We start from the raw sequence: 57671 nt of genomic DNA on the forward strand, positions 1-57671 counted from the left end.
ATGACGAAGCGGGTGCTTGAAAAATAAAACGGCAGCGAGAACTCGCTAATGCTGTGGCGACTTTTCGAATAAAAGGCCGGGATACACATGATGTCTGCCATGTGATTTTTAATCAGGACAAATTGCGATGCCGAGTTAGCTTTTACCCACTCGACCTTCAGCTTTTTAAGCTGAAGTTTTGTCTTGAGTGCGCTGACGATACTGTTGCAAATATCAATGGAATAGCCGGCTGGTACGTTGCCATTCTGCCAGGAGAAAGGAAACGCATCATCCTGATAACCAAGGGTAATGCTTTTCTTGCTGGCGATCTGTTCCAGCGTGTGCAACGGCAAGGCAGAGCCTGCTAAGCATGGCGTAGTTAAAGTCATTAACAGGGCAAAAATCGTCAGCATGCCCTTTACCAGGCGAAAGAAGTCAGACATTGCACATTCCTTCTTCAATGGCCTCAGTGGCAAATGCGGAAAGCACTTCACGCTCGCGCAGCGGATAGCTAAAGAAATAGCCCTGAACATTCTGGCACTCAATGTCGCGCAGAATGTCGCGTTGCTGCGCGGTTTCTACCCCTTCAGCGGTGACTGACATATTGTACTTATGAGCAAACTGAATCAGCATCACAATCAAATACTGACTGGCATTATCTTGCTGGAGCTTGTCGACCAGCGTGCGTGCAATCTTGATGCGGGTAAAAGGATAGATCAGCAGATAATCCAGTGCCGCGTAGCCAGTACCTAAATCATCCATCGCGATTTCGATGCCCAGAGAGCGGATCTCTTGCAGCACGGGTAAGGCAATCGATTTATCCAGTTTCTCGGATTCGGTAATTTCTATTTCAAGGCGCTCGGCTGAAAGTTGGCTGGTGCGTAACGCATCTTTGATAACGTCAACCAGTCCCGGACTGTGCAACTGGTAGGCCGAGATATTGACGGCAATCCTGATACGCTCCGGCCATTTGGCAGCGGCTTCACAGGACTGACGAATAATCCATTCGCCCAAACGTACGATCAGGCCAGAGCTTTCGGCTATGTTGATAAAATAATCAGGATAAATCAGTCCCTTAGTTGGATGATTCCAGCGGATGAGCGATTCGTAGCCATACACGCTTTCATCTTCCAGATTGATGATTGGCTGGTAATGAAGTTCGAACTCCTTGTTATCAATACCATCGATAATTTCCTGATTAATAAACAGGCTGTGAGTTTGCATCATCACCATGCCGTCTTCGAAGAAATGGAAGCAACCCCGGCCGTGATGTTTAGACGCGTACATAGCAAGGTCGGCATTAATCATTAGCGTAGAGCTATTATTGCCCTGCCAGGGCGCGGTAGTAATACCGATGCTACAACTGATAGAAAATGTATGGGTACTCCAGGTAAACGGGGTGCTCAGCGCGCGGATGATTCGCTTCGCCAGGCGATGCGCCTCTTTGATGGCGTTGTCATCGACATGTTGCAAAATGGCGAATTCATCACCGCCCAGACGCGCCACGATATCGTTGGGTCCCAGCAATAACTGCAGGCGTTGGGCAACGCTGATTAACAGTTCATCGCCCGCTTTATGGCCAAAGGTGTCGTTCACCGGCTTGAAGTTGTCGAGGTCAATCAACAGCAGGTTGAACGCTCTGTCCTCCTGATGAAGTTCACTGACGCGCTTATCTAAAGCCAGGCCAAACGATACGCGGTTGGGCAATCCGGTGAGTGAATCATGATGGGCCATATGCTCCATCTTCTGCGACATTTCATGCATACGTTGCAGATAACCGCGTTCTTTCATGGCGACACGCAATTTTTCAATCGCCCCGGCCAGATGTCCAATCTCATCGTCCTGATCGAGATAGGGCGTTATACAGTCCGTCTCTTCATGGGCGATGCGGGTAAGGGAGTTAATTAGCAGCGGAACTGGGCGGAATAAGCGGCGCATAAACATCGTGACCAGTGCCAGCGTTACCAGCAAAATCAGGACAAAAATGATACTGCTCTTTTTCAGCATCGCATCGTAGGTGGCGTAGAGATCGCTTTTTTTACCGATGCTACTTATCAGACTCCCGAGGATCTCACCTGAAGGCGTCAAAATAGGAACGGCGCTGATAAAGCACTCTTCGCCATTAATCTGGGCGAAGCCAACATAGTAGTTACCCAGCACATCGCGCGGCAGACGACCGGGGAAAGAGATGATCCCATCACCATCTTCTGACTTGTTGTTGATGCCAACAAATCCTTTCTCCGGCGTATACAGAAACAACCAGGTGGGGCTATGGGTCTGTACTGATGCCAGTGCCAGAACGTCAACCGGGTTATAACCGGTTTGCATAATAGAGTCGGTGTCACCAATCTGTCTGTCGGAGACAATGCGGGATATCTGCCCTGCATCGCTGGTTTCGACCGAAACGGTGGTATACACGTTGCGGATGATGTAGGTCATAATCTGTGCATTCGCTTCAGCCCGCTGCACCCACTGCTGATAAGAAAAGTTATCTATCAGGCTCCAGTTGGTAAACGCACCAGCACTAAACGCAATAATGATACCCACCAGCAAGAATTGCGTTATTTTGCCAGTGATGGAATGTTGCCACCCTTTTATTGCTTTAAGGGAAAACAGAGACTTTGCCACGGATTATGTTAATTCCTGAAAAGATTATGCGATGCTAAATTTAGTTTCTGTTATTACTTAATGGAATATTATTGTTGCAAATAAGTAGATGAAAGATGTTAAATGTAATGACGTAACAAATAACTAACATTGAACCATGGTGAGTAATGACAAAAATAACGGTATGCGAATATAGATAACGCTGATCATTTCGTCAACAAGCAAAAATGTTCATAAAAATACATTTTCATCATGCCCTTTCAGGATATTAATGTTGACATTCGTGTTGCCTGAGAAGGTTTTTTATACGTACTGGTTGGAGGTGCTGGAAAACTGGCAGTGACTTTGTCATTTTTTACACAGCATCAATGGATTAGCAGATTGTTTGGCAGGTATCTGAGTAATTACATCTCCACAGGATGTCCATTTTTGTCTATAAATGGGTATTTATTTCCTGATTTGATATGAATAATATGCGTGCTTCAATATAGAACCTTATTTTATTTTCTCAGTGCGCGGTCAATGTTGACAATTTAGCTATGGTTCATCGGCTGACCCAAAAGGATTTGTTTGTGACATTCGAGTCTGGATTAAAGTCCTATTGGTATAGTGCATAGCGGATAAATTGATTTGGACGCAATAATAAATACAAACACTGTAAAAAACTTTCGGGAATGGTGCCTGCCACTCGTTTTACCTGGCCTTTTTTACCCGCTGGCACAATATCTTAACGGTTACAGCGTTCTCAATAATACTATTTTAACAGTTTACGATCTCAAACTAGCCGTATTTTCTGCCGCATTGGTCTTGTTTGGTTTTCGGGTGTTGCCGGGATTTGTTCTGTTCCTGACGGTCATGTTTGTGGTCGGCCCGCAAAACGAACGGGTAGATGCGTTGTGCCTGATCATCGCCTCAACCTTAAGCTATGCCGCGTACCGCAAATTCACCGGCAGACGCAGCTGCGTTAGCTTTGGTCGCATCAAAATTAGCTTTAATCGCCTGATCTGGCTTTGCGGCTATAACGTCCTGCTGTATCTGGTGTTCAGCAAATTCTTTGCCATGTTTGTCGCCCACGGACAACGCCCTGATGTGAATAACATTCCGGCGTTGAGTCTGGGCATGCTGGTACGTATTCAGGGGATCATCAACGGCTGCCTGACGGGGATCCCTTTATTTTACAAGATTTATCGCATTATTCGTCGACCCTCTTTCCTGCTTACTTTCTGGCGGGCAATTGCCGAACAATGCAAAGGCAATATCAGCACCTACGGTGTTATTTCATGGTGTGTATTGCTTTTCTTGTTGATGTTCTTTTTAACATCACCGGACAATCTGAACGTCTTTTTCTCTCTCTATAGTCTGATCTTGCTGTTCCCGTTGATGCTGTGGGGATCAATTAAAATTGGTCATTTGTTCACTATGCTGGTGTGGACGATCGTATTGATCATTTTAGGCAAACATAACGACAGCTATATCGCCAGCGATGTTAACTTCATGCTGCATCAGGCGTTGGTTTCGACGTTGATCTTTGTCTTTACGCTCACCATTGTGATCATGGGGGTACTGGCGAAATTTACCCGTCAGCGCTTTAACCAGGCGCTGTTGCTGGGGTTGACTGACCCGATGACAGGCATGGCAAATTTACGGGCGCTGAAGACGGAGCTATTTACCACTGAGCGCGCGACCGTATGTCTGATACAGATCCCCGAGCTGGAGCTTTTTTCGCGTCGTTATGGTTTTCATTTCCGCGCCCGCTACCAGAAGATCCTTGCTGAGCATTTGCGCAGACATTTGGTGAAAAGCGAGAAAGTCTATTACCACGCGGGTTACGATCTGCTTATCCGGCTGGAAAATGGCACCTGGGAGCGGCTATGCGACCTGTATCAGGCGGCCAACAGTTTTCGTCTCTTTTACAACAACCATCGGTTGGGTTTTCGCAGTGGTTTGGGCTATTGCCTGATTAACGATCTGAGTGATGACATTTATCAGCTGGTGGGGAAACTGGGCATGGTGGCGGGTTTATCACTCACCAACGGCAGGCCGGAAAACCTTGAGGCGCAGCATAGCCGGATCCTTGGCAACCACATTGTTGATAAAACGGAAATTCGCACTGCGCTGCAAAATGCACTGGATAACAATGCGTTTGTCCTGATGGCACAGCCTATTGTCAGTACTCACGGTGAAGCGCCATATCATGAAATATTGATCCGTATGCTTAACGAACGGGGAGAATTTATTCCACCGAACAGTTTCCTGCCGGTTGCTCATGATGCAGGGCTGGCACCGGATATCGATCTCTGGGTTATCGAAAACACTCTCAAATTTATGCGTAGCCACCCGCAGCGTTGTTTTTCTATTAACCTGGCACCGGTGACGGTGTGTCGTTCAAATATTGTTACGAAGATCACCCAACTTCTGCACGACTACGCGGTGGAGCCACAGCGGATTATTTTTGAAATAACGGAAGCCGATACGCTTTCAGACAAAGAACAAACCGTTGAAACACTACGTTTAATACGTCAGCTGGGATGTCGGGTGGCAATTGATGATTTTGGAACTGGGTTTGCGAGTCATGCGCGCTTGATGAACATCGAAGCAGATATCCTGAAAATAGATGGCTCTTTTATTCGACGGATCACCGAAAGTGAAATTAGTTACTACATCGTTGAGTCATTCTGCCGCGTTGCTGAAATGAAAAAAATGCAGGTAGTTGCTGAATTTGTCGAGAACGCCGCTATTCAGGCCTGTCTGGAAAAAATGAATGTGGGCTGGTTACAGGGATATCACATTGGCAAACCTACGCCGCTGTTCACGCTCGAATCACAGGGCGCTAGCTCCTGATGACCAAAAAAAGAGTAATTGCTTCTCAGGTAGAGAATAAAAATCATGAGTGACATTATTAAAGTAAAAAATCGAACGGCGAATAGCATCAGTGAGGGACCGCGCGCTCGACTATTGTCCTGGCTGCACAACATCCATCCCGGTGTGGCGATGAAGCTCGGTATGATTTTGGTTGTTTGTATCGCAACATTGCTGATTGGCGCCTCTTTTATATTATCGTCTTATCTTTCCAGAGAATTGCAGGTCAATGCGCTGGAGATGATTAAAACCAACACGCGGATATTCCACAACAGTATTTCTAACGAGTTCCAGCGTGTGACTCGCGATGCGGAACATTACAGCAATGTTTATATTAATAATTATCAAAACGTTGCCAATAAGCCGCTGCGTTATATGGACTCTACTGAATTAAAAGCGGTGCTGAGCAATCCGAATACCAACTCGCATTTCACCGAGTTAACCAGCGTATTTGCCAGTACGTTTATTCTGCAAGGCGAGCAATTTGTGCGTGTCAGCAGTACGTTGCTGGCGAGTTCAGGCAATACGGCAACAGCAACAGCGCTAGGGCACGATAACCCGGCGTTGCCGCTGCTTTTGAAAAATAAACCCTTTTCCGGTGTGGTCACGCTGTTCGGTAAACAGTTTATTAGCCACTACGAACCGATTGCCGATAAATATGGTCAGGTGGTGGGTGCCGTCGCGGTGGGTTTCGACGTCAAACAGAGTTTGCAGCCGATCATTCAGCGTTTGTTGAATGTGCATATTGGTAGAGATGGCTATGCCTACGTGCTGGATGCCGGATTTGAACCGGGTCGCATGTTGGTCCATCCCTCGTTGAATAACCAGCAGGCAATTAATATTACCGATGCCAATGGTTTTAAGCTGTTTGCCGATATGCTCGAACATAAGAATGGCATCACTTACTACAACTGGGTGAGCGGTTATGGCGCATTGCCGAAGACCAAAATTGCCGTTTATGAATACGTTGAAGGGATAAATTGGATAATAGCTACGACCAGCTACGTTGATGATGTTTCCAGGAGCAGTAATCTGGTGCGTAACGGTCTGCTGCTGTTCACCGCACTGTTGCTGCCCATCATTTTACTGCTGATTGCTGTGGCCAGTCGTTTCCTGATCTCGCGGCGCTTAAACCGTGTACTGGGGATTGCACAAACCATTGCCAAAGGTGACTTAACGGTAGATGTTCAGGTCGATCACCACGATGAGATAGGCGAACTGCTGAGTGCGGTAGAGATGATGCGTCAGCGTCTGCACTCGTTGGTAGGCGGTATGGTTTCTCATGCAAATTCGGTGCATCAGGCATCTCTGCATATTACCGAAGCGGTCGATGGGCAGGCGTCAACCAGCGTGGAAACCTCATCTTCAGTGGCTGAAATTACCTCCACCATGGAAGAGTTGTCTGCCTCATCAACACAGATAGCCGAACACTCGCGGGCGGTTGTGGATATTGCCAATCAGACGCTTGAGGATTGCAATAAAGGTTCTGAGTCGATGTCGCAATTGCTGATGCGTATGACGGATATTGATACCGACAATCAGCAAAATATGCGTGAAATCATGATGCTCGGTAATAAGTCTACGGAAATCAGTCGCGTGATGGTGATCATTAACAGCGTCGCGGATCAGACGAAACTTATCGCCTTTAACGCAGCGCTCGAAGCTGCCAGCGCCGGGGAAGCCGGTAAGCGTTTCTCGGTTGTAGCGGCTGAAATCCGCCGTCTGGCGGATTCGGTGACGGAATCGACGGTTGAAATTGAAAATAAGATCAGTGAGATCCAAAACGCGATTAATCGTCTGGTGCTGAACGCGGAAAAAGGCGGCGAGAGCATTAAAGCGGGCGCAGTTGCCTGTAAAGTTAGCGCCGAACACCTGAACGATATCGTTGTTACGGCCGAGCAAACCTCGACGGCGGCGCTGCAAATATCGCTATCAACACAGCAACAGAAAACGGCGAGTAATCAGGTGGTCATGGCGCTGCGCGAGATCGTTGTTGCCAGTAACTATACCTCGCAATCTATCAAAGACATTCTGGTTGTCAGTCAGGATATGACACAACTGTCGAAAGCGCTGAAAGAGGCTTCGTCCTCATTCACACTGACGGAAACAGATGCATGAATAGCAGCAACATTCGGGTGCTGATCCTCGATCTGGGCAGCGCATCGCGTAATGAGCTGGTCAGGCAACTGGAGGATCACCCGCACATTAAGGTGGTGGGGCAAGCAGCCCATCGCAGGCAGGCAATCCGATTGTTGCAACAGCTGATGCCGGACCTGCTGATTCTGACGCTGGATATCTCAAGCGTCGATAACGTCGAGATCGTGGAAACGATCATGGCAACCAGCGCAATCCCCATCCTTGTTATGAGATTTTGTCCACAGAATCAATGGGATGATGACTACATTTCCCGTGGCGCGTTGGCGGTGTTGCACCACAGCAGTGATTCACCACTCTCAACAGATGCCCTGCATCGTAAAGTAGAATTACTGGTTGGAGTGAAAGTCATCCGACATATCAAGGGATTACGCTATCCAGGCGAACCGGTAATCCCCACTGTGCGACCGATGATGGACGTTGTAAAGACGCCGCAGGACTGGCCTTTCGTGCTGGCGATTGCCTGTTCGACGGGCGGGCCGCAGGCGCTCAGTAAACTGTTGCAGGATCTACCCGGTACGTTTCCGTGCCCGGTTCTTATTGCCCAACATATTGCCGATGGCTTCGCGAAAAATATGGTGCATTGGCTGGATAGCGTGACCGATCTGAAGGTGCGACTGGCGCAGGAAGACGATCGGGTGGAAGCGGGGTATGTGTATATATTGCCGCCGGAGCAGCACCTGATCGTCAAAAGCAACCAGCGTTTAGCGGCGATCCCAAGACAGGAAAGCGACGTTTACCATCCCAGTTGCAACCTGTTGCTGGAGTCGGTGGCTGAGGTGTTTCGCGAAAAAGCCGTCGGACTGATTATGACGGGCATGGGCAGCGATGGCTGTCGCGGCATTGAGCTTATTGTCCGCCGTGGCGGAACAACGCTGGCGCAGGACGAAGAGAGTTCGGTGGTATTTGGTATGAATAAGAACGCGATCGACAAGCAACTGATACACCGCACGATCCCCCTCAATGGCCTTGCTGCGGTGCTGCTTTCTATGGCTTGCCACGGGCATGTTCAGAGTAAATTGCCATGATCCCTAATCTTCCTGATTATGCCCGCCTGATCAAAGAACGGGTCGGTTTGCACTTCGATAACGCCATGGAAGCGCTGCTAAAAACGGCGCTGGGGCGGCGAATGGCTGAGCGAAAAATAAATGATTACTATGAATACTATGAACAGCTGCGTAGCTCGCAGAATGAGTTTGATAGTTTCATTACGCTGATTACGATTAACGAAACCTATTTTTTCCGTGAAAGCGATACGCTGGATTTAATCTGCGATAAATGGATCCCGCGCCTATTGCAACAGCGCAGCGGCCCGGTGCGAATTCTGAGTGCCGGATGCTCTTCCGGAGAGGAAGCCTACTCGTTGGCGATCAAGCTGCATGAGAAATACCTGGACGGGATGGCCCAACGCATCGAAATTTACGGCTGTGATATTGACCCGGCAATCCTGGCAAAAGCCCGCAACGCCTGCTATTCAAGCTACTCATTTCGCGGCGTCGACCCGAGTATTCAGCAACGCTACTTTACCCGCTCGGGAAACCTCTATCGGCTGCATGATGAGATCCGTGAGAAGGTCTCATTCCATCGCACCAACATTATAAAAGAACAGTTACTGGCGGAAGTGGACATCATTTTGCTGCGCAATGTGTCCATCTATTTTGATACGCCAACGCGTCGCGAGCTGCACGGTAATTTACTGAAGATGTTGCAACCGCAGGGAGCCTTATTTTTTGGCAATGCGGAAACGCTGGCTAACAATTTCGACATTCTGAAGCTGGAGCAGGAAGAGGGGATTTTCTATTTCTGCCACCATCGTGAAGCGCCAAAGGCTGCGCCTGTACCCAGAGTTGCGGTACGCATTCCGCAGCCGAGAACGGTGGTTGAACAGGTTCCTCTGGCACCCGCGGCGCAGCAGAGTAATGACTGGCTGAAGAAAGCGCGCGCCAGCCTCGATGAAAAATGTTTTTCTGAAGCCGAAAAGTGTATCGCCTGTGTATTACGCGACGATCCCCGTAATCAGGATGCGCTGCTGATCCAGGGGGTTATTGCCCTCGAGCAGCGTGAATTTTCTCAAACAGCCGGAAACGCGCAGCAGATCCTCGCACAGGATGAGTGGTCGGCAGAGGCCAAAATGCTGCTCGGCCTGGCGATGATGTGGCAACACCAGACCCAGCAGGCCATCGCCTGGTTCAAGCAGGTTGTTTACCAGGAACCTGGCTACTGGCCTGCACACTATTATCTGGCCGAAATGTACCGGCAAAGCGAATTACGCCAGCCCGCTCAACGGACTTATCGCGTGGTGATGCAGTTGCTGAACGACGAGATAAACAATCCGTCCTCGGTTTGTCGTCTGCGTTTGCCAATGGTATTTCCTGGCAATACGTTTCGTTTCCTGTGTGAACATCAACTGGCGCAATTCGCCCATCAAAGTGGCTAATAAGAGCGATTATGGCTATCGATCTGAAAAAATTCGTTCTGCGCTTTATTGATGAAGGGAGAGGTCATTTGCAGACGATCAGCGAAGGGGCGTTTCTCCTCTCCGCTGATGAACATACTGACGCCTGGATAGGTGAGATGTTTCGCGCTGCGCATACCCTGAAAGGGGGCGCGCGGATGCTGAAACTGCAAAGTATTGCCGATGTCACGCATCATCTTGAGGATGTATTGAGTGAACTACGTGATAACAAACTGACACCAGACAGGGCGTTGGGCAATCTGATCCATGAGTCCGTGGAGTATCTCTCCGGTCAGCTAACCCAGCTTTTTGTCAGCGAAGGGGATAATCAGTTGCCCCCGGCAGATGCCGGGCTGTGCGAACGCCTTGCCCGCGCCAGTCGGGGAGAGGAGATCACGCTGACTGTCGAAACTGCCGGGGCAACAGAAAAACCGGTGGTCCCTGTGCCTGCGACGCCAGCCAGCATGGATTCCGGTATTAAGCAGGCGGATTTCGTGCGGGTAAAGCTGAATAAGCTCGATGGCCTGATTGACATTCTGGGGGAGGTGCTCGCCGGACACGATCGCCTGGAACAGCAGATACAAAATCTGAGTCAGTTGGTACCGCGGTTACCGGGATTAAGCGCTGAACAGCTGCGCCAGCAAATCCATGACTTTAGCGCCCAGTTAAAAGAGAGCGTCCAGCTCCAGCATTTGCAGATGTTTGAACTATACGACGTGGCGGCGCGGATTCGTATGCTGCCACTGTCAACGTTGTTTGAACCCATTTCGCTGCAGGTCAGCGAACTGGCTTCCACACTGAATAAGCAGGTGGTGTGCCGCTTTGTTGGCGGAGAAGTGGAAATCGACCGCCAGCTCATTGACCGGCTTTCGGAGTCGCTCACTCATCTTCTGCGTAATGCCGTCGATCACGGGATTGGTGAGATCGACGAACGTCTGGCGCTCGGTAAATCCACCCGCGGCACGATTACCATCACCACCCAACAGGATGGCAGCGGGATATTACTGCGTATCGAAGATGACGGTCGCGGTCTGAACTATGAGGCCATCAGCGCGAAGGCGGTCAGTAAAGGTCTGGTTCCTGCTTCAATGGCCGGACAGCTCTCCGAGCAGGAATGCAATGAGCTGATTTTTCATCCTGGCTTTTCGACCAGCAAGATCGTCTCCGAGCTTTCTGGTCGCGGCGTTGGCCTTGATGTGGTGCGCAAAACGGTGGTGACCGACCTGCAAGGCGATTTGCAGGTTTATAGCCGCCCGGGAGTCGGAACCAGCTTTAACCTGCGGTTACCTGTTTCGTTAACCATGATGCGGATTCTGCAATTTGAAGAGCAGGGGCACCTGTTTGGACTGGCTGCGCAGTATGTGGTTGAGGTGGTGGAATGCACGGCTCAGGGGATTAGCGATATCGCCGGACGTCCTGCCATTATCTTGCATAACGAGTTTATCCCGGTGGTTTGCGTAGGCAGCTTGCTGGGCATTCATGAACGCCAGAGCAGCTTTTCAACGCCTGGACAGCGATTAATCGTGGTGCAGAACCAGTACAGCAAAATGGCGCTGCAGGTGGATAAGCTGCTCGATGAACGCAAGATGATGATTAAACCGTTACCGAAGCATATGCAACAGCAGTCGCTGGTCTCCGGGATGGTACAAACACCGGATAACCAACTGGTCAGCATCCTGCACGTTCCAGCGCTAATGGCGATGGCGCAACAATCACGGCAAACCAGTACACCAGCGCCCGCCACGAGCGTAACGCAGGACGCATGGCATGTGCTGGTGGTCGATGACTCACTGAATACCCGTGAGATAGAAAAGAACGTGCTGGAAGCGCACGGTTATCAGGTGACTCTGGCAGAAGACGGGCTGTCGGGGCTGCAAAAAGCGAAACTGACCCAGTTTGATGCCGTACTGACGGATGTCGAAATGCCGTTTATGGATGGTTTCACCTTCACCAAATCGTTGCGTGGGGAGAAAAACTACCAGCATACGCCAATCATCATCGTGACGTCCCGCGCGAAGGAAGAGGACCGGCGACGGGGGATTCAGGTGGGCGCGGATGCCTACATCGCCAAGGGCGATTTCGAGCAGGACAGTTTGATAAAAACATTAAAAATGCTTTTGTGCTGATGGCGCAAAATCGAGAGAGAAAATGCGAATTTTATTAGTTGATGATGATCTTTTTGCGGCTGAACTGGCATCCATATTTTTGCAAATGGACGGCTACGATGTAGTGATTGTGGAAAGCGCGATTTCCGCCCTGGCGTGCCTGGACTCGGATAACAACATCGACCTGGTGATTAGCGATCTGCATATGCCAGAGATCAGTGGGTTGGATTTTCTGGCGCTGTTACGCGCTCAGGATTGGGTTAAGCCTTTTATTTTACTGAGTGCCAATGAAGTAGCGGCCAGCGACGCTCTGTACGACCGTTGGGTGAAAAAAGATGAAAACCTCGCGGAAAATCTGGGGGCAGCTGTCAATGCGCTACTGCAACCGTCTGCGATTAATTGAATAAGCCTACGTGTTTGATGAAACAAGAAAATAAGCATATAGCGATGGCGGCTGCGCAGGAAAAAATAGCGCGTTTGCGGCAGGGGTTTCTACGCCGAATTCCCGACATGCTGGCACAAGCGGAAAGATTACTCGTTCAACTGGTCGCAGAACCTAGCGAAGCCTGTCGCAAACAGCTACATATTCTGCTGCACAGTATTCACGGTTCGGCAGGGTCCTTTGGCTTTAGCCCGCTGGCAAATGCCTCAGCAGAAGGTGAGCGTTTACTAACAGAGCCGGAAGCAGAGCAAAGCACATTACATTACGATGAGCTACGGCGAATCATCAGGTGGTTGTACACCCTGACCCAGGAGCAGCTCAATCTTGAACATCGTATCAGCGATACGGAGTTCACATTACCGATCGCCGCGCAGCGCCCGGAAGAGGGATACGTTCGGCGGGCCAGCAAGCCTATCTACCTGTGTGATGATGATATTGACCAGGTCGAGCTGCTCGCGACCCAACTGCGCTGTTTCGGCTTTACCTGCCATGTGTTCGCGAACACGCAGGATTTCACTCAGGCCGTATTGTCGCAACCGCCTGCCGTGGTGATTATGGATGTTAGCTTTCCGGACAACGCCTACGGTGGACCGCTGGCGATGTCGGATCTGAAACAAAAAGTGGGCAAACCTTTCCCGGTGCTGTTCCTCTCGTGCCATAGCGATTTTAATGCCCGCATCAACGCCATCAAATCCGGCTGCGATGGCTACTACGTAAAACCTGCGTCTATCACCGATTTAGTCCAGGAACTTCATCGCCTGACCCAACCGTCGCTGAAAAAGCCTTACCAGGTATTGTTGATCGATGACGAACCCGCGGTGGCGGAATACAACGCGGAGATGCTGCGCATGGCGGGCATGGAAGTGCATGTGCTCGAAAAACCTCACTATCTGCTGCATGTACTGAATGCGCAGCCGATCGATCTGGTGTTGATGGATTACCACATGCCGGAGTTCAGCGGTGAGGAACTGACAAAACTGATTCGCCAAATACCGCAGCATATTGGCCTGCCTATCGCCTATCTCTCCAGCGAGACCAACAAGCATGCACAGTTGGGAGCAATGAGCATTGGCGCGGAGGATTTTATCCTCAAACAGAGCGATCCTGAGGAGCTGATCCGCGCCGTATCGATCCGCGCGGAAAGAATGCGCGTCCTGCGTGCCCGCATGTCGCAGGACAGCCTGAGCGGGTTATATAACCACTCAACGACTACCCATTTTCTCAAAAGCGCGATTGCCGAGTCGAACTACAGCGGCAACCCGTTTTGTATGGTGATGGTGGACCTGGATCGCTTCAAAAGCGTTAACGATACCTACGGTCATGCGGTCGGCGATCAGGTGATCGTCGGTATTTCGCAGCTATTTTCTCACCGCTTACGCAGCACTGATATCGTTGGCCGTTATGGTGGTGAAGAGTTTGTCATCATTATGCCCAACACCAGCAGTGACAAGGCCGCGCGCGTGGTCGAACGATTGCGCAGGGATTACGAGCAGGTCACGTTTTCCGTTAACGACGCCAGTTTTCACAGCACCTTCAGCGCGGGCATTGCCCAGTGGCAGTTTGGCGATCGGATTGAAACGCTGCGCGAACGTGCCGATCAGGCACTGTATGCCGCGAAGCAAAATGGCCGTAACACTTTCTGCATTGCCGAGTAAAAGGAGTCAATATGAGCCAACAGCTGGAGCAGATTCTTGCGCTGAACCATGGTGAAAAGCCGGAGTGTGAAAACGTTGATGAACCCCAGCGTACGCTGGTGTTATTTCAACTGGCGGGTAAAAATTTTGCCTTCTATGGGGCGCAAGTTAAAGAGATCCTTGCAGAGCGCCCGATCTCCTGGGTTCCCTGCTGCGCGCCAATGCTTGAAGGGGTCATCAACTATCGTGGACGGGTGGAATCGGTGATGAGACTGGACAGCCTGATCGATAATCCTATCGTCAATTCGGCAGGTAAGCGCACTATTCTGATTGGTTGCGCAGAGAAAATGCAAAGTGGGATCCTGATAGATAAACTGATTGATGTGTTGGAAGTCGCCGAAAGCCAGATTCATTTGCCAGGAGATTCATTGCCCCCGGCGTTACAAAGCATCGCTGTGGGTGTCGTTAACGTGATGGAAACCTGGTACACGTTGCTCGATCTGAATCTGGTCTTTGAGCGTTATCAGGAGACCAGCGGTTATGACGGCTCCCACTAATCTGGCGGCGGTACGTATTACTTTGGGAGCACTAACATTGTATATACCGGCAAACCAGGTGGGTGTGTGCGCGTTAGTGACTCAGGTTATGCCTGAAATCCCCCGATTTAGCCAGTGGCTGGGGATTGCCGACGAGCCGCAAGAGGGCTGGCATTTGCATTTGCGCGTCCCCGACAGTGGCGTTGAAACCGGCTGGTACCTATGGGGACAACTAGAGAATGTGGTGCTCTCCAGCGACATTATTTTTGCCGTACCGCCGCTTCTGGCGCGTAACTGTCATCTGCCTGCGCTTCGTGCCCTGGTGGGCCGCGAGGCGTTTAGCCCGTTATTAAGCTGGCGCTGACACGCTGCGGGAGCTTTAACGGTCCCGCAGCATGAAAAGGCTGGGAGTGCTATATCCAGTTACTGGATATAAGCATCGACAGCCCGACTGACCAGCTTAGTCATAAAGTTGTCAATTTTATCAATGGTCTGCTTGTCCTGAAGATCGTAGGTTTTTGCTACGTCATCCAGGTTTTCATAACCGACCCAAACTCGGCCGATCTTATCCTGCCATACGGAGACACGTAACGGCAGATCCAGCGCCACACCCTGTTTATCCTGCATCAGTTTTGTGCCGACTTTAGGGTTACCAAATACCAGGACCTTCGTAGGCCTGAGGTTCATTCCCGCGCCCTCGGCATTTTTCTCGTGATCAATTTCGGCGAATACCGGAACGCCTTCGCTTTTCAGAATGGCTTTCAGTCGGGAGACCGTCTCATCAACAGAGAATTTACTTTCCTGGTTTTTGATCTTCTCTGAATTTAACCCAGAACCCAGCCCGATTTTATAGGCTTCAGCGATATCACGAGCCACCTGAGTCATGTCTACACCTTCTTTGTTGGTCAGCATTGTCACGCAAACCAGTTCATCACCGGCGGTAAAGCGGCTCAGATAGGCACTAAATCCACCTGTGGTTCCTTTGATTTCCAGAAAACCAGGATGGCGGGTAAATTCCCAGCCGGCCATGGCAGGCACGACTTTGCCGTTTTTCAGTTTTGCCGGGCTATAGATAATGTCGCGCAGCTTTTTATCTTTAACCAGCGTACTGCCGGCAAGACCGATATCCCACTTACTGATGTCTTCCGCTGACGACCACAGACCACCGTAGGCGTACAGATTATCAGTGGCGATTGCGCTGACAGGCGCCAGTTTGTCACCCGCTGCGACGTATCCTGTTGCAGGCTCAACAGGGTTGATCCAGTCAATTTCTGACTTAAATTTCGAATGCTGATTGTGCTGCTTATCAGGCGTCGGGCGATCAAGGAATGCTTTCGTTGGCATGTCTTTTGCGAACATGGTGCTTTGCAGACCTAACGGCGTAATTTGGTATTTGTTGACGAAGTCTACGTAACTCATTCCGCTGACTTTCTCGATAGCCATACCTAACAGGATAAAGTCAGTTGCGCTGGAGTTGATATCCGTACCGTTTTTAAATTCGAGCGGTTTATCTTTAACAAGATCAACCAGCTGCGCAGGTGTATATTTTTGCTCTTGTTTATAGCCGAAAGATCTGAAATCAGGGATCCCGGATGAGTGCTGCATTAATTCCAGAATCGTAATGTTATGCCAGCTTTCCGGCAGGCCAGGCAAATAGATGCTCACAGGGGTATTAAGATCCAATTTGCCTTGCTCTACCAGTTGCATTACTGCTACTGCAGTAAAAGCCTGCGTGATAGGGCCAATTCCCCACATGGTTTTGGTGGAAGCAAGCTCATCATTGGCTGCCGTAGACAGACCGTATCCCGCTGAACGCGGAATATAAGGCGCCTGAACAATCGCCATGGATAAACCCGGAAGATTATTTTTCGCCATTACCTCAGCAATGATCTGATCGATATATTTGCCATTGACCTTTAATTGAGGATCACCACGGTTAACTAAGTAAGTTGTCTCATTTGTTTTGGCAGCGGCTAACACCTGAGTAGCTGAAACTGACATGGAAAGTAAAATACATGCCGAAATAACCTTTAACTTAAGATTCATGGAAAAGCTCCGCGCTTAATGAAATTTATTTTGATGGCTAATGGATTAGCGATGTTGTACATACAATTACCCTCGGTAACCGTACTCATAGCTATTACTTAGCTGCTGCCTTTACCTTTTCAACCGTGGTGTCGGTGTCCCATAAATCATTGGCAATGATGCGGTAGTTGGTTAGAGCTGCGAGATAACCGTCACCTTCCGGAATGCGCGGACCGGCCGTCGCATCTTTAACGACGACAACTTCAAAACCTTGTTCAATCAATTCACGCATATGGGATTCAATACACAGATTGGCAGCCATACCGGCGAGAATGACCTGTGAGACACCGCGTTTTCTTAATTGCAGTACCAGGTCATTAGTTTCTGGTCCGAAAATCTTATGCGGTGAGGCAATAACCGTTTCGCCATCATAAATATATGGCTTAAATTGAGGTAAAAAGTCTGCACCGGAATTTTCAAAATCATCCATCGTCAGTGGACCTGTACGATTGAACATTCCAGTGCCGTGCATAAATGTTTCTCCCGGCGCGGTAGAGTGCCATTTATGGTCGTGCGGAAAGTAATAATGCGGAGAAATAAAAACAGGAATTTGTACTTCTTTTGCTAGTTTAAACAGTGTTTCGAGATTTTCCACAGTATTATTTTCAATAATGCTATCTTTGAAAACCTCCCAACCAATACCCTGAGGGCTTAAAAAATCGATCTGTGGATCGACTACCACCAACGCAGCTTCCTTATTATTAAGTGTTATACCTTTGCGTGGTAAGCCATAGGCCTCTGGTTCAGAATAGATTTCTGACATTCTCATCTTGCTCATAAAATTTACCTGTATTTATATCTAATGTGATAGTGACTATCTGATTATTAAATAGCGCTGGTAAATATGGCATGGTTTCAGAACGGGGCATTTGTTCAGAACGCTGGGAATATTGTCATTACGTATTCTAATAACGATAGTGGGCATATCACTGCCCACTCCGTTAGAGGTCGTATTGCTGGCGTCGCCGTTCTAAACGGCGATCGCGCAGGGTGGAATAAATAAAGGTCATCACAAACAGTAGTGAAAATAGTACAACGATGGTGGGGGCCGGTGCACTGTCGATGAAAAAAGACAGGTACACGCCCATAAACGAGGTAACGACCGACATCATCACCGCCAGCCACAAGGCGTGGGAAAATTTCCGCGTCATTAAAATCGCAATGGCGCCAGGCGCAATCAGTAAGGAGATCGACAAAATAATCCCTACTGATTTTAGCGTGGCGACAATCGTCAGGGCGATCATGCACAGCAGGCCGTAATGCAGCAGTGCGGTGTTAAGCCCGCTGGCCTTTGCCTGATGTGGGTCGAACGCATGCAGCAACAGATCTTTCCACTTAAGCCCAATAATAAGCGCTATCCCAAGCGTAATAACTGCGGTTTGTATGATGTCGCTGAACGATACACCCAGCATGTCGCCGAACAGAATATGATCGAGGTGGACCTCTGACTGGATAGAGACGTACAGCACCAGCCCCGCGCCAAACATGCCGGAAAAGACAATCCCCATCAGGGTATCGCGTTTGATGCGGCTGTTATCGTCGAGATAACCCGTCGCCACCGCACAGAATAGCCCGGCGATAAACGCGCCAATTGCCAACGGGATGCCCGCAATCCACGCCAGCACAATTCCCGGGAAAACCGCGTGGCTCATAGCATCGCCCATCAACGCCCAGCCTTTGAGTACTAAAAATACCGACAGCAGCGCGCAGGGTACGGCGACAATGGTGGAGATGACCAGCGCATTGACCATAAAGCTAAACTGAAAGGGTTCCAGCAGCGTTGTTAAGATCATACTTGCTCCTTGTTCACCAGACGGGCGCGGCGGCGATTTGCCAGCAGACCGTGTTTTGGTGCGAAGACAAATGCCAGCAGGAACAGCAGCGTTTGCATAACGACAATAATTCCGCCGGTTGCACCGTCCAGCCAGTAGCTCAGCCAGGCGCCGAAAAAGCTGGTCAGGCTGCCGATAGCGACGGCGATGGTGAGCAGGCGTGGGAAACGATCGGTCAGCAGCCAGGCCGTCGCTCCGGGCGTAACCACCAGGCAAATCACCAGAAATGCGCCGACGGTTTGCAGTGCGGCTACCGTGGAAACGGAGAGCAGCGTAAAAAATAATAGCTTCAACCGGCCCGGATTCAGACCGATAGAGCGCGCGTGGTTTTCATCAAAAAAAACCACCATCAGATCTTTCCACTTCAAAAACAGGATGGTTAGCGAAATAACCCCGATGATGGCCAGTTGCAGAATATCTTCTGGCGCAATCGCCAGCACGTTGCCGAGAATAATGGTCTGAATGTTCACCGACATCGGATTGAGCGACACCATAAACAGCCCGATACCGAAAAAAGACGAAAAAATCAGTCCGATAATCGCATCTTCTTTCAGACGTGAACGCTGATTGAGAAACAGCATGCTGCCCGCCGCCAGTCCGCCGGAAAGAAATGCGCCAAGCGCGAAGGGAAGCCCTAACATATAGGCTCCGGCCACGCCTGGAACGATAGAGTGCGACAGCGCATCGCCAATCAGCGACCAGCCTTTGAGCATCAGATAGCAGGAGAGAAACGCACACAGGCCACCGACCATCGCCGAGACCCACATGGCGTTGAGCATGTACTGGTAGCCAAACGGCTCCGTTAGCCAGTTCATGGTTATTCCCCCTCGTTTGCCGTGCGTCGCGAAATAAACGGGCGTTCATCATCGGTAATCACGTGCTGTTCACCGCCGCTCAGCGCAACATGACGCAGCACGCCGCTGAATGCCAGTTCGAGATTCTCGGGGGTAAAGGTGGTTTCGGTTGGTCCACTTGCCAGCACCGTGCCCTTAATCATCACTGTGTAATCACAAAACTCGGTGACGGATCCCAAATTATGGGTAGAGACCAGCATGGTTCGACCCTCATCACGCAGTTCACGCAGCAGGTCGATGATCCGGGCCTCGGTTTTTACATCCACGCCGGTGAAGGGTTCATCCAGTAAAATAACCTGTCCGTCCTGTGCGATGGCCCTTGCCAGAAAAACACGCTTTTTCTGCCCACCGGACAGTTCACCTATCTGACGATGGCGATAGTCCAGCATATCAACCCGCGCCAGTGCCGCATCCACGCAGGCGTGGTCAATTTGTTTTGGTCGACGCAGCCAGCCCATATGGCCAAAGCGTCCCATCATCACCACATCTTCCACCAGTACCGGAAACGACCAGTCCACCTCTTCTGACTGAGGAACATAGGCAATCAGATTCTGTTTAAGCGCCTTATTAACCGGCTGTTGCAGAATTGAGATTTCCCCCTGCGCCAGGCGGACAAACCCCATCAGCGCTTTAAAAAGCGTTGATTTTCCCGAACCGTTTACGCCGACCAGAGCGGCAATTGAGCCGCCCGGAACCTGAAAAGTGGCGTCCCGCAATGCGGTATGACCGTTGCGATACGTCACCGTAACCTGATTTACGGTAATCGCAGAGTGACTCATGGTTGGCTCTCCAGACCCTTGTTGATGCCGTTAACAATGGTTTGCGTGGTGACGCGCAGTAAATCCAGATAGGTAGGCACCGGACCATCGGCAGCGCTGAGCGAATCGACATACAGCACGCCGCCGTAATACGCGCCAGACTCACGGGCAACCTGACGCGCTGGTTTGTCGGACACGGTGCTTTCGCTAAATACCGTTGGGATATGATGCTCTCTGATCGCATCGATCACCTTGCGTACCTGCTTGGGTGTGCCTTGCTGATCAGCATTGATCGGCCACAGATACAGCTCCTTGAGATTGTTATCACGAGCTAAATAAGAGAATGCGCCTTCGCTGGTGACAAGCCAGCGTTTATCAGCAGGGAGTTTTGCCAGTTCTGTATGCAGTGGCGCCAGGGTCTGCTGGATTTTCGCTTTATAATTCTGTGCATTTTTCTGGTAGGTTGCGGCATTGTCCGGATCGTATTTGATCAGCGCATCGCGAATATTATCCACATAGATAAGCGCGTTCTCCGCTGACATCCAGGCATGCGGGTTTGGTTTACCGTTATACGGCCCTTCGCTGATGCCCATTGGCTGCACGCCGTTTGAGACCATCACTTCCGGCACGCCGGACAAATTCTGGTAGAAGCGGGCAAACCATAGTTCGAGGTTAAGACCGTTGGAGAGAATAAGCTGCGCGCCTTGCGCCCGCTTAATATCGCCAGGAGTTGGTTGATATTCGTGAATTTCAGCCCCCGGTTTGGTGATAGAACTAACGTCCGCCGCGTCACCTGCCACATTGCTTGCCATATCGGCAATCACCGTAAAGGTGGTTACCACTTTGAATTTTTCTTTCGCCCAGGCGGGTGACAGCGTCAGCGCTGTTAACGCGCTGGCAAGGAGAAATGACTTCAGATGGGGCAGATGCGGCATAGTATCCCTCACAACAAAGTGGTTAATTTATCATCAAATATAGCCTTTGCTATGTTATATAGCACATGGCATAAACAAATGAAAATAATTCTTATTTGCGTAGGGTGCTAAGGAATAAATGGGGGATAATGTGTTTCACGCCGGTACGATTGCCGGCGTGAAGGGGATGAATAACCCGGTGATTATGACTTTTGGAACTCAGTGACGGTTTCCCATGCTACCTGTTGTAACGCTTTGGCGGTGGCAGGGGTCATGTCTGTATCAACAGGAAGCGCGCCGCCGACCGGAGACTGGTTATACAGGGTGGCGAAGAATACGCAGGCGGCGAGATACGTTCCAGAAATAGAAGGGTGGACACCATCATGATAATACAGATTGATTTCCGGATGGGTCTTGCGCGCTTTCTCGAAAGCAAGACCTACCGGAGCCACATATCCCCCCGTTTTCTGCGCAATCGAGATATAAGCGTCCGCCAGTTTTTGGCTGTCTTCGGGTTTAGCTTTTTTCGGCCAGGTCATGAAATAGACGACTTTTGCACCCGCTTTATGTGCCATGTCGGCCATTTGGGTGGCAGAGTCAACGAAGTTTTGTCGGGTGCTTTCTTTCTTTGAAATCGTTTCTGTGGAGTTTCCCTGTAGCACCACCACATCCCATTTCTGTAACGTATTCTGGTAGCGCATATTCTCAATCTGCCAGCCTAAATGACCGCTGGAAATCGTGATCCCCCGATATTTATAGCCTTTGGCATGGTCAGGCAGTAAAGACTGCGTCAAATCCCGTAATCGGGTATTGATATTATTGTTATAGAACGTGAACGAGTTACCATAAAGCGCGACGATTTTATTCTCGCCATCCATTTTTGCATGTGCGGAAGGCGCTAATAACGTATCCGCGTGAGCGCAGATACTGCTCAGCGCCAGGGCCGTTGCTGTGGCAAGCAAAGTTATCTTTTTCATCGGTTATCTCTTAGAAATCATAACGAAGTCCAACGATGAGCGCATCATCATTGGTTTTTTTGTTCTTACTGGCGAATTCTTTATCGTAAGTAAATGATAACCACGTATCTTCAGCCAATGTTAATTGTGCTTCAGCACGCCAGTCTTCTTTTTCCGCAATATCTTTACCATCTTCATTTAAAAAACTATATCCGGTGAGAACCTTGACGGTGCCAAAATTGTAGGAAATGAGTGAATCCATCCCTTTATAATTATTGTCGCTTTTGTTATCGCGAGAAATAGAAGTACGCAATGCGGTTACCGCGACTTCATAGGCTTTATAGCTGAGTTGTAATCCTCCCATAATTTGATCGTTTTGATTACGCCCATCGGTGGTCACTACGCCATCCTGTCGTTTGTAACGACTGGCCGCGAGTGCTGGTGTAATTCTAAAATCACCAAATTTGAAAGACTTGCGATAGCTGGCCATCGCGCCGTAATCCAGGGCTTCGTTATCGCTGTTGCCATTACCGGAAACCCATGCCAACTGAATTTCATTTCCGGCAAATTTGGCGTTCCACTGAACGGTACCGTCCTGTCGGTTGAACTGGTACGAATCATCAATGGTTGTAATGCCATAGCTATAGATATTAGGGGTGAAATTTTTGTACTTATCGGTCATTTTCATAACCTGATACAACGGGTTTTTGGTTCTCCCGGTGATCAGTTCACCCCATGTTTTATTTGACAGACCGACATAGGAATAGCGGGCCTCCATATCGCTTTCACCGGTATTGTTATCATTTTTTTCGGTACGCACCTGCCATTCCAGGCGACCCACGATTTTGGTATCTGGCAGAAGATCCAGATCTCGGGTGAGGTAAATACCTACACGGCCACCCAGATCGCTTCGGCTTTCACTGCCAGCAAATGAATTCTGGCCACTCGCAATTTTACCCTCAACGCGGCCATAGATATCCAGAGTATTCCCATCCTTATTATAGACGTTTAAGGCGAACGCCGAGGAACTCATACCCATTAGTAATATTAGTGAATAGTTTTTTAGCTTCATGTCATCCCTCAAACCAGCATTAGTTTCCTGACCATAAAATAAAGTTCACAGCGGGGTGATTGTTTGTGGAAAAGGAATGTTAGCGGTATGGGAATTATTTTTTCTCGTGATGAAATGTGATTATTCACGCATAAATATCACTAATTCCACTGTTGTATTAATGGTTCTTATATTTAATACGCGTTTTTTATGAAATATTACGCCTACTTAAAATGTAATTCACAAATTACTGTGAAGTACATCGCACTTCTTCTTGGTGAAAAAACTGAAAATGGGAATGTTGTATTCTCATGGCCGTTTTTTGGGTGGGAATACTATTTTCCCCTATAATCTGGAAAACAGATCCTGCAAAATTGATTAATCACATTTTCGATTATGACGCATTCATTGGCCGGAGAGGCGCTGTATGTTCGGTAAGCAAACAACGGTATTTGATTCTGATCTTTATTCTTCATTGTTCACCCAAGGTCGGATGCGGGAAATATGGTCTGACGACAATCTGCTGCGATGTTGGTTGCGATTTGAGGCAACAGTCGCTCGCGTGCAAGGTGAGCTGGGGATTATCCCTACGCAAGCCGCCGTCGAAATTGAAAAAACGTGCAGGGAAATACGGATAGATTGGCCAGCCCTTGCACAGGAAACACAGACGGTTGGTATGGCGATAAAACCGCTGATCGATCAGATCTCTGCTTGCGGTACACCGTTAGTAAGTCAGTATCTGCACTGGGGATGTACTACCCAGGACCTGCTGGACTCTGGCATGGCGATGAGACAGCAACAAACGTTGCAGCTGCTGCGCGAGCAATTGCTCGATGTTGGCGAAGTGATGAAAGCGATGGCAATACGTCATACCCGAACGGTGATGGTTGCACGCACCAATTCGGTGGATGCCTCTGCGACAACATGGGGGTTGCATGTTTGCAGTTATCTGGCAGAGATTAACCGCCATCTGATAAGACTTCAGCAGCTGTACCCGCGAGCTGTAACCGGGCTCTTTGGCGGTGCGGTAGGTAATTTGGCCTCCGTAGGCGAGCAGGGAATGGAAACGCGTGAACGACTGATGTTGGCACTGGGTCTGAACGTACCCTGCGGCATTAATAATGCCAGCCAGGATGCGGTTGTTGAAGTTGTGCAGTTTTTTGCCCTTGTTCACGGCACGCTGTGTCGTCTGGCCAACGATGTCGAAACAATGGGACGCACGCCGATTGCTGAAGTGCTTGAGGGAGAAGGTGGTGGAGGGTCGAGCACGATGCCGCATAAGGTTAATCCGCGCGCCAGTAACATGATGCAAACGCTGGCAAGGATGGGATGGATGTATGCGTCTGGCGCCCCAGCAATGCTGGATCAACAGGATGTGCGAGCCGCCTCAATGAGGGTATTAAACTGGACAATCCTCCCGGAGGCCTCAAATGCTTTATCGACCAGCCTGACACGCGCAAAGAATCTGCTTTCGCATCTCATCATTAATGAAGAGAAGATGCGTGCTAATTTCGATTGCTCGAAGCACTTTATTATGTCGGAATCACTGACGATGAAACTTGCCGCCAAAATCGGCAGAGAGTCCGCCTATAACTTAGTGAAAAACCTGCTAAAGCATGCAACTGGAGAGCACAGCTTCATGGAGATCGTGCAGGCTAGCCCGGAAATCCGCGCATCATTGTCTGTAGAGGAAATTACCGCCGCCTGCGAGCCGCTGTCATATATCGGGGCTAACGACGCGCTAATCGCTGAAACTTTAGCTGAGTTCGATCGCGTGAAAACGGTAGAGATTGCCTGATTTGTCTTGCTGCCGGGAGGGGTAACTCTCCTGGCGGCTGGCGGTGCTAAGTGTTGTGTGCTGATGCAGAAAACGTTTCGAAAAAGACAAATAATTCCTCCAGTTGTGCAAAATTCCCCTCGTTATCTCCCTTCTCATAAGCCAGATGTAATATGAGTTCGATAAAAAAGAAGCCGAGTATACGGCTTTGAAAAATGGACTGTACGTCGCTGGGAAGAACAAACTGCAGATCGCAGAATTTACCGTAAGGGTTCGCTTCTGAGTTGGTAACCAGTACCACGACGGCATTCTTTTTTCTGAACCACTTTGCAATATTGAGGGCAACCCGATTAAATCGATAGTATGAGAACACAATCAGGACATCCTCTTCCTCAATATTGATGAGACATTTGGGGAGTTCGCTGATGTCCGTCGGTAACAGTGTGATGTCACTGCGAAAGTACTTTAGCAGTGTACAAAAATGCGTCGCCATTGCATGAGAAGATGAAGGGCCGACGACATAAATATGACGCTGATTGTTCAGTACCAGATCGATAAACGCATTAAGACTTTCAATATCGATATTATTTTTAAATTGATTAAATAATTCTGATACTTTATGGGTGAAATCAGTAACGATAGTTTCAGTTGTGATGCAAGGATTGTTACGTAGTTTGATGTTTTTCTCAAAAGGTGCAGATATTTTATTTTTTGACAGAGTAATGTCTAATGCTTTGCGGAAAGCAGCATAACCCGTAAACCCAATTTTATTTAAAAATCGGCCAATGGTTGCTTTACTTACCATCGCGTTTTGTGAGAGGTCAACAATGCCATGATAGGGAAGTTCATTGAAGTGTTTATTAATATACTCATTAAGTCGACACTCAGATTCAGTCAGATCACCCATATTAAGAGTAAGTGAGTTATACTCATCCAGACTTAATGTGTTTTTTTTGTACATGGATAACACCCGATGGCTGTTGTATATCAACGTTGTTATAGGGTAATACGCTTTCGACGTCAATCATAGAATGAATATGTTGGAAACCCGTATCCAGCCTTCTTTGGAAGGTGCGACTATATTCAGATGAGTTGCGATCTTACTCACAAAAAGGGGTGGGAAAACACCTTTCCCGTATTTTACAACCACACAACCCATTACAATTAAATCTCAATATTTGAGTATGTAATACGATAAATTTACGGACATATTATTGCTGCTTATATATGGGTGTGGTTTTTTACAATCCTACATAAGCTATGATGATATGACGGGTAACCCTACCAGATTTGTATGGCATAGGAATTGTTATTATGACGGCGTTTATTATAGCAATAGTGATAACAGTTATTGCTGCATGGTTAATTGTGAAAAATTATCAGCCGCAAACTGTTTTATTACTCGCTGGACTGGCATTATTGACCATTACCGTACTGTTTTATCCTGAAAACAGTATTCTCTATGATAAAGCGAAATCCACTGGGTCAACCTGGTTGGATATCTTTAGCTTTGCAAAAGAATCGCTTACCACACAAATTGCTGGTATTGGTCTTATCATCATGGCTGCGGGTGGATTTGCCAGCTATATGGATCACATTAAAGCGTCGAATGCGATGGTCAATATGTGCATTCGTCCGCTGCAGGTAATTAAAGCGCCTTATCTGATCCTCGCACTGGGGTATATCTGCGCACAGCTTCTGCATGTGGCAATTTCAAGTGCGGCGGGACTGGCGATGTTGCTGCTGGTGACATTCTTCCCGGTTCTGGTTCGTCTGGGGGTCAGTAAAGCCTCTGCGGCCGCGATGATTGGTCTGTGCGCGTTTATGGATCTAGGGCCCGCGGTAGGTACGGCGAATCTGGCGGCTAAACATGCTGGCATGGAAAGCGCTATCTACTTTGCCCATTACCAGATGCCGGTGGCGGTGGTGGTGATGCTGGCCGTGGCAGTGGTGATTTACTTTACCGCGAAGTATTTCGACAAAAAAGATGGCTTCGTACCGGGGGCGCAAAGCGTGGCGCAAGCGGAAGAAGAAGGCCGAAAGGTACCCGCTATTTACGCGCTGTTACCCGTCCTGCCTGTCGTACTGGTGCTGGTCTTTAGCCCTTTGGTTATCAAGTCCATCAAAATAGACGTGGTCACGGCGATGATCCTTGGCGCTGTCGTCGCATTTTTCTTTGAACTGGTGGCTACCCGAGATTTCAAAAGCTGCTGCAAAGGGATACAGGTCTTTTTCAAAGGAATGGGTAGCATGTTTACCAGCATCGTTTCCTTGCTGGTGTGTGCGGATATCTATGCCCAGGGGCTGCAGAAAATTGGCGCGGTGGACTACCTGTTACAGTCTGTGCAAAACGCAGGACTGGGCTTTACCAGCATGACCCTGGTGATGACCGCGTTGGTGGGCGTAACCGCCGTCCTGACGGGCTCTGGCGTTGCCGCCTTTTTCTCCTTCTCCGGCCTGGCCCCCTCCATTGCGGCAAAATTTGGTGAGAGCGCCGTCAATATGATCCTGCCTATGCAGTTAATGGCGGGAATGGGGCGCTCAATGTCCCCAGTGGCTGGAATCATTATTGCGGTGAGTAAAGCAGGAGAATGTTCACCGTTTATGATCGTCAGAAGAACGCTGCTTCCAGCGCTGGCCGGTATCGCGGCGATGCTGGTTGCCAACTATGTCCTGATTTGAATCCCGAGAGCCTGCTAATGCAGGCTCTTATTTTTTATCTGGTTGTAATTTATGGATGGCAACGTGACAAACGATGTTTTATACGTCCCGTTTACGGGGAAGTTACTGCTTGAATCTCCGTTATTAAACAAGGGAAGCAGCTTCACGCAGCAAGAAAGGCATGACTTTAACCTGAGTGGGCTACTGCCTTGCGCCATTGAGAATATTGATGAACAAGCCGAACGGGCGTATCAACAATATCTTGAGGCTGAATCCCACAACGCTCGACATATTTACCTGCGTAATATCCAGGATACTAACGAAACGTTATTTTATTACCTGTTGAAAAAGCACCTTCCAGAGATGCTGCCTATCGTTTATACCCCGGTAGTCGGGGCCGCCTGTGAAAAATTCTCGTGGATTTATCGTCGTGCACGCGGTGTCTTTATCTCCTGGCCCGATCGCGATCGTATTGACGATATTTTGCATGATATTCCGCGGCACGATATCAAGGTCATCGTCGTCACCGATGGTGAGCGCATTCTGGGGCTGGGCGACCAGGGCGTTGGCGGTATGGGGATTCCTATCGGGAAACTTTCTCTCTATACCGTCTGTGGCGGGGTAAATCCGGCGAATACGCTACCTATTTTACTGGATGTCGGCACGAATAATGCGCGACTGCTGGACGATCCGCGCTATATCGGCTGGCGTCATCCGCGCATAACTGGTGAAGACTATTTCGCATTTATTGGAATGTTTATTGCTGCCGTAAAACGGCGCTGGCCTAACGTTCTGCTGCAGTTTGAAGATTTTGCCCAGCATACCGCGGTGCCGCTGCTGGACCGTTATCGCGATGAGCTGTGCTGTTTTAACGATGATATTCAGGGCACGGCGTCGGTGGCTCTGGCGACTCTGGTTGCTGCCTGCCGGGGCAGCGGTCGTGACTTCCGTCAGCAATCAATCGTGATTGTGGGGGCGGGGGCTGCAGGATGTGGGATCGCCCGGCATATTATTGCCTGCCGTATCAGTGAAGGAATGAGCGAGGCCGAAGCCAGACGGACCATTTTTATGGTGGATCGCGACGGTCTGGTGATGACCACCAATAATGCTTTAGCTGATTTCCAGCAGCCGCTGGCGCAGTCTCCCGAGGCCGTATCTGATTGGCAGTATGAGGGGCTGGCACCGTCATTATTGGAGGTGATCCACAATGCCAAACCCACGGTGATGCTGGGGGTGTCGGGTCAGGCTGGATTGTTCTCGCAGGAGGTCATTAGCACGATGTACCAATACTGCGAGCGCCCGATCGTTATGCCGTTGTCGAATCCCACTTCGAGAATGGAAGCGCGACCAGAAGATATCATTCGCTGGACCGAGGGGCAGGCCATCATCGCGACCGGCAGTCCCTGCGGTGTGATTGAATTTAATGGACGCTCCATTCCGGTGGCGCAGTGCAATAACGTGTATGTTTTCCCGGCCATCGGTCTGGGGGCTATCGCCAGCGGCGCGACACGCGTAACAGAGGCTATGCTGATGGCGGCAAGCCGTGCGCTGGCCGATGCTTCCCCGTTGGTGCGTAACGGGGAAGGCGCTCTGTTGCCGGAGATTGGGACAATCTGCGAGGTGACCCGCAGCATTGCCTTTGAGGTGGGTAAGGCGGCACAGCAGTCGGGCGTGGCAGAGAAGATGAGCGACGACGCGCTGTTGCAAAGCATCAAAGATAACTTTTGGTTACCGCACTACCGTCCTTATAAACGCAGGGCAATTTAGCCGTTGTGACGAGTAAGCGGTACTCGGGTCTTGGTTGCCTTCATGATTAAGGTGTATTATTTATGCAACTTAACTATGGAGGCATCATGTCCGGCAAACGTATTGCACGTGAAAAAATGACGATCCAGAGAATGATTTCGCTCTATGAGAGCCAGTGCCCGCAGGCTTCAGACGAACCGGGGCATTACGATGCGTTGTTTGCCTATGCGCAAAAGCGTCTGGACAAGTGCGTGTTTGGTGAGGAAAAACCGGCCTGTAAACAGTGCCCGGTACACTGTTATCAGCCGGCTAAACGCGAAGAGATGAAGCAAATCATGCGTTGGGCTGGGCCGAGAATGCTCTGGCGTCACCCGATCCTGACCGTACGTCACCTGATTGATGACAAACGTCCGGTGCCGGAGTTACCCGAAAAGTACCAGCGGAAGAAGTAAGTAGCAATTCTTTGCTGCCGGATGGCGGCTGCGCCTTATCCGGCCTACAAATACAAACGCACCAGTGGGTAGGCCCGATAAGCAAAGCGCCATCGGGCGAACCGTTAAACCAGCGCATCCTTATCAATACCCAATCGCTTCATGCGTGAGAGTAACGTTGTACGTTTCAGCCCCAGCCTTTGTGCCGCGCCTTTGGGACCGGCAACCACACCGTTGGTTTCTTTCAATACGCGCATAATCAACTGGTATTCATCTTCGCCGTCCTGCGCGACTTCGGTTGCCACCGGAGGCGTAGACGGCGTCAAAGGGGCAATATCCGGAAGGGACAGTTGCAGTACGTTGCCCCGGGTGAGCAGAACCGCACGTTCTACCACGTTTTCCAGCTCACGCACGTTACCCGGCCATTCCATACAGCTCAGCGTGCGCAGAGCCTCGGCAGGAATACTGTCGATATTGCGTCCCATCCGACGAGCAATTTTAAAGGTGAAGGCTTTTACCAGCAGCGGAATATCTTCCGGGCGCTCACGCAGCGGCGGCAGATGGATCGGGAAGACGTTCAGCCGGTAGTACAGATCGTTACGAAATTCGCGATCGGCAACCATCTTCTTCAGATCGCGGTTGGTAGCGGCGATCAGGCGCACGTCGGTCTGGATCAGCTTATTACTGCCCAGGCGTTCAAACTCCTGCTCTTGCAGTACGCGCAGTAGCTTAGGCTGAAGCTCCAGCGGCATATCGCCAACTTCATCGAGGAACAGCGAACTTTTATCTGCCAGCTCGAAACGACCAATCCGCTGCGTGCTGGCACCGGTAAATGCGCCACGCTCATGACCGAAAAGATCGCTTTCCAGTAATCCGGCAGGCATTGCCGCGCAGTTCATTTTCACCATCCGACGGGCGTTACGTCCGCTCAGGTTGTGAATAGCCCGTGCGATCAGCTCTTTACCTGTTCCGGTCTCACCCAGAATCAAGACGGTGCTGTCGCTTTGCGCCACCATTTCGACCTGCTTGAGTACGCTGTACATCGCTTCGCTGCGACCGATGATTTCACCGAACTCACTCTCTACGTTGTTGAGTTGTTCAGTCAACGCCAGGTTTTCATCGACCAGACGTTCCTTCAGGCGGTGAATCTCCTGGTAGGCAAGCGCGTTATCCACGGCAATTGCCACACGCTCGGCGATTTGGCGCAATAGCTTGAGGTTGGCGGTAGTGAACACTTTCTCTTCGCACTGTGCCAGCTTGAGTACGCCGAGCATTGTATTGCCGGACATCAACGGTAGCAGGCACAGGGTTTGTAACTGGTTGCCCCAGGTTTCGAACAGCATGCGTTCGTAAGGGGCAAGGATGTCACGCTCGCTCAGGTTAATCAGCAGCATCTCTTTGCTTTTGAAGACCCGTTCAGAGAGCGTGCCCGCTTCGTCCACTTCACTCTGTTCGTGTGCCGGATGATGTTCATCCAGATAGTGAGTGGAATAGATACTGAGTTTATTTTTGCGATCGCTGCGTAACACGATACTGATGGCATCGATGTCGAAGTAGTGGTGGATCTCTTTGGCGACTTCGCTGACCAGCTCATCAATATCCAGCCGGGAGAGCACGGCATTGGTGATGGCGACCAGGATACGAAAGTTGTCACGCTCACGACACAGCAGATCGTAATCGACGTTGTTGCTGACTCTGCTTTGAATTTGTTCAGCAACGACGCCGACTATCTGAGTGAAGGTCTGTAGACGGTTATATTCTTTTTCACTCCACGGACGATCTTCGTTACGGATGAATTCGCAACCGCCAAAGATGCGCCCATCTGCCGCCAGCGGCAGCAGGCAGTAGTGGCCAAATTCAGAATACAGTCCACCTGAAGCCAACTGTGGCCAGGTTTCCGTGAACTCATGATAGTTGCAGTGCAACGCATCGGGGCGAGACAAAATACGGCGTACCGGACCATGTGCCAGCACCGTTTCGTCTTCATAATCGATGGGTTTACCATTTTCACGCGTTGCAAAATAACGCGCACGTTGCGTTTGTGCCTGCCATAAGACAATAGCCGCGCAGTCGGCGAGCGCTGAACGCTTGACCAGCTGCGAAAGCGCCTCACTAAGAGACGGGAGATCGGGCTGCTGTAATAATGTACGAGTAATATCGAACAGGCCTTGCTGTCCGAGGTCACTCATCGGTGTATACGACATATTGCTTTTCCAGGGAAAGCACCGCAGAACGGTGCGAAAACGGTAAATGAATTATAGGTATAAGTCGTAAATTATTGCCGGATGGCCTGCCACTGAATTAGCCTGGATATACAATCTGTTGGCCCAATCAGCAAAGCGGTATCAGGCGATAATGCAGCATTAACGCCGGATATCGACGCAAATGCGTCTTATCCGGCTACAGCATGCTGCCAACCGGCTGCTAGCATATACGAGGTAATGGTTCGGCGTGTGGTAAATCGAGGGTTCGTTTCACGCCGTAGAGTCCGGCAAGACGAACACCTTTGCGTTCGACCACTTCACCAATCATTGCGGCATCGCAGCCTAACGGATGCGCGCGCAGCGCGGCAAGTACGGTTTCAGCGGCCTGGCGTTCAACGGCAATCACCAGTTTGCCTTCGTTAGCAAAGTTGAGCGCATCCAGACCCAGCAGCTCGCAAACGCCACGCACCGCTGGCTTCACGGGCAGGGCTGCTTCAGACAGCTCAATACCAAATCCGCATGAAGCAGCAAATTCATGCGTTACCGCATTCACACCGCCGCGAGTAGCATCACGCAGCGCCTTCACGCCAGGAATATCACGCAGCGTCTGGATAAGCGGCGTTAATACCGCACAGTCGCTGACCAGTTCACCATCAAGACCCAATTGCTCGCGTAGGTTAAGGATGGTTGCGCCGTGATCGCCAAGCGAACCGCTGACCAGCAGCACATCACCCACGCCGAGAGTCTGTGCGCCCCAGTGAATGTTGGCGGGAATAGCCCCCATTCCGGCAGTGTTAATGAACAGCTTGTCTGCAGCACCACGCTGCACGACTTTGGTATCGCCGGTCACGATGGCGATGCCTGCTTCGCGCGCGGTTGCCGCCATGCTGTTAACAACGGTTTTCAGCGTTTCCATCGGCAGACCCTCTTCGAGGATAAAACCGCAGGAGAGGTAGCGCGGAATTGCCCCGCTGACCGCCACATCGTTAGCCGTACCACAGATGGCCAGCTTGCCGATATTGCCGCCGGGGAAGAACAACGGATCGATAACGTAGCTGTCGGTTGAAAACGCCAGACGGTCGCCTTCTGCCACCAGTTGTGCCAGTTCCAGACGCGCCTGATCTTCTTGTTCCGCCAGCCACGGATTCGCGAAAGCTTCCATAAACAGACTGTTGATCAACTGCTGCATAGCCTGACCGCCGCTACCGTGGGCGAGTTGTACGCTGCTCATGCTTCACACTCCTGCTGACGATACTGGTACCAGGCGGCACATGCGCCTTCTGAGGAGACCATCAGGGCGCCAAACGCGGTCTCCGGGTTACACGTTTTGCCAAATAACGGGCACTGATGTGGTTTACATCTGCCCGTCAGCACTTCCCCACAACGCGCGCGCGGATCGTCATACACCTGCTGCGGCGCTGGCTGGAAATGTGCTTCGGCATCAAAGCGCTGATAGTCCGGCGTCAGGTGAACGCCAGAGGATTCGATAACGCCCAGACCGCGCCATTCGCTGTCGCCATTGACGCAGAACACCTCGGCAATGGCCTGTTGCGCTAACGCGTTACCGGCATCCGGTACCACGCGGCGGTACTGGTTTTCTACCTGGCTTTGGGCTGCAATTTTCTGCTCAATTAACATCACCACGCCCTGCAGCAAATCGAGCGGTTCAAAACCGGCGACCACTAACGGACGATGGAAATCTGAAGCAATGAAGTTATAGGCGTCGGTGCCAATTACCATGCTGACGTGGCCCGGCGCTAAAAAGGCGTCGATACCGTTGTCCGGCTGTTCCAGCAGGCTTCGCAGCGTAGGGATAAGCGTGATGTGCTGGCAGAAAAAGTAAAAGTTCTGCACGTCACGCTGCTTTGCCTGTTGCAGGGTGATAGCGGTCGTTGGCATTGTGGTTTCAAAACCCAGACCAAAGAACACCACCTTACGCGTTGGGTTTTCCTGCGCCAGTTTCAGTGCATCCATCGGTGAATAGACAATGCGGATATCCGCACCGCGCGCCTTGGCTTGCAGCAGGGAGCCTTGCTTACCCGGGACGCGCATCGCATCGCCAAAGGTGCAGAAAATCACTTCTGGATGGCTGGCGATTTCTACACAGCTGTCGATTCTACCCATCGGCAGAACGCAAACCGGGCAACCCGGACCATGAATAAATTCCACGTTTTCCGGTAACAACTGGTCGAGGCCGAATTTGAAGATAGCGTGGGTATGACCACCACAAACTTCCATGATGCGCAGCGGACGTTCCGCCGTGTAGGGGAGGAGTGCTGCGCGTTCACGCAGGTGCTCTATCAACTGCATCACCTGCTCTGGTGCGCGGTATTCGTCAACAAAACGCATTTATTTTTCCTCGCCGTACAGCAACGCGCCGACATCCGGCTCAACGTCAAACATGTTTTGCAGCGCGTCGAGCGTATCGCGCGCTTCAGCTTCATTAATGATGCTCATGGCAAAACCGACGTGGACCAGTACCCACTGGCCGAGGCGCGGTTGACCATGTTCATCACAGCTACCGACCAGCGTCAGGTCGACATCGCGCTGAATACCGCAAACGTCGACTTTGGCCTGGTTGCCATCAATGGTGCGGATTTGACCCGGAACACCTATGCACATCGCTGCATCTCCAGCCAGGAGAGCCATTGATCCATCCCTTCACCACTGGTGGCAGAAATCAGGATAATCTCAATTCCTGGGTTCACTTCCCGGGCGCTGGCGATGCATTTTTCAACGTCAAAATTGAGGTACGGCAGCAGATCCACTTTGTTGAGCAGCATCAGCGATGCGGCGGCAAACATATGCGGGTATTTCAGCGGTTTGTCTTCACCTTCGGTTACTGAAAGCACCGCCACTTTATGGCGCTCGCCGAGGTCGAAGCTGGCCGGGCAGACCAGGTTACCGACGTTTTCAATAAACAGAATACCGTTGTCATCAAGCGGCAAACGCGGCGCGGCGTCAGCGATCATTTGCGCGTCAAGGTGGCAACCTTTACCGGTGTTCACCTGGATGGCGGGGGTGCCTGTGGCGCGAATACGGGCGGCATCGTTCACCGTCTGCTGGTCACCTTCAATAACGGCGCACGGCACGCTATCTTTCAGCTTCATCAGCGTTTCGGTCAGCAGCGTAGTTTTACCGGAGCCCGGGCTTGAAACAAGATTCAGCACCAGATGCTGACGGGCCGCAAAGCGGGCACGGTTGCGCTCGGCGAGGCGGTTGTTTTTGTCCAGTACGTCAATTTCCACTTCCAGCATACGGCGTTGGCTCATACCTGGTGCGTGGGTTCCTGCCTCACCGTGACCGTAGTGCAAATCGCCTTCTTCGGTCTGGCTCGGTGTGAAATTTGAGGTCTTCACACCGGTAATATTCAGCGCCGGACGAGCCGCCGGGGCAAATGGCGCGCTGCGAAACGCCGAGTGGGGATTATGCTCATCACCCTCTATATATAGGTTGCCTTCTGCGCAACCACATGTCGTACACATCGCTCACTCCTGATCTTTTTACTTGCGATACATCTGTTGCCGGATGGCTGCGTTGCCTTATCCGGCCTACAAACGAGCTGTTTCTGTAGGCTGGATAAGACGCTTAAGCGTCACCATCCGGCGCTGGAGTCTGATCTATTTCAATACGTCGAATCTGTAAGCCGTCATCGGCCACAATTCTCAGCATATCGCTGTTGCATTGCGGACATCGGCGCACGCGTTGCGTCAGTAACGTGACGTATTGCTGACAAGATTCGCACCAACATTCGGCTTCTTGTTCTTCGAGGTGGAGTTTACAACCTTCTGCAAGGGTCCCGCGGCATACCAGATCAAAACAAAAGGAGAGAGCGCTGGTTTCTACGCAAGAAAATGCGCCAATTTTGAGCCAGACCCCAGTTACTCGCTGAGCACCGTGTTGCGTGGCCTGTTGTTCAATCAATTCCAGTGCCCGTTGGCAGAGGGTTATTTCGTGCATACCGCCTCCTGTGAAGTTGCCGTATTAAAAGCAATAAGCATGCCAGGTTGAATTTTTTCATTCGTGACAATGACGACGATGACGAAATGACATGTCGTCACCTGCCTTTGATTTTTTATCTATATGAAAATTAAGTAATTTAATTTTGGCATGAAATGTGCTTAAGGCTGTTCATCTCTGCTAAACGGGTAACCTGACATGACTATTTGGGAAATAAGCGAAAAAGCCGATTACATCGCTGAACGGCATCGTCGCCTACAGGACCAGTGGCGTATTTACTGCAACTCGCTGGTTCAGGGGATCACCCTGTCAAAAGCGCGTTTGCATCATGCGATGAGCTGCGCACCGGACAAGGATCTCTGCTTCGTCCTTTTTGAACACTTCACTATTTACGTCACGCTGGCGGACGGCTTCAACAGCCATACCATCGAATACTACGTTGAAACGAAAGACGGTGATGATAAGCAACTGATTGCACAGGCTGAATTGACTATCGACGGTAAGGTCGATGAGCGTATTAGCAACCGCGATCGCGAGCAGGTGCTGGAGCACTATCTCGAAAAAATCGCCACCGTTTACGACAGCCTGTACACCGCGGTTGAGAACAATATGCCGGTGAATTTAAGCCAGCTGGTTGAGGGACATAGCCCGGCTTAAGCCTCGGGTGCTGCCCACTTTGTCATGATGCTGCATACATATTGCGTCACGACGTTTTAGGGAATGGGCATGTCGAAAAATGTCGAAATGACATTTGGTAGACATGTTTTCGTCAAAAATGACTATCACCTGAGGAATGCCTGGTGAATCGTTTTGTAATTGCTGACTCCACTCTTTGTATTGGCTGCCACACCTGTGAAGCCGCCTGCTCAGAGACACATCGCCAGCATGGCCTGCAGTCAATGCCGCGCCTGAAAGTGATGTTAAATGAAAAAGAATCCGCACCGCAGCTTTGCCACCAGTGTGAAGATGCGCCTTGCGCCACCGTATGTCCGGTTAATGCCATTAACCGTGTTGACGGTGCCGTACAGCTGAACGAAAGCCTGTGCGTAAGCTGCAAACTGTGCGGGATCGCTTGTCCGTTTGGCGCGATAGAGTTTTCCGGTAGCCGTCCGCTACACATTCCGGCAAATGCCAATACGCCAAAAGCCCCCCCGGCTCCGCCAGCGCCTGCTCGCGTAAGCACACTACTGGACTGGGTTCCCGGCGTTCGTGCTATCGCGGTGAAATGCGATCTGTGTAGTTTTGACGAGCAAGGTCCGGCCTGCGTGCGCATGTGTCCGACCAAAGCCCTGCACCTGGTGAGCAACATGGATATCGCCCGCGCCAGCAAACGTAAGCGTGAGCTGACTTTCAATACCGATTTCGGCGATCTCACCTTGTTTCAGCAGGCTCAGAGTGGAGATGCAAAATGAGCGCAATTTCACTGATTAACAGCGGCGTGGCCTGGTTTACAGCCGCTGCGGTTCTGGCATTTCTGTTTTCATTTCATAAATCGCTGAGCGGCTGGATTGCTGGGGTTGGCGGTGCAGTCGGCAGCCTGTGTACGGCAGCCGCTGGTTTTACCGTTCTGACTAATGCGCTGGCGATTAGCGGCGTGATGCCGTTTATCGGCCACAGTCTGCAAGTGACGCCGCTGAACGCTATCTGGCTGATTACGCTGGGCCTGTGTGGCCTGTTTGTCAGCCTGTACAACATTGACTGGCATCGTCATCCGCAGGTGAAAGCTAACGGCCTGCTGGTGAATCTGCTGATGGCCGCGGCGGTATGTGCAGTGGTTGCCAGCAACCTCGGTACGCTGGTGGTGATGGCTGAAATCATGGCGCTGTGTGCCGTGTTCCTCACCGGATGCAGTAAAGAGGGCAAGCTGTGGTTTGCGCTGGGACGTATTGGTACGCTGCTGCTGGCTATTGCCTGCTATCTGGTGTGGCAGCGTTACGGCACCCTGGAGTTGCGTCTGCTTGACCTGCGTACTCAGGAATTGCCGCTTGGCTCTGACATCTGGCTGTTGGGCGTGGCGGGTTTTGGCCTGCTTGCCGGGATCATTCCGCTGCACGGTTGGGTGCCACAGGCACACGCCAATGCCAGCGCACCGGCTGCGACGCTGTTCTCTACCGTCGTCATGAAGGTTGGTCTGCTGGGTATTCTCTCCCTGTCGTTGCTGGGCGGTAACGCGCCGCTGTGGTGGGGGATTACGCTGCTGGTGCTGGGCATGATCACCGCGTTTGTTGGCGGTCTGTATGCGCTGATGGAACACAATATCCAGCGCCTGCTGGCGTACCACACGCTGGAAAACATCGGCATTATTTTGCTGGGGCTGGGCGCTGGCGTGACCGGAATATCCCTGAATCAACCTGCGCTGATCGCGCTGGGTTTGACCGGCGGTCTGTACCACCTGGTAAACCACAGCCTGTTCAAAAGCGTTCTGTTCCTGGGTGCTGGCAGTATCTGGTTCCGTACCGGTCATCGTGATATCGAAAAACTGGGCGGTATCGGTAAACGTATGCCGGTTATCTCTCTGGCGATGCTGGTTGGACTGATGGCGATGGCCGCACTGCCGCCGCTGAACGGTTTTGCCGGTGAGTGGGTTATCTACCAATCCTTCTTTAAGCTCGGCAATAGCGGCGTATTTGTCGGTAGCCTGTTAGGGCCGTTGCTGGCGGTAGGGCTGGCAATTACCGGCGCGCTGGCAGTGATGTGTATGGCGAAAGTTTATGGCGTTACGTTCCTTGGCGCACCGCGCACGAAGGAAGCTGAAAATGCCTGCTGCGCGCCAATCCTGATGGGGGTGAGCGTCGTCGCGCTGGCTATCTGCTGCGTGATTGGCGGCGTTGCTGCGCCGTGGCTGCTGCCAATGATCTCCTCTGCCGTTCCGCTGCCGTTGGAAACCGCGAACACCACCGTTTCTCAGCCAATGATCACGCTGCTGCTGATCGCGTGTCCGCTGCTACCGTTCATCATCATGGCCATTTTCAAAGGCAACCGTCTGCCGTCGCGTTCACGCGGTGCGGCGTGGGTGTGTGGTTACGATCACGAGCAGTCAATGGTGATTACCGCGCACGGTTTTGCCATGCCGGTGAAAGAAGCCTTTGCCCCAGTACTCAAACTGCGTAAATGGCTGAACCCGGTATCACTGGTTCCGGGCTGGCAGAATGCGGCTGCACCGGTGCTGTTCCGTCGCCTGGCGCTGATTGAGCTGGCGGTGCTGGTGGTGATTGTGGTTTCACGAGGAGCCTGAGAATGAGTGTTTTATATCCGTTAATTCAGGCGCTGGTGCTGTTTGCCGTTGCGCCGCTGCTGTCCGGTGTTACCCGCGTGGCGCGTGCGCGTTTGCACAATCGCCGCGGTCCGGGCGTTTTGCAGGAATACCGCGACATTATCAAACTGCTGGGTCGTCAGAGCATTGCGCCTGCGGATTCCAGCTGGGTTTTCCGCCTGACGCCGTTTGTGATGGTGGGCGTGATGCTGACTATCGCCACTGCGTTACCGGTAGTGACCGTTGGCTCGCCGCTGCCACAACTGGGCGATCTGATCACCTTAATTTACCTGTTCGCCATCGCCCGCTTCTTCTTCTCTATCGCGGGACTGGATACCGGTAGCCCGTTTACCGCCATTGGCGCCAGCCGTGAAGCGATGCTCGGCGTGCTGGTTGAACCTATCCTGCTGCTGGGGCTGTGGGTAGCAGCACAGGTTGCGGGTTCAACCCATATCAGCAATATCGCCGATACCATTTACCACTGGCCTGCTGCGCGCAGCATCCCGCTGATTCTGGCACTGTGTGCCTGTGCTTTTGCCACCTTTATCGAAATGGGCAAACTGCCATTCGATCTGGCGGAAGCAGAGCAGGAGCTGCAGGAAGGTCCATTGACTGAATACAGCGGCAGCGGTTTTGCCGTGCTGAAGTGGGGCATTAGCCTCAAACAGCTGGTCGTTCTGCAAATGTTCGTTGGCGTGTTTCTGCCGTGGGGACAGATGGAAACCTTCACCGCCGGTGGACTGCTGCTGGCGCTGGTGATTGCCGTCGTCAAGCTGGTCCTCGGCGTGCTGGTCATCGCCCTGTTCGAAAACAGCATGGCGCGTCTGCGTTTTTGCGCCACTTCACGCGTGACCTGGGCCGGTTTTGGGTTTGCGTTTTTAGCGTTCGTCTCCTTGCTGGTGGCGTGATTTAAGAGAGTTTGAGCATGTCTGAAGAAAAATTAGGTCAACAATATCTCGCTGCGCTGCACCAGGCCTTCCCAGGCGTGGTGCTGGATGAAGCCTGGCAGACCAAAGATCAGCTGACGATCACCGTCAAGGTGAACTACCTGCCGGAAGTGGTTGAGTTCCTGTACTACAAACAGGGCGGCTGGTTATCCGTGCTGTTTGGTAACGACGAACGTCAGCTGTGTGGGCATTACGCCGTTTATTACGTGATGTCGATGGAGCAGGGCACCAAGTGCTGGATAACCGTCCGCGTTGAAGTCGATGCCAATAAGCTGGAGTTCCCGTCCGTCACACCTCGCGTTCCAGCAGCGGTGTGGGGCGAGCGTGAAGTGCGCGATATGTACGGTTTGATCCCGGTTGGTTTACCGGATGAACGTCGTCTGGTACTGCCGGATGACTGGCCGGACGAACTCTATCCGCTGCGTAAAGACAGCATGGATTATCGTCAGCGCCCGGCGCCGACTACCGATGCTGAAACCTACGAGTTCATCAACGAACTGGGCGACAAGAAAAACAACGTGGTGCCGATTGGCCCGTTGCACGTCACCTCCGATGAACCCGGTCACTTCCGCCTGTTCGTTGACGGCGAGAACATCATCGACGCCGACTACCGTCTGTTCTATGTCCACCGCGGCATGGAGAAACTGGCGGAAACCCGTATGGGTTACAACGAAGTAACGTTCCTGTCGGATCGCGTGTGCGGCATCTGCGGCTTTGCGCACAGCACCGCTTATACCACCTCCGTTGAGAATGCGATGGGCATCGTGGTGCCGGAACGTGCGCAGATGATCCGCGCCATTCTGCTGGAAGTTGAGCGTCTGCACTCGCACCTGCTGAACCTCGGCCTGGCCTGTCACTTCACCGGTTTTGATTCCGGCTTTATGCAGTTCTTCCGCGTACGTGAAACGTCGATGAAGATGGCGGAGATCCTCACCGGGGCACGTAAAACTTACGGTCTGAACCTGATCGGCGGTATTCGTCGTGACCTGCTGAAAGAAGATATGATCCAGACCCGTCAACTGGCGCAGCAGATGCGTCGTGACGTGCAGGAACTGGTCGATATGCTGCTCAGCACCCCGAACATGGAACAGCGTACCGTTGGTATTGGTCGTCTGGATCCAGAAATTGCCCGTGACTTCAGTAACGTCGGCCCGATGGTTCGCGCCAGCGGCCACGCGCGTGACACCCGCGCCGATCACCCGTTTGTCGGTTATGGTCTGCTGCCGATGGAAGTTCACAGCGAGCAGGGCTGCGATGTTATTTCTCGTCTGAAAGTCCGTATCAATGAAGTCTACACCGCGCTGAATATGATCGACTTTGGTCTGGATAACCTGCCGGGCGGCCCGCTGATGGTGGAAGGCTTTACCTATATTCCTCACCGTTTCGCACTGGGCTTTGCTGAAGCGCCGCGTGGAGATGACATCCACTGGAGCATGACCGGCGACAACCAGAAACTGTATCGCTGGCGCTGCCGTGCGGCGACCTACGCCAACTGGCCGACGCTGCGCTACATGCTGCGTGGCAATACCGTTTCCGATGCCCCGCTGATTATCGGTAGCCTCGATCCTTGCTACTCCTGTACTGACCGTATGACCGTGGTCGATGTGCGTAAGAAGAAGAGCAAAGTCGTGCCGTACAAAGAACTTGAGCGCTACAGCATCGAGCGTAAAAACTCGCCGCTGAAATAAGGAATCGCCATGTTTACCTTTATCAAAAAAGTCATCAAAACCGGGGCGCCGACGTCGTCGTATCCGCTGGAGCCGATTGCGGTCGATAAAAACTTCCGTGGCAAACCGGAACATAATCCGCAGCAGTGCATCGGCTGCGCGGCCTGTGTGAATGCGTGCCCGTCGAACGCGTTGACGGTGGAAACCGATCTGGTCACCAATGAGCTGGCGTGGCAGTTCAACCTCGGTCGCTGCATCTTCTGCGCCCGCTGCGAAGAAGTCTGCCCGACAGCGGCGATCAAGCTGTCGCAGGAGTATGAGCTGGCGGTGTGGAAGAAAGACGATTTCCTGCAGCAGTCCCGCTTTGCGCTGTGTAATTGCCGCGTATGTAACCGTCCTTTTGCGGTGCAGAAAGAGATTGATTACGCCATTGCGCTGCTTAAGCACAACGGTGATACCCGCGCGGAAAATCACCGTGAAAGCTTTGAGACCTGCCCGGACTGTAAGCGCCAGAAATGTCTGGTGCCGTCTGACCGTATTGAACTGACTCGCCATATGAAAGAGGCCAGCTGATGAGCAATTTATTAGGCCCACGTGACGCCAACGGTATTCCGGTACCGATGACGGTGGATGAATCCATTGCCAGCATGAAAGCGTCGCTGCTGAAAAGCATCAAGCGTTCAGCGTACGTTTACCGCGTGGACTGCGGCGGCTGCAACGGCTGCGAAATCGAAATCTTTGCAACGCTTTCTCCGCTGTTTGATGCCGAACGTTTTGGCATCAAAGTCGTACCGTCACCGCGCCATGCGGATATTCTGCTGTTTACCGGCGCGGTAACTCGTGCCATGCGCTCTCCGGCTCTGCGCGCCTGGCAGTCTGCGCCAGATCCGAAAATTTGTATCTCTTACGGTGCCTGCGGTAACAGCGGCGGTATCTTCCACGACTTATACTGCGTATGGGGCGGTACGGACAAAATCGTACCGGTGGACGTGTATATTCCAGGCTGTCCGCCGACGCCTGCGGCAACGCTGTACGGTTTTGCCATGGCGCTGGGTCTGCTGGAACAAAAAATTCACGCGCGTGCACCGGGTGAACTGGACGAACAGCCGGCGGAAATTCTGCATCCGGATATGGTTCAGCCGCTGCGTGTGAAGGTGGATCGCGAGGCTCGCCGTCTGGCGGGATACCGCTACGGTCGCCAGATTGCTGATGACTATATGACGCAGTTAGGGCAGGGCGAGCATCAGGTGGCGCGCTGGCTGGAAGCGGAAAACGATCCGCGTCTGACCGAGATCGTCACGCATCTTAATCATGTTGTCGAAGAGGCGCGTATCCGATGAGTGAAACGGTGGTGTTCAGTCAACTGAGCCGTAAGTTTATTGATGAGAACGATGCGACGCCCGCTGAGGCGCAGCAGGTTGTCTATTACAGCCTGGCGATTGGTCACCACCTTGGGATCATCGATTGCCTGGAAGCGGCGTTAACTTGCCCATGGGACGAATATCTGGCATGGATTGCTACCCTTGCTGAGGGAAGCGAAGCCCGCCGGAAAATGGAAGGCGTGCCGAAATACGGCGAGATCGTTATCGATTTCAACCATGTGCAAATGCTGGCGCGCGCGTTCGATGATGCGCGTGCCGTGCAGACCCCGCAGCAGCAGGAGTGGAGCAAACTGATGCTTAGCATGCTGCACGACATACACCAGGAAAGCGCCATCTATCTGATGGTGAGGAGACACCGTGACTGACGTTTTATTATGTGTGGGTAACAGCATGATGGGCGATGACGGCGCGGGCCCGCTGCTGGCTGAAATGTGTGCTGCAAATCCTCAAGGCAACTGGGTTGTCATCGATGGCGGTAGCGCGCCGGAGAACGATATTGTCGCCATCCGCGAACTGCGTCCGCAGCGTTTGTTGATTGTTGATGCCACCGATATGGGGCTGAATCCAGGCGAAATCCGCATTATCGATCCCGATGATATTGCCGAGATGTTCATGATGACCACCCATAACATGCCGCTGAACTACCTGGTCGAGCAGTTGAAAGAGGACGTTGGTGAGGTGATTTTCCTTGGTATTCAGCCGGACATCGTCGGTTTTTACTACCCGATGACACAGCCGATCAAAGACGCGGTTGATACCGTCTATCAGCGATTAGCCGGTTGGGAAGGACACGGTGGATTCTCCGAGCTGGAAGCGCCAGAAGAGTAAACCGTATCAGTGCCGGATGTGAACGACATCCGGCCTGTTTTCCCAGTGTATCCTCGTCAGTCAATTGCCTGCTCAATAATTAATTTCCCCTGCATCACTGATACATTCACTGCCGTTCCGGTCGGAAATCCAGCTTGTTCCAGCCAGTCGCCGTTCAGCGTGAGCGAGGCGTGACGACTAATTCGTCGCGTGTAACCCGTTTTTGGATCTTCATGGCGTTTTCTGACATAGCTGACTTTCAGGCGACGTACCGGTTTGGTGATTGCCACTGCTGTTTTGCCCTTTTTATCAAACATGCACGCTTCCTTGTGGTGAACGGCCAGGATTAAAAACTACTGAATAAAATGCCAGTAAAAAAGGGGGAGGGCAAACCTGAAACTGGAAGGACGATTCCAAATCTGGAATGTAATAAATGAAATGAAAATATGTACTTCTGCCGGAAGGCTGTAACCCCCTCCGGCAGATCCGTCATGCCAGATCGGCACCGTTACTGGCGATGACTTTTTTGTACCACCAGAATGATTTCTTACGGGTGCGCGCCAGCGTGCCGTTGCCCGCGTCATCGCGGTCCACGTACACAAAACCGTAGCGTTTGCTCATCTCACCGGTTGAGGCAGAAACCAGATCGATACAGCCCCAGGTGGTGTAACCCATCAGCGGCACGCCATCTTCAATCGCGTCTGCCATGGCGCGAATATGTTCGCGTAAATAGCTGATGCGATAGTCGTCATTGATCTCACCGTTAGCATCAATTTCATCTTTCGCTCCCAGCCCGTTTTCCACCAGAAACAGCGGCTTCTGGTAGCGGTCATACATCATATTCATGGTGATGCGCAGGCCGAGCGGATCGATGCCCCAGCCCCATTCACTGGCGGCAATGTACGGATTACGCAGCGACTTCACCACGTTGGCAGCGCTGGTATTGCCCGTGTTCATTTCAGCGGAGGCGCAGCGCGATGCGTAATAGCTGAACGAGACGAAATCGACGGTGTTTTTCAGGATGTCGTCATCTTCCGGGGCTTTTTCGATTACCACGCCTTTTTCGCGAAACACGCGGGCAGAGTAAGCCGGGTAGGCCCCGCGAGCCTGCACATCAATAAAGAACAGGTTTTCGCGGTCTTTTTCCAGCGCGGTCCACACATCTTCCGGCTTACACGAATAAGGATAAAAATTACCGCCAGCCAGCATACAACCGACCTGGTTTTGCGGATTAATTTCATGGGCTATTTTAGTCGCCAGGGCGCTGGCTATCAGTTCGTGGTGAGCGGACTGATATTTCACCTGATCCTGATTTTCACCTTCTTCAAATACCAGCCCGGCGCCTGAAAAGGGGCTGTGCAGCATAATGTTGATTTCGTTGAACGTCAGCCAGTACTTCACCAGACCGTCAAAGGCCTCGAAGCAGGTACGGGCGTAGCGGGTAAAGAACTCCACCATTTTGCGGTTACGCCAGGAGCCGTACTCGGTGACCAGGTGCATAGGCACATCGAAGTGACACAGCGTGACTAATGGCTCAATACCGTATTTCTTACACTCGGCAAACACGGCCCGATAAAACGCGATTCCGTCTTCATTCGGCGCCATCTCGTCGCCGTTGGGGTAGAGGCGGCTCCAGGCAATGGAAGTACGAAAAACCGTAAACCCCATTTCCGCCATCAGCGCGATATCTTCTTTATAGCGATGATAAAAGTCGATCGCCTGATGGCTGGGATAAAATTCGTCATCCCGCAGCGTAAAGCGCTTCTCCTGACCCAGTTTGACGGGCATGCGGTGTGTGCCGTGGGGGATCATATCGACGGTAGTCAGCCCTTTGCCGCCTTCCCGGTATGCCCCTTCAGACTGGTTGGCGGCCAATGCGCCGCCCCATAAAAATCCTTGCGGAAAAACAGACATAATTAACCTCAGTTCATACCAGTCAAATGCTGGCTCCATTGATATTGCCCGGTTGTGCGGCCTGGTTTTTTCTGGCCTGCGCGGCTGCATCTTCGACAGGAATATCTTCAAAGCCGAGAATCAGTGTTAATACAAAGGAAAGCACTACCGCCAGCGCCATCACGCCAAATACCCAAACGATGGTCATCGGATTGGCCGGATCGAAAAATTGTACGCTGGTGAACAGGCCCGGAGCCGCCATGGAATGGCTTGCAAGCCCGGCCATTCCGGCAACAGCACCGCAGATAAAACCGCTGATAAGGCTCGCAATCAGCGGACGTTTCAGGCGAATTGCCACGCCATACAGCGCGGGTTCAGAAATGCCCGCCATGATGGCTGAGGCGGCTGCCGCTAACGCAGTCTGGCGCAGCTCCGGGTTTTTGGTTTTCCATGCCACTGCCAGCGATGAACCACCTAACGACAAATTGGCGCCGATTTCCGACGGCATCACCATGCCTTCTTTTCCGGTTTCGGCAATGGTCTGAATAATGGTTGGCGTAAAGACGCGGTGCATACCGGTCATTACCAGCAGCGGCCACAGCGCGCCCATAATGGCCACCGACAGCCAGCCGAGATAGCCGTGAATGGTATAGACCAGCGCTGAAATTGCGCTACCGATCCAGATACCGATTGGGCCAATGATGACGATGGCGAGCGGGGCGGCGATCAGCACGATCAGCATCGGTTTGAGGAAGTTTTTGGTCACCGCCGGAGTAATACGATCGACCCAACGTTCGATGTATGACAAGCACCAGGTCATGACCAGCGCCGGGATCACCGTGTAGGTGTATTTCACCGCCGTCACCGGGATTAGGGCAAACTCAACGTGCTCACCCTGCGCGGCCTTCGCCATCAGCTCGATAAAGCTGGGATGCACCAGTACGCCCGCGATGGCGATAGCCAGCGACATGTTGGTTTTAAATTTGATAGCGGCCGACGCGGCGACCATCAGCGGCAGGAAGAAGAATGCACCGTCGCCAATGACGGTCAGAATGGTGAGCGTGGACGATCCTTTCACCAGCACGCCGGTCATTTCCAGAACCATCGCCAGCAGCTTGAGCATTGATCCGCCGATAATCGCCGGGATCAACGGCGACATAGTGCCGATCAGCGCATCAAGGATCCCCGCGCCAATCCGCTTCAGCGTCAGTCGGGGTTTGGTTTGCGGCTCAGCAGGCTGCATGTTGGCAGGCAACAGGCTGATCACTTCGCGATATGCCTGCGAAACGGTGTTGCCGATAATCACCTGGCACTGGTTCTCGTTGCGCACCACGCCCAACACGCCAGTGAGGGACTTCAGCGTCGCGCTGTCGACCTGCGAGTCATCTTTGATAACGAAACGCAAACGGGTCATACAGTGGGTCACTGCTGTGATGTTGTCGACGCCTCCCAGAGCCGTCACAACGGAGCGCGCCAGCGCTGCATAATTCTTGGACATCGGATTTAATCCTGTTTTATCAGTAGAGTACGTTATGTTTTATCCGTTTACGTGGGTCGCTTTTCTGGGTTGATGAAACGCAGATAGGAAACCGGTTCCACAAAATCATGTTTAAATTACATAAACTGATCAAGATTTAATTTTGATCATTTCTTGTAATTGCGACTCCGATCACCAGATGTCAGCGTCTGCGATTTAGCAGCAAGGACAGCGGCAAAGCGGTGCAGTACACTGCGTCACATTGAGAGAAAAGGGATGAGTAATATGACCACGATGCTGGAGGTGGCGAAGCGTGCCGGGGTGTCGAAAGCGACGGTTTCCCGGGTGCTTTCCGGGAACGGCTATGTTAGCCAGGAAACCAAAGACCGCGTGTTTCAGGCCATTGAAGAGAGTGGTTACCGCCCAAATTTGCTGGCGCGCAGTCTCGCAGCGAAAACCACGCAGACACTGGGTCTGGTGGTAACAAATACCCTTTATCACGGCGTCTATTTCAGCGAACTGCTGTTTCATACCGCGCGGATGGCGGAAGATAAAGGACGCCAGCTGTTACTGGCTGACGGTAAGCACAGCGCTGAGGAAGAGCGCCAGGCGATCCAGTACCTGCTCGACCTGCGCTGTGACGCGATTATGATTTATCCGCGTTTTCTCAGCGTGGATGAGATAGACGATATCATCGATGCCCACAGCCAGCCGATTATGGTGCTTAATCGACGCCTGCGGAAAAACAGTAGCCACAGCGTATGGTGCGATCAAAAGCAGACCAGCTTTAACGCCGTTACTCAGCTCATTGCATCCGGGCATAAAGAGATTGGTTTTATTACCGGCTCGATGGATTCGCCAACCGGCGTGGAGCGACTTTCAGGCTATAAAGACGCGCTGGCACATCATGGTATCGCGCTAAATAATGATCTGATTGTTAAAGGGAAATGGACGCCAGCCTGCGGCGCTGCGGGTGTGAAAACTTTGCTTTCGCGCAAGGTCAATTTTACCGCGCTGGTGGCCAGTAATGACGATATGGCGATCGGCGCGATGAAGCAGTTGCATGAGTATGGCGTGAGCGTTCCCGCACAGGTGTCGGTGATTGGCTTTGATGATATCGCCCTCGCGCCATACACTATTCCGGCGCTTTCCAGCGTTAAAATTCCGGTAACCGAAATGATTCAGGAAACGATTGGGCGCCTGATCTTTATGTTAGGTGACGGGGCGTTTACGCCGCCAAAGACCTTCACCGGTGAACTCATTGCGCGCGACTCAGTTGCGCCGCCCGTTTCGCGCTGACGGCTGTCATTTGTCATCGTCACTAGTGACGATGACACGCTCTTCTTGCGTTCTTCAAAATAAAACTCTTTTAATAACAATGAATTAAATTCTGGCACGATTTGTGTATGTTTCGGCAGATATTCTGTCATTGCTGGAGAAATTGATGAACCGTTTCATCATTGCAGACGCCAATAAATGCATTGGTTGCCGTACCTGTGAAGTGGCCTGCGTGGTATCCCATCAGGATAACCAGGACTGCGCATCGCTGACCCCTGAAACCTTTTTACCCCGCATTCACGTCATCAAAGGCGTTAATGTCTCCACGGCGACGCTGTGCCGCCAGTGCGAAGACGCGCCGTGCGCTAACGTCTGCCCGAACGGTGCGATCAGCCGTGATAAAGGCTTTGTCCACGTAATGCAGGAACGCTGCATTGGCTGTAAAACCTGCGTTGTGGCTTGCCCTTATGGTGCAATGGAAGTGGTTGTGCGTCCGGTTGTGCGTAACAGCGGCGCGGGTCTGAACGTCCGTGCTGAAAAAGCTGAAGCCAATAAGTGCGACCTGTGCCACCATCGTGAGGCCGGTCCTGCCTGTATGGAAGTGTGCCCGACTCACGCGCTGATATATGTGGATCGCAATAAGCTTGAGCAACTTAGCGCGGAAAAACGCCGTCGCGCCGCGCTGGATTCCACCGCATCTTTGCTGTTCTGATATCTGAAAATCCGCGTAAAATACGGTAGTACTTATGCCGGATGGCGACTTCGCCTTATCCGGCCTACTGTTCGCATCCACGTAGGCCTGATAAGCGTAGCGCCATCAGGCAAACCGGGATAGATGACTGCGGGAACGACTTAATGACAATAAACAACCACTCCGGCGTACAGCTGCGTATTCGCGGTAAGGTACAGGGCGTCGGATTTCGCCCCTACGTCTGGCAACTGGCGCAGCGGTTACAACTGCATGGCGATGTGTGTAACGACGGTGACGGTGTGGTTGTGCGCTTACAGGAAGATCCAGCGGAATTTATTGCGCAGTTGCATCAACACTGCCCACCGCTGGCGCGCATTGACAGCGTTGAGAGCGAACCATTCGCCTGGACGCAGCAGCCTGCCGATTTCTCGATTCGTCAAAGTGCTGGCGGTACGATGAATACGCAAATTGTTCCGGACGCCGCGACCTGTCCCGAATGCCTTGTTGAAATGAACACCCCCGGCGAACGTCGTTACCGATACCCCTTTATCAACTGCACCCACTGTGGTCCGCGTTTTACGATTATCCGCGCTATGCCCTACGATCGTCCGTTTACCGTAATGGCGTCATTCCCGCTCTGCGCGCAATGTGACAAAGAGTATCGCGATCCGTACGACCGTCGTTTCCACGCCCAGCCAGTGGCTTGTCCGGCATGCGGCCCTCATCTGGAGTGGTTCTGTGCGGGTGAGCGGGTGGAGAAAGAAGAGGCGCTACAGGCGGCGGTATCGCGGCTGAAAGCAGGCGGTATTGTGGCGGTTAAAGGCATTGGTGGGTTTCATCTGGTGTGCGATGCGCGAAATGATAACGCCGTAGCGCTACTCAGGCTGCGCAAACACCGTCCGGCGAAACCTCTGGCAGTGATGCTGCCCTCTGATGAAGGATTGCCTGAACCCGCTCGTCGTTTGCTGACTACCCCTGCTGCGCCGATCGTGCTGGTGCAGAAACGCTATGTCGCTGCATTGAGCGAGGGCATTGCGCCAGGGTTAACGGAGGTTGGCGTTATGCTGCCAGCGAATCCGTTACAGCATTTGCTCTTACAAGAGATGAATTGTCCGCTGGTGATGACCTCTGGCAACCTCAGCGGCAGGCCTCCGGCCATTACCAACGCCCAGGCGCTGGAAGATTTACACGACATTGCCGATGGTTTCCTGCTGCATAATCGCGAAATTGTGCAGCGGATGGATGACTCCGTGGTGCGTGACAGTGGGGAAATGCTGCGTCGTTCCCGGGGTTATGTGCCGGATGCGGTCGCACTACCGCCGGGATTTCTCGGCGTGCCGCCGATGCTGTGCTTAGGCGCGGATCTGAAAAATACTTTCTGTCTGGTACGTGGCGAACAAGCGGTTATCAGCCAGCATTTGGGCGATCTCAGCGATGACGGCATTCAGCAACAGTGGCGTGATGCGCTACGCCTGATCCAGAACATTTATGATTTTACGCCGCAGCGTATCGTGCATGATGCACACCCTGGCTATGTTTCCAGCCAGTGGGCCAGCGAAATGGAGCTGCCAACTGAAACGGTGCTGCATCACCATGCGCATGCCGCTGCATGTCTTGCGGAGCACAGCTGGCCGCTCGACGGTGGCGACGTGATTGCTCTGACGCTAGACGGTATCGGCATGGGGGAAAACGGCGCGCTGTGGGGTGGGGAGTGTTTGCGGGTCAACTATCGTGAATGCGAACACCTTGGCGGCTTACCGGCGGTAGCGCTGGCGGGTGGCGATCTGGCGGCAAAACAGCCGTGGCGTAATCTGCTCGCGCAGTGCCTGCGTTTTGTTTCTGACTGGCAGCGTTATCCGGAAACATCGGCGCTGCAACATCAAAACTGGAGCATGCTGGCGCGCGCTATTGAACGGGGAATTAACGCTCCGCTGGCGTCATCGTGCGGACGACTGTTTGACGCTGTTGCCGCCGCGTTGCAATGTGCGCCGGAATCGTTGAGTTATGAAGGTGAAGCGGCCTGTGCGCTTGAGGCGATGGCATCGCAATGTGATGGCGTTGATCACCCTGTCACGCTGCCGCTTGATGACAATCAGCTGGACTTAGCGGTTTTTTGGCAGCAATGGTTGAACTGGCAGGCCAAACCAGCAGAAAGGGCGTGGGCGTTTCACGACGCACTGGCGCGTGGGTTTGCCACTCTGATGCGAAAGCAGGCCGAAGCGCGCGGGATTAAGACGTTAGTATTCAGTGGTGGCGTGATGCATAACCGCTTATTGTCGGCCCGGCTGGCGTTTTATCTGCGTGATTTTACCTTACTGTTCCCGCAGCGTTTACCGGCGGGCGACGGCGGGTTGTCATTGGGGCAGGGCGTGATTGCCGCGGCGCGAACGTTGGCGCAAAAATAAAAAAAGCCCCGGGACTGGCGGGGCAAGAAAAACATGTCGGGGCATACCGACAAGTGGCAACGCACATCCATGTGCGTGAGGTTAATAAATCAGTAGCAGCGTTGCCGGGCAGGTCGTAGGCCGGATAAGGCGCGAAGCGGCGCCATCCGGCATTGCAGACTTACACGGGCAACGTTTTCAGCAGTGCAAAGGCCTCTTTCATGCGGTCTTCACTGACGACAAACGCACACAGCTGGCCTTCGTCGTTCATCCCTCTGGCGACCATCCCCTGAGCTTCGGCAGCGATGTGCCAGTTCAGATCGCGGCTCTGGGTTTCCCCGGCCAAATGCAAAGGCAGTTCTGGCGTTTTGACTTTTACCAGCATGGCTGGCAGTTTCAATGGCGCATTGCCGCCGAGCAGGTTTTTCGCCAGATACATGGCGCTCAGTTGAATCGGCTGCAGGAACGGAAGTACCTGACCGTTAATTTCCGCACAGTCGCCGAGAGCATAAATGTCCGGGTGGCTGGTTTGCAGGTAACTATCGACGCAGACGCCACGATTGATGTTCAATCCAGCGCGACGCGCCAGTGCGGTCTCCGGGCGTAAGCCGGTTGCAGCGATCACCGCATCGACCTCTACGCTGCGGCTACGATCGAGCGTGGCGCGAATACCTGACGCCGTTTTCTCCAGCCCCTGAAGCTGTGATTTCAGCAGCAGGTGTACGCCCATATCGGTCAGACGATGCTGTAAGCGACTGCTGACTTCCGGCGGCATCAGCGAAGCCAGAATGCTGGCGGCGTTGTCGATAAGCGTTACTGCTTTACCGGCACGACAAAAATCCATCGCCAGTTCACTGCCAATCAGGCCGCCGCCGACAATTAGCACCCGCTGGGCGTCACGCAGCTGCGTTTCACAAGCGCGATACTCTTGTTGGCTGTTCAACGTGAGCATTAACTCACGTCCGGTAACCGGCGGTACAAAGGCTGAAGCGCCCGTCGCCAGCACCAGCTTGTCGTACAGCCACTGCTGATCCTGGCTTTTCACTACGTGGGCATCAGCATCGATGTCGGTTACCCAGGTGTGCGGAAACAGGCGCAAATTAAACTGTTCGGCAAACTCCCCCGCCGACTGGCGGGTGAGGTCGTCTGCACGCTGTGACTGACTGATAACATGGCTGAGATCGGGCTTGTTGTACTCATCCATGCTGTCCGCAGCAATCAAGGTCAGCGGGACATGTGCATCCTGCTTACGGATATTTTTGACTAACTGGCGGGCGGCGAAGCCCGAACCAATAATGACAATTCCGCGGCTCATTTTGCCTCCGTTGCCAGTACGTCGAAGACGTCTTTACCTAATGAACATTCTGGACACAGGAAATTATCCGGCACGTCGCTCCACGGTGTACCCGGCGCGACATCCTGCAGCGGTTCACCTTTTGCTGGGTCGTAAATCCACTGGCACACGCTGCACTGCATGCTAGGGCCAAGATCGGCGGCAGCCGCAGCGGCGCAAGCGCACTCTTCTTCTTTGGATGCGGCTTTCACGGTTGCTTCCGGCAGCGGAGCAAGTGCCCACTGACGAGCGATTTCACGGCCGTGCTGGCGGCACAGTTCCAGTGCATCCAGGTCCGGACGCCATTTCGCCTTCAGGCTCAGCGACATTTCGAAACCAGCATCCTGCAAACGCGTGGACAAACGGTCTACTGCACCGCCGCTCCAGCCGTGTGAACCAAAGGCGCTGGCGCGTTTGTTACGAAAACGCAGGCCGGTCATCTCTTCCACCAAACCGGCGATTTTTGGCATCATCACGTTGTTCATCGTCGAAGTACCGACCAGCACGCCTTTTGAGCGGAAGACGTTAGTCAGAACTTCGTTCTTATCGCTACGGGCGACGTTAAAGATTTTTACTGCCACGTTCGGGTCAACTTCGTTGATGCCCTGGGCAATGGTGTCGGCCATCATGCGGGTGTTGTTGGACATGGTGTCGTAGAAAATGGTGATGCGGTCTTCCTGATAATCCGCCGCCCATTTCAGATACATTTCCACGATTTGCGTCGGGTTGTCGCGCCATACCACGCCGTGGGAAGTAGCAATCATATCGACAGGTAGGTTGAAGCCGAGGATCTCAGTAATTTTCGGTGTAACCAGACGGCTGAACGGCGTCAGAATGTTGGCGTAGTAACGCTGGCACTGTTCGAACAGTTCGGTCTGGTCAACTTCGTCGTTAAACAGACGTTCGTCGCAGTAGTGCTGACCGAAGGCGTCGTTACTGAACAGCACCGCGTCGCCGGTCATGTAGGTCATCATGCTGTCAGGCCAGTGCAGCATTGGCGTTTCAACGAAGATCAGCTGTTTGCCGTTACCAATGTCCAGTGAATCACCGGTTTTCACCACGTTGAAATTCCACTCCGGGTGATGGTGATGCCCGTTGATGGAGTCAATGGCGTTGGCTGTGCAGTAAATCGGCGTATCCGGGATGCAGGACATCAGTTCAGTCAGCGCCCCAGCATGGTCTTCTTCCGCATGGTTAATGATGATGTAGTCGATATCCGCGAGGTCAATTTCACTGCGCAGGTTCTGTACGAATTCACGGCTAAACTTGTGGTCTACTGTATCGATCAGGACATTTTTTTCTTCACGGATGAGATAGCTGTTGTAGCTGCTGCCGCGCAGCGTTTTGTATTCAGTACCGTGGAAATCACGAACTTCCCAGTCACGTTGGCCAACCCAATGAATGTTATTTTTAACCAGAATAGACATAGCAACCTCAGTAATTAATTCAGCGTTTTTCTAAAAAAGATGTTTTGCTTATTGCAGGTTGCGTGCCAACTTTTTATTTTATTGATTTTAAAGGGTTTATTGTTTTTTGCTTATTAAGTGGTAGTCAAAATGACTATTCATTTTATTGTCAATATGACAATATGAATTGTCAAAATGACAATGAGGTAGTCATGAGCTTTTCCGTAGACGTGCTGGCGGGCATCGCCATTGAATTACAAAGCGGTATTGGGCATCAGGACCGTTTTCAACGCCTGATAACCACCTTGCGTCAGGTGCTGGAGTGCGACGCGTCAGCATTGCTGCGCTATGAGTCGCGACAGTTTATTCCGCTGGCGATCGATGGGCTGGCGCAGGATGTTCTCGGCAGGCGCTTTACTCTGGAAGGGCATCCGCGTCTGGAGGCGATTGCCCGCGCCGGAGACGTGGTTCGTTTCCCTGCCGACAGCGATTTGCCAGACCCGTATGATGGTCTGATTCCGGGGCAGGAGAGTCTGAAGGTGCATGCCTGTATTGGGCTACCGTTGTTCGCCGGTCAAAATTTGATTGGTGCGTTAACTCTGGATGGCATGGAGCCCGATCAGTTCGATGTTTTCAGCGATGAGGAGCTTAGGCTGATTGCCGCGCTGGCGGCGGGCGCGCTGAGCAATGCGCTGCTGATTGAACAACTGGAAAGCCAGAATATGCTGCCAGGCTCATCAACGGCTTTTGAGCAGGTGACGGAAACCCAGATGATTGGCCTGTCGCCCAATATGATGCAGTTGAAAAAAGAAATTGAGATTGTGGCGGGGTCCGATCTCAACGTACTGATTAGCGGCGAAACGGGGACCGGGAAGGAGCTGGTGGCTAAAGCTATCCATGAAGGTTCGCCGCGCGCGGTGAATCCACTGGTGTATCTGAACTGCGCGGCGCTGCCGGAAACCGTAGCCGAAAGTGAGCTGTTTGGTCACGTAAAAGGCGCATTTACCGGGGCTATCAGCAATCGTAGCGGTAAGTTTGAAATGGCCGACAATGGGACGCTATTTCTCGACGAGATAGGCGAACTCTCGCTGGCGCTACAGGCTAAGCTGCTGCGCGTATTGCAGTACGGCGATATTCAGCGCGTCGGTGACGATCGCAGCCTGCGCGTAGATGTGCGGGTGCTGGCGGCGACGAACCGTGATTTACGCGAAGAGGTGCTGGCCGGGAATTTCCGTGCGGATTTGTTCCACCGTCTGAGCGTCTTTCCCCTTTCCGTACCGCCTCTTCGTGAGCGCGGCGAAGATGTGGTGCTGCTGGCCGGTTATTTTTGCGAGCAATGTCGACTGCGGCTGGGTCTTTCCCGCGTGGTGTTAAGCCCCGGCGCGCGTAGCCATTTGTTGGATTACGGCTGGCCCGGAAACGTGCGCGAGCTGGAGCATGCCATTCACCGGGCGGTAGTTCTGGCAAGGGCGACCAGGGCAGGGGATGAAGTGGTGCTGGAGACGCAGCATTTTGCCCTGCAGGATGACGCTCCGGCTCCGCAGGCGGCGGAAGTTGTTGCGGAGATCCCGCAACATCACAATCTGCGTGAAGCCACAGAGTCGTTCCAGCGGGAGATGATCCGCCGGGCACTGGCGCAAAATAATCACAGTTGGGCGGCAAGTGCGCGGGCGCTGGAAACAGACGTCGCCAACCTGCACCGGCTGGCGAAACGTCTGGGTCTGAAGGATTAGATAATACCGGCCTGATAGAAATCCTGTAGGTTGATAGCACCGGTGAGTTTACCGTTTTCATCTACCACCGGTGCGGCAGTGATTTTGCGCTTCATCAGGATCTCTTTGGCGTCAATCGCGCGGCTCTGTGCCTGCAGCGTAATGCCATTCTGGGTCATTGCTTCGCTAACCTGAGTGGTGAGCGCTCCGCCGCCAACCAGCCAGCGGCGCAGGTCGCCGTCGGTAAAGACCCCTTTCACCAGTGACTGGTCGTCGCAGACCGCGACCAGGCCAAGACCCGTGCGGCTGAGTTCCAGCATCGCGTCCATCACGCTGGTGGTGAGCTTCACCTGAGGTATGGCATCGTCACGGCGCATCAGATGATGCACTTTATTTAACAGACGAGCGCCCAGCGCACCTGCCGGATGCGAGCGGGCAAAATCTTCTTCGTTAAAGCCGCGCGCCTGCATCACGGCGATCGCCAGCGCGTCGCCCATCATCAACGTATTCACGGTGCTGGACGTCGGTGCCAGGCGCATCGGACAGGCTTCGCGCTCAACGGAAATATCCAGCACGGCTTTGGCGGCCAGACCCAACGGTGATGTCGGTTTTCCGGTCATTGCCAGCAGTGCGACGGATTTGTCTTCCAGGCGCGGAATGATGAGATCCAGCTCTTTCGCACCGCCGGAGTAGGAGATAAACAGCATGACATCACGGCTTTCGATCATCCCTAAGTCGCCGTGCAGCGCTTCCGCCGGATGCACAAAAAAGGCGGGTGTGCCGGTACTGGCGAGGGTCGCCGCGATCTTTTTGCCAATATGGCCTGATTTACCAATCCCGGAGACAATGACTTTGCCTTCACAGTGGATGATAGTATTGGCGGCGCGGACAAAATCATCGCCCAGTCGCTCTGGCAGTCGGCTGGCTTCCTGTAGCTCCAGCATTAACGTCTGACGGCCCGCGTTCAGTAGTGCATCACTCATTGGTTTCTCCGGTTATGATCACTTCAATCCCTTTTGCTTCCAGCGCCTGACGAAACGCAGGGTCGATACCCGCATCGGTAATCAGCTTGTCGACGCTTTCCAGACTGCATACAACATTAGGGCTTTTGCGCCCAAATTTTGACGAGTCAGCCATCAGAATCACTTCGCGAGCGGCATTGCACATCGCTTTACTGACGCTAAACACCTCATTAAAGGTGGTCACACCGGCATTAAGGTCGATGCCGTCGGTGCCCATGAAGAGTTTATCAAAGCTGAACTGCTCAAAGGCGTTTTCTGCCAGCTGACCGTGAAATGACGCAGATTTTTTGCGAAAGGTCCCGCCGGGCATCAGGATAGTTTGCTCGTTGTCGAGCTCCGAAAGGGCGTTAACAATGTGCAGACTGTTGGTCATGACGGTGATATTGCTAAAGCGCGTGAGCATCGGCACCATCTGCAAT

General features: G+C 52.1%; 50 protein-coding genes (2 of these 50 running past the window's edge). 26 read left to right on the plus strand and 24 right to left on the minus strand.

From position 1 onward, the window contains the following. Nucleotides 1–422, minus strand: partial view of a transporter substrate-binding domain-containing protein gene (locus tag OGY83_RS20835; protein WP_286636824.1) — the 5' portion only. It extends 511 nt beyond the left edge of the window; only the first 422 of its 933 coding nucleotides appear in the window; it begins with the start codon at nucleotides 420–422; its stop codon lies off the left edge, out of view. After that, nucleotides 415–2607, minus strand: coding sequence for a putative bifunctional diguanylate cyclase/phosphodiesterase (locus OGY83_RS20840; protein ID WP_286636825.1), 2193 nt, complete (start codon nucleotides 2605–2607; stop codon nucleotides 415–417). The genes OGY83_RS20835 and OGY83_RS20840 overlap by 8 nt, the downstream gene beginning before the upstream one ends. A gap of 609 nt (nucleotides 2608–3216) precedes the next feature. On the opposite strand from OGY83_RS20840, the gene OGY83_RS20845 reads away from it, so the two are divergent. Genes OGY83_RS20845 through OGY83_RS20885 form a run of 9 tightly spaced genes read left to right on the plus strand, consistent with a single transcriptional unit; the run spans nucleotide 3217 to nucleotide 15135 of the window. Continuing rightward, nucleotides 3217–5427 (plus strand): sensor domain-containing phosphodiesterase, encoded by a 2211-nt coding sequence (locus OGY83_RS20845; RefSeq protein WP_286636826.1) that lies wholly within the window; start codon nucleotides 3217–3219, stop codon nucleotides 5425–5427. A 45-nt stretch (nucleotides 5428–5472) separates the two neighbouring features. Then, a complete protein-coding gene (locus OGY83_RS20850; protein ID WP_286636827.1) occupies nucleotides 5473–7563 on the plus strand; it encodes a methyl-accepting chemotaxis protein in 2091 nt (696 codons plus the stop codon). Beyond that, nucleotides 7560–8627, plus strand: a complete 1068-nt coding sequence (locus OGY83_RS20855; protein ID WP_191228260.1) for a chemotaxis protein CheB — start codon at nucleotides 7560–7562, stop codon at nucleotides 8625–8627. The genes OGY83_RS20850 and OGY83_RS20855 overlap by 4 nt, the downstream gene beginning before the upstream one ends. Continuing rightward, the gene (locus OGY83_RS20860) at nucleotides 8624–10036 is read left to right on the plus strand and encodes a CheR family methyltransferase (protein WP_286636828.1); all 1413 of its coding nucleotides are present in this window, start codon (nucleotides 8624–8626) and stop codon (nucleotides 10034–10036) included. Before OGY83_RS20855 ends, OGY83_RS20860 begins: the two co-directional genes overlap by 4 nt. An 11-nt stretch (nucleotides 10037–10047) precedes the next feature. After that, a complete protein-coding gene (locus OGY83_RS20865) occupies nucleotides 10048–12180 on the plus strand; it encodes a hybrid sensor histidine kinase/response regulator (RefSeq protein ID WP_191234795.1) in 2133 nt (710 codons plus the stop codon). Nucleotides 12181–12202: 22 nt separating this feature from the next. Continuing rightward, nucleotides 12203–12562 (plus strand): response regulator, encoded by a 360-nt coding sequence (locus OGY83_RS20870; RefSeq protein WP_286636829.1) that lies wholly within the window; start codon nucleotides 12203–12205, stop codon nucleotides 12560–12562. Between the two features lie 17 nt (nucleotides 12563–12579). After that, the gene (locus OGY83_RS20875; RefSeq protein ID WP_286636830.1) at nucleotides 12580–14256 is read left to right on the plus strand and encodes a diguanylate cyclase; all 1677 of its coding nucleotides are present in this window, start codon (nucleotides 12580–12582) and stop codon (nucleotides 14254–14256) included. 11 nt (nucleotides 14257–14267) lie between these two features. Continuing rightward, nucleotides 14268–14792 (plus strand): chemotaxis protein CheW, encoded by a 525-nt coding sequence (locus OGY83_RS20880; protein WP_286636831.1) that lies wholly within the window; start codon nucleotides 14268–14270, stop codon nucleotides 14790–14792. Beyond that, complete coding sequence (locus tag OGY83_RS20885; RefSeq protein ID WP_194211299.1) at nucleotides 14776–15135, plus strand: hypothetical protein; 360 nt, start codon at nucleotides 14776–14778, stop codon at nucleotides 15133–15135. The genes OGY83_RS20880 and OGY83_RS20885 overlap by 17 nt, the downstream gene beginning before the upstream one ends. Before the next feature lie 59 nt (nucleotides 15136–15194). On the opposite strand, the gene OGY83_RS20890 is transcribed toward OGY83_RS20885, so the two are convergent. The 8 genes from OGY83_RS20890 to OGY83_RS20925 all read right to left on the minus strand — a co-directional run bounded on the left by OGY83_RS20890 (nucleotide 15195) and on the right by OGY83_RS20925 (nucleotide 23242). Beyond that, on the minus strand, nucleotides 15195–16817 hold the full coding sequence (locus OGY83_RS20890; RefSeq protein ID WP_286636832.1) for a serine hydrolase: 1623 nt from the start codon (nucleotides 16815–16817) through the stop codon (nucleotides 15195–15197). 94 nt (nucleotides 16818–16911) lie between these two features. Continuing rightward, complete coding sequence (locus tag OGY83_RS20895; protein ID WP_079938753.1) at nucleotides 16912–17634, minus strand: cysteine hydrolase family protein; 723 nt, start codon at nucleotides 17632–17634, stop codon at nucleotides 16912–16914. Nucleotides 17635–17797: 163 nt separating this feature from the next. Next, on the minus strand, nucleotides 17798–18649 hold the full coding sequence (sitD, locus tag OGY83_RS20900) for an iron/manganese ABC transporter permease subunit SitD (RefSeq protein WP_123268070.1): 852 nt from the start codon (nucleotides 18647–18649) through the stop codon (nucleotides 17798–17800). After that, complete coding sequence (sitC, locus tag OGY83_RS20905; RefSeq protein WP_123268071.1) at nucleotides 18646–19503, minus strand: iron/manganese ABC transporter permease subunit SitC; 858 nt, start codon at nucleotides 19501–19503, stop codon at nucleotides 18646–18648. The genes sitD and sitC overlap by 4 nt, the downstream gene beginning before the upstream one ends. Nucleotides 19504–19505: 2 nt before the next feature. After that, nucleotides 19506–20321, minus strand: coding sequence for an iron/manganese ABC transporter ATP-binding protein SitB (gene sitB, locus OGY83_RS20910; protein ID WP_003825870.1), 816 nt, complete (start codon nucleotides 20319–20321; stop codon nucleotides 19506–19508). Next, a complete protein-coding gene (locus tag OGY83_RS20915; RefSeq protein ID WP_286636833.1) occupies nucleotides 20318–21235 on the minus strand; it encodes a metal ABC transporter substrate-binding protein in 918 nt (305 codons plus the stop codon). The genes sitB and OGY83_RS20915 overlap by 4 nt, the downstream gene beginning before the upstream one ends. 182 nt (nucleotides 21236–21417) lie before the next feature. Next, entirely contained in the window at nucleotides 21418–22191 is a 774-nt protein-coding gene (locus OGY83_RS20920; protein WP_079938756.1) for an SGNH/GDSL hydrolase family protein, read from the minus strand. Between the two features lie 10 nt (nucleotides 22192–22201). Further along, nucleotides 22202–23242 carry a porin gene (locus tag OGY83_RS20925; protein WP_032944758.1) on the minus strand — a complete coding sequence of 347 codons (1041 nt, stop codon included), beginning with the start codon at nucleotides 23240–23242 and terminating at the stop codon, nucleotides 22202–22204. Between the two features lie 406 nt (nucleotides 23243–23648). On the opposite strand from OGY83_RS20925, the gene OGY83_RS20930 reads away from it, so the two are divergent. Further along, nucleotides 23649–25019, plus strand: coding sequence for a class-II fumarase/aspartase family protein (locus OGY83_RS20930; protein ID WP_286636834.1), 1371 nt, complete (start codon nucleotides 23649–23651; stop codon nucleotides 25017–25019). A 46-nt stretch (nucleotides 25020–25065) separates the two neighbouring features. Here OGY83_RS20930 and OGY83_RS20935 read toward each other — a convergent pair whose 3' ends face one another. Beyond that, nucleotides 25066–25959, minus strand: a complete 894-nt coding sequence (locus tag OGY83_RS20935) for a MurR/RpiR family transcriptional regulator (protein WP_079938758.1) — start codon at nucleotides 25957–25959, stop codon at nucleotides 25066–25068. Nucleotides 25960–26312: 353 nt separating this feature from the next. Here OGY83_RS20935 and dcuC point away from each other — a divergent pair, with 353 nt between their 5' ends. The 3 genes from dcuC to OGY83_RS20950 all read left to right on the plus strand — a co-directional run bounded on the left by dcuC (nucleotide 26313) and on the right by OGY83_RS20950 (nucleotide 29857). Continuing rightward, nucleotides 26313–27680 carry a C4-dicarboxylate transporter DcuC gene (gene dcuC, locus OGY83_RS20940; RefSeq protein ID WP_003825883.1) on the plus strand — a complete coding sequence of 456 codons (1368 nt, stop codon included), beginning with the start codon at nucleotides 26313–26315 and terminating at the stop codon, nucleotides 27678–27680. 51 nt (nucleotides 27681–27731) lie between these two features. Continuing rightward, nucleotides 27732–29426: an NAD-dependent malic enzyme gene (locus tag OGY83_RS20945; RefSeq protein WP_123268075.1), complete on the plus strand. Its 1695-nt coding sequence runs from the start codon at nucleotides 27732–27734 to the stop codon at nucleotides 29424–29426. A gap of 86 nt (nucleotides 29427–29512) precedes the next feature. After that, on the plus strand, nucleotides 29513–29857 hold the full coding sequence (locus tag OGY83_RS20950) for a nitrous oxide-stimulated promoter family protein (RefSeq protein WP_003825888.1): 345 nt from the start codon (nucleotides 29513–29515) through the stop codon (nucleotides 29855–29857). 104 nt (nucleotides 29858–29961) lie between these two features. Here OGY83_RS20950 and flhA read toward each other — a convergent pair whose 3' ends face one another. The 6 genes from flhA to hypA form a co-directional block, all read right to left on the minus strand. Then, nucleotides 29962–32040 (minus strand): formate hydrogenlyase transcriptional activator FlhA, encoded by a 2079-nt coding sequence (flhA, locus tag OGY83_RS20955; protein ID WP_032944751.1) that lies wholly within the window; start codon nucleotides 32038–32040, stop codon nucleotides 29962–29964. A 220-nt stretch (nucleotides 32041–32260) separates the two neighbouring features. Further along, nucleotides 32261–33271, minus strand: a complete 1011-nt coding sequence (gene hypE, locus OGY83_RS20960) for a hydrogenase expression/formation protein HypE (protein WP_048225272.1) — start codon at nucleotides 33269–33271, stop codon at nucleotides 32261–32263. Then, nucleotides 33268–34389 (minus strand): hydrogenase formation protein HypD, encoded by a 1122-nt coding sequence (gene hypD / locus OGY83_RS20965; RefSeq protein WP_038633106.1) that lies wholly within the window; start codon nucleotides 34387–34389, stop codon nucleotides 33268–33270. Before hypD ends, hypE begins: the two co-directional genes overlap by 4 nt. Continuing rightward, complete coding sequence (gene hypC, locus OGY83_RS20970; protein ID WP_003037411.1) at nucleotides 34390–34662, minus strand: hydrogenase 3 maturation protein HypC; 273 nt, start codon at nucleotides 34660–34662, stop codon at nucleotides 34390–34392. Next, nucleotides 34653–35525, minus strand: a complete 873-nt coding sequence (hypB, locus tag OGY83_RS20975) for a hydrogenase nickel incorporation protein HypB (RefSeq protein ID WP_286636835.1) — start codon at nucleotides 35523–35525, stop codon at nucleotides 34653–34655. The genes hypC and hypB overlap by 10 nt, the downstream gene beginning before the upstream one ends. A 103-nt stretch (nucleotides 35526–35628) precedes the next feature. After that, a complete protein-coding gene (hypA, locus tag OGY83_RS20980; RefSeq protein ID WP_003037406.1) occupies nucleotides 35629–36000 on the minus strand; it encodes a hydrogenase maturation nickel metallochaperone HypA in 372 nt (123 codons plus the stop codon). A 198-nt stretch (nucleotides 36001–36198) separates the two neighbouring features. Between hypA and hycA the strand changes: the two genes are divergently transcribed. From hycA to hycI, 9 genes are all read left to right on the plus strand, one after another. Beyond that, nucleotides 36199–36657, plus strand: coding sequence for a formate hydrogenlyase regulator HycA (gene hycA, locus OGY83_RS20985; RefSeq protein ID WP_008785633.1), 459 nt, complete (start codon nucleotides 36199–36201; stop codon nucleotides 36655–36657). A gap of 143 nt (nucleotides 36658–36800) precedes the next feature. Next, complete coding sequence (hycB, locus tag OGY83_RS20990) at nucleotides 36801–37412, plus strand: formate hydrogenlyase subunit HycB (protein WP_005130602.1); 612 nt, start codon at nucleotides 36801–36803, stop codon at nucleotides 37410–37412. Then, nucleotides 37409–39235 (plus strand): formate hydrogenlyase subunit 3, encoded by a 1827-nt coding sequence (gene hycC, locus OGY83_RS20995; RefSeq protein WP_286636836.1) that lies wholly within the window; start codon nucleotides 37409–37411, stop codon nucleotides 39233–39235. The genes hycB and hycC overlap by 4 nt, the downstream gene beginning before the upstream one ends. A 2-nt stretch (nucleotides 39236–39237) precedes the next feature. Then, nucleotides 39238–40161, plus strand: a complete 924-nt coding sequence (locus tag OGY83_RS21000; RefSeq protein WP_003825914.1) for a respiratory chain complex I subunit 1 family protein — start codon at nucleotides 39238–39240, stop codon at nucleotides 40159–40161. 17 nt (nucleotides 40162–40178) lie between these two features. Then, on the plus strand, nucleotides 40179–41888 hold the full coding sequence (gene hycE / locus OGY83_RS21005; protein WP_003037393.1) for a formate hydrogenlyase subunit HycE: 1710 nt from the start codon (nucleotides 40179–40181) through the stop codon (nucleotides 41886–41888). A gap of 9 nt (nucleotides 41889–41897) precedes the next feature. Then, entirely contained in the window at nucleotides 41898–42440 is a 543-nt protein-coding gene (locus OGY83_RS21010) for a formate hydrogenlyase complex iron-sulfur subunit (protein WP_032944742.1), read from the plus strand. Next, nucleotides 42440–43207, plus strand: a complete 768-nt coding sequence (gene hycG / locus OGY83_RS21015) for a formate hydrogenlyase subunit HycG (protein ID WP_003037388.1) — start codon at nucleotides 42440–42442, stop codon at nucleotides 43205–43207. The genes OGY83_RS21010 and hycG overlap by 1 nt, the downstream gene beginning before the upstream one ends. After that, nucleotides 43204–43614, plus strand: a complete 411-nt coding sequence (locus OGY83_RS21020; protein ID WP_003037385.1) for a formate hydrogenlyase maturation HycH family protein — start codon at nucleotides 43204–43206, stop codon at nucleotides 43612–43614. Before hycG ends, OGY83_RS21020 begins: the two co-directional genes overlap by 4 nt. Beyond that, nucleotides 43607–44077: a hydrogenase maturation peptidase HycI gene (gene hycI, locus OGY83_RS21025; RefSeq protein ID WP_286636837.1), complete on the plus strand. Its 471-nt coding sequence runs from the start codon at nucleotides 43607–43609 to the stop codon at nucleotides 44075–44077. The genes OGY83_RS21020 and hycI overlap by 8 nt, the downstream gene beginning before the upstream one ends. 56 nt (nucleotides 44078–44133) lie before the next feature. Here the strand turns inward: hycI and OGY83_RS21030 are convergent, their stop codons facing one another. The 3 genes from OGY83_RS21030 to ascF form a co-directional block, all read right to left on the minus strand. Then, nucleotides 44134–44373, minus strand: a complete 240-nt coding sequence (locus OGY83_RS21030) for a SymE family type I addiction module toxin (protein WP_003825923.1) — start codon at nucleotides 44371–44373, stop codon at nucleotides 44134–44136. A gap of 172 nt (nucleotides 44374–44545) precedes the next feature. Continuing rightward, nucleotides 44546–45970: a 6-phospho-beta-glucosidase gene (locus OGY83_RS21035; protein ID WP_079938795.1), complete on the minus strand. Its 1425-nt coding sequence runs from the start codon at nucleotides 45968–45970 to the stop codon at nucleotides 44546–44548. Between the two features lie 22 nt (nucleotides 45971–45992). After that, the gene (gene ascF, locus OGY83_RS21040) at nucleotides 45993–47447 is read right to left on the minus strand and encodes a PTS cellobiose/arbutin/salicin transporter subunit IIBC (protein WP_286636838.1); all 1455 of its coding nucleotides are present in this window, start codon (nucleotides 47445–47447) and stop codon (nucleotides 45993–45995) included. Between the two features lie 264 nt (nucleotides 47448–47711). Here ascF and OGY83_RS21045 point away from each other — a divergent pair, with 264 nt between their 5' ends. The 3 genes from OGY83_RS21045 to hypF all read left to right on the plus strand — a co-directional run bounded on the left by OGY83_RS21045 (nucleotide 47712) and on the right by hypF (nucleotide 51800). Then, a complete protein-coding gene (locus OGY83_RS21045; protein ID WP_286636908.1) occupies nucleotides 47712–48725 on the plus strand; it encodes a LacI family DNA-binding transcriptional regulator in 1014 nt (337 codons plus the stop codon). Between the two features lie 145 nt (nucleotides 48726–48870). Next, nucleotides 48871–49416 (plus strand): electron transport protein HydN, encoded by a 546-nt coding sequence (gene hydN, locus OGY83_RS21050; RefSeq protein WP_003037366.1) that lies wholly within the window; start codon nucleotides 48871–48873, stop codon nucleotides 49414–49416. A gap of 143 nt (nucleotides 49417–49559) precedes the next feature. Continuing rightward, nucleotides 49560–51800 (plus strand): carbamoyltransferase HypF, encoded by a 2241-nt coding sequence (gene hypF / locus OGY83_RS21055; RefSeq protein WP_286636839.1) that lies wholly within the window; start codon nucleotides 49560–49562, stop codon nucleotides 51798–51800. A gap of 160 nt (nucleotides 51801–51960) precedes the next feature. Here the strand turns inward: hypF and norW are convergent, their stop codons facing one another. Beyond that, nucleotides 51961–53094: an NADH:flavorubredoxin reductase NorW gene (gene norW, locus OGY83_RS21060; protein ID WP_286636840.1), complete on the minus strand. Its 1134-nt coding sequence runs from the start codon at nucleotides 53092–53094 to the stop codon at nucleotides 51961–51963. Continuing rightward, nucleotides 53091–54539 carry an anaerobic nitric oxide reductase flavorubredoxin gene (gene norV, locus OGY83_RS21065; protein ID WP_286636841.1) on the minus strand — a complete coding sequence of 483 codons (1449 nt, stop codon included), beginning with the start codon at nucleotides 54537–54539 and terminating at the stop codon, nucleotides 53091–53093. Before norV ends, norW begins: the two co-directional genes overlap by 4 nt. Before the next feature lie 191 nt (nucleotides 54540–54730). On the opposite strand from norV, the gene norR reads away from it, so the two are divergent. Beyond that, on the plus strand, nucleotides 54731–56251 hold the full coding sequence (gene norR, locus OGY83_RS21070; RefSeq protein ID WP_286636842.1) for a nitric oxide reductase transcriptional regulator NorR: 1521 nt from the start codon (nucleotides 54731–54733) through the stop codon (nucleotides 56249–56251). Here norR and gutQ read toward each other — a convergent pair. Both gutQ and srlR read right to left on the minus strand, forming a co-directional pair. Beyond that, the gene (gene gutQ, locus OGY83_RS21075) at nucleotides 56248–57213 is read right to left on the minus strand and encodes an arabinose-5-phosphate isomerase GutQ (RefSeq protein ID WP_003825938.1); all 966 of its coding nucleotides are present in this window, start codon (nucleotides 57211–57213) and stop codon (nucleotides 56248–56250) included. The genes norR and gutQ overlap by 4 nt on opposite strands. Beyond that, a protein-coding gene (gene srlR / locus OGY83_RS21080; RefSeq protein WP_003037350.1) for a glucitol operon DNA-binding transcriptional repressor SrlR crosses the window boundary here: on the minus strand, nucleotides 57206–57671 show its 3' portion. It continues 308 nt past the right edge of the window; 466 of the gene's 774 nt are visible here — the last part of the coding sequence; its start codon lies off the right edge, out of view; it ends in the stop codon at nucleotides 57206–57208. Before srlR ends, gutQ begins: the two co-directional genes overlap by 8 nt.

Origin of the sequence: Citrobacter sp. Cpo090, from assembly GCF_030332665.1 — a bacterium.
GTDB lineage: Bacteria > Pseudomonadota > Gammaproteobacteria > Enterobacterales > Enterobacteriaceae > Citrobacter > Citrobacter portucalensis.

Bases quoted from the DNA above. Each gene is read 5' to 3' on its own strand.
- OGY83_RS21000 (WP_003825914.1), top strand. From the start codon at position 39,238: ATGAGTGTTTTATATCCGTTAATTCAGGCGCTGGTGCTGTTTGCCGTT.
- norW (WP_286636840.1), bottom strand. From the start codon at position 53,094: ATGAGCCGCGGAATTGTCATTATTGGTTCGGGCTTCGCCGCCCGCCAG.
- gutQ (WP_003825938.1), bottom strand. From the start codon at position 57,213: ATGAGTGATGCACTACTGAACGCGGGCCGTCAGACGTTAATGCTGGAG.
- hypF (WP_286636839.1), top strand. From the start codon at position 49,560: ATGACAATAAACAACCACTCCGGCGTACAGCTGCGTATTCGCGGTAAG.
- OGY83_RS21045 (WP_286636908.1), top strand. From the start codon at position 47,712: ATGACCACGATGCTGGAGGTGGCGAAGCGTGCCGGGGTGTCGAAAGCG.
- OGY83_RS21020 (WP_003037385.1), top strand. From the start codon at position 43,204: ATGAGTGAAACGGTGGTGTTCAGTCAACTGAGCCGTAAGTTTATTGAT.
- OGY83_RS20855 (WP_191228260.1), top strand. From the start codon at position 7,560: ATGAATAGCAGCAACATTCGGGTGCTGATCCTCGATCTGGGCAGCGCA.
- OGY83_RS20890 (WP_286636832.1), bottom strand. From the start codon at position 16,817: ATGAATCTTAAGTTAAAGGTTATTTCGGCATGTATTTTACTTTCCATG.
- OGY83_RS20945 (WP_123268075.1), top strand. From the start codon at position 27,732: ATGGATGGCAACGTGACAAACGATGTTTTATACGTCCCGTTTACGGGG.
- dcuC (WP_003825883.1), top strand. From the start codon at position 26,313: ATGACGGCGTTTATTATAGCAATAGTGATAACAGTTATTGCTGCATGG.
- hycA (WP_008785633.1), top strand. From the start codon at position 36,199: ATGACTATTTGGGAAATAAGCGAAAAAGCCGATTACATCGCTGAACGG.
- norV (WP_286636841.1), bottom strand. From the start codon at position 54,539: ATGTCTATTCTGGTTAAAAATAACATTCATTGGGTTGGCCAACGTGAC.
- OGY83_RS20875 (WP_286636830.1), top strand. From the start codon at position 12,580: ATGAAACAAGAAAATAAGCATATAGCGATGGCGGCTGCGCAGGAAAAA.
- OGY83_RS20850 (WP_286636827.1), top strand. From the start codon at position 5,473: ATGAGTGACATTATTAAAGTAAAAAATCGAACGGCGAATAGCATCAGT.
- OGY83_RS20880 (WP_286636831.1), top strand. From the start codon at position 14,268: ATGAGCCAACAGCTGGAGCAGATTCTTGCGCTGAACCATGGTGAAAAG.
- OGY83_RS20950 (WP_003825888.1), top strand. From the start codon at position 29,513: ATGTCCGGCAAACGTATTGCACGTGAAAAAATGACGATCCAGAGAATG.
- hydN (WP_003037366.1), top strand. From the start codon at position 48,871: ATGAACCGTTTCATCATTGCAGACGCCAATAAATGCATTGGTTGCCGT.
- hypA (WP_003037406.1), bottom strand. From the start codon at position 36,000: ATGCACGAAATAACCCTCTGCCAACGGGCACTGGAATTGATTGAACAA.
- flhA (WP_032944751.1), bottom strand. From the start codon at position 32,040: ATGTCGTATACACCGATGAGTGACCTCGGACAGCAAGGCCTGTTCGAT.
- OGY83_RS20920 (WP_079938756.1), bottom strand. From the start codon at position 22,191: ATGAAAAAGATAACTTTGCTTGCCACAGCAACGGCCCTGGCGCTGAGC.
- OGY83_RS20935 (WP_079938758.1), bottom strand. From the start codon at position 25,959: ATGTACAAAAAAAACACATTAAGTCTGGATGAGTATAACTCACTTACT.
- OGY83_RS20870 (WP_286636829.1), top strand. From the start codon at position 12,203: ATGCGAATTTTATTAGTTGATGATGATCTTTTTGCGGCTGAACTGGCA.
- OGY83_RS21035 (WP_079938795.1), bottom strand. From the start codon at position 45,970: ATGTCTGTTTTTCCGCAAGGATTTTTATGGGGCGGCGCATTGGCCGCC.
- hycC (WP_286636836.1), top strand. From the start codon at position 37,409: ATGAGCGCAATTTCACTGATTAACAGCGGCGTGGCCTGGTTTACAGCC.
- OGY83_RS21030 (WP_003825923.1), bottom strand. From the start codon at position 44,373: ATGTTTGATAAAAAGGGCAAAACAGCAGTGGCAATCACCAAACCGGTA.
- hycE (WP_003037393.1), top strand. From the start codon at position 40,179: ATGTCTGAAGAAAAATTAGGTCAACAATATCTCGCTGCGCTGCACCAG.
- hycG (WP_003037388.1), top strand. From the start codon at position 42,440: ATGAGCAATTTATTAGGCCCACGTGACGCCAACGGTATTCCGGTACCG.
- hypE (WP_048225272.1), bottom strand. From the start codon at position 33,271: ATGAGCAGCGTACAACTCGCCCACGGTAGCGGCGGTCAGGCTATGCAG.
- OGY83_RS20865 (WP_191234795.1), top strand. From the start codon at position 10,048: ATGGCTATCGATCTGAAAAAATTCGTTCTGCGCTTTATTGATGAAGGG.
- sitD (WP_123268070.1), bottom strand. From the start codon at position 18,649: ATGATCTTAACAACGCTGCTGGAACCCTTTCAGTTTAGCTTTATGGTC.
- hypB (WP_286636835.1), bottom strand. From the start codon at position 35,525: ATGTGTACGACATGTGGTTGCGCAGAAGGCAACCTATATATAGAGGGT.
- hypD (WP_038633106.1), bottom strand. From the start codon at position 34,389: ATGCGTTTTGTTGACGAATACCGCGCACCAGAGCAGGTGATGCAGTTG.
- hypC (WP_003037411.1), bottom strand. From the start codon at position 34,662: ATGTGCATAGGTGTTCCGGGTCAAATCCGCACCATTGATGGCAACCAG.
- norR (WP_286636842.1), top strand. From the start codon at position 54,731: ATGAGCTTTTCCGTAGACGTGCTGGCGGGCATCGCCATTGAATTACAA.
- OGY83_RS20895 (WP_079938753.1), bottom strand. From the start codon at position 17,634: ATGAGCAAGATGAGAATGTCAGAAATCTATTCTGAACCAGAGGCCTAT.
- OGY83_RS20915 (WP_286636833.1), bottom strand. From the start codon at position 21,235: ATGCCGCATCTGCCCCATCTGAAGTCATTTCTCCTTGCCAGCGCGTTA.
- sitB (WP_003825870.1), bottom strand. From the start codon at position 20,321: ATGAGTCACTCTGCGATTACCGTAAATCAGGTTACGGTGACGTATCGC.
- OGY83_RS20885 (WP_194211299.1), top strand. From the start codon at position 14,776: ATGACGGCTCCCACTAATCTGGCGGCGGTACGTATTACTTTGGGAGCA.
- OGY83_RS20930 (WP_286636834.1), top strand. From the start codon at position 23,649: ATGTTCGGTAAGCAAACAACGGTATTTGATTCTGATCTTTATTCTTCA.
- ascF (WP_286636838.1), bottom strand. From the start codon at position 47,447: ATGTCCAAGAATTATGCAGCGCTGGCGCGCTCCGTTGTGACGGCTCTG.
- OGY83_RS21010 (WP_032944742.1), top strand. From the start codon at position 41,898: ATGTTTACCTTTATCAAAAAAGTCATCAAAACCGGGGCGCCGACGTCG.
- sitC (WP_123268071.1), bottom strand. From the start codon at position 19,503: ATGAACTGGCTAACGGAGCCGTTTGGCTACCAGTACATGCTCAACGCC.
- OGY83_RS20860 (WP_286636828.1), top strand. From the start codon at position 8,624: ATGATCCCTAATCTTCCTGATTATGCCCGCCTGATCAAAGAACGGGTC.
- OGY83_RS20925 (WP_032944758.1), bottom strand. From the start codon at position 23,242: ATGAAGCTAAAAAACTATTCACTAATATTACTAATGGGTATGAGTTCC.